The sequence below is a fragment of the Azonexus fungiphilus genome, assembly GCF_003634965.1.
GTDB classification, from domain to species: Bacteria; Pseudomonadota; Gammaproteobacteria; order Burkholderiales; family Rhodocyclaceae; genus Azonexus; species Azonexus fungiphilus.
The window spans coordinates 118,658-173,410 of sequence record NZ_RBXP01000017.1; the positions used below are offsets into that span (position 1 = coordinate 118,658).

The following is a 54,753-nucleotide window of genomic DNA, read 5'->3' on the forward strand; positions in this document are numbered from 1 at the left end:
GTCCGGGTCCCCATCGTCTAGAGGCCTAGGACACTACCCTTTCACGGTAGGTACCGGGGTTCGAATCCCCGTGGGGACGCCAAGAATTTGCAGTAAGCACAGGTTCAAGTGCGGAGTGGTAGTTCAGTTGGTTAGAATACCGGCCTGTCACGCCGGGGGTCGCGGGTTCGAGCCCCGTCCACTCCGCCAGTTTCAAGAAATCCGGTTTTACCGGTTTTTTTCGGGTTGACCGCAAACGCGGGCAATTCGGGAAAAAGGTTCGGCTGTCTCTCGGTATGGGGGTATAGCTCAGCTGGGAGAGCGCTTGCATGGCATGCAAGAGGTCAGCGGTTCGATCCCGCTTACCTCCACCAGGCACCGAATCGAATGGTTTTTGCAGTCCGGGTCCCCATCGTCTAGAGGCCTAGGACACTACCCTTTCACGGTAGGTACCGGGGTTCGAATCCCCGTGGGGACGCCAAGAATTTGCAGTAAGCACAGGTTCAAGTGCGGAGTGGTAGTTCAGTTGGTTAGAATACCGGCCTGTCACGCCGGGGGTCGCGGGTTCGAGCCCCGTCCACTCCGCCAATTCATTGTCAAGGGCAGCCCTTCGGGCTGCCCTTTGTCATTTCCGGCAGCCGGCCGGCGCGGCGCTCAGCGCGCGACTTTCTTCCAGCCTTTGCCTTCCATGCACGACTGCATCCGCCGGACGCTGGCATTGGTCGGCAGGGCGCCGTTGCTGTCGGCGTAGCTGGCGGTCTTGCAGGCGGCGACGTCGGTGTCGTAGTCGCCGCCGGGCTTTTCCCAGCGCCAGCCGGAAAACGGCGAGGCGCAGGCGGCGAGGGCGGCTGCTGCGAGGATCGCGATCAAGGTCGATTTCATCGTCGTCATCTTAGCCGAAGCGCTGTTGTCGGTCAGGCTTGCCGGGTAGCCAGGAAATCGTCGATCAGCCGGGCCAGGATGGCCGCTTCGTCGATCTCGTCGAGGCCGAGCAGTTCGGCGACCCGTTTGACCTTGCCGGTATCGATCTGCCGGCGTTCTTCCGCGATGCGGGGCGGTGCGGCTTCCCAGGGCGGCGTGATGGCGGGCGCTGCTGCTGCCGGCGGTTCTGCAACTGCGGCTGCCGGCGCGGCGACGACCGGTTCGCTTTCGGGCGCGGCTGCCGGTGCCGGCTTTTCCGGGCGGCCGACGGCGGCCGAGAAGACCTCGTCGATCGCCTTTTTCGAGAATTTCTCGCCTTCGGGCAGGCGCTCGATCTGCTCGATCAGCTGTTCGGCCCTGGCTTCGTCCTTGCGGCTGAGCTTTTCGATGCGGACCGCGGCGCCGGTGCTGGCGATCTTGCCGGCATCGAGCAGGGCGCTGACCTTGCCCGAAAGGCGGGCGGCGGCGGTGGCTTCGGCGAGCCAGGTCGGGGCCCGGCCGAAATGGGCGGCGGCTTCCTCGGGGCTGGCGAAGCGGGCGCTGAGCGTCTGGATGGCGCTGGCCATGTCGCGCGCCTCGAGCGCCGAACGGACGCCAAGGCCGATGTTCTCGAAGACGCGGACTTCCAGCGCCTCGTCGTCGGTGCACGGGCGGACGAGTGCCGGCACGGCTTGTTCGCCGGCCTGGATCGCCGCCTGCCGGCGCCGTTCGCCGGCGATCACGACGTAGCGGCCGGCGGCGCCGGGACGGACGACGATCGGGTGGATCAGCCCGAGCTTGCGCACGGCGTTGGTCAGCCCGGCCAGGGCTTCCTCGCCGATCTGGCGGCGGACGTGCGCCGGGTCGGGGTCGATCTGGTCGAGGTCAATGATCCGGAACTCCGGCGTGCTGTCTTTGAAGGCCATGGTCTGCAATCGGCGATGAAAACGGGGCGCGCATCTTCGTCGTTTTCGGCCGCGCTTTCAACCGGATTCTGCCCCGCTCAGGCCGCGTTCGCCGGCTCGTACTTGTAGCCGATGCCGTAGACCGAGCGGATCAGTTCGACGTCCGGGGCGTGGTCGGCGATCTTGCGGCGGATCTTCTTGATGTGGCTGTCCACGGTCCGGTCGGCGACGATGCGGTCGTCGCCGTGCATCGCGTCCATCAGCTGTTCGCGGGTGAAGATGCGCCCGGGCTGGTCGACCATCTGCTTGAGCAGCTTGAACTCGATCGCCGTCAGGCCGAGGTCGCGCCCCTGCCAGCTGGCCTGCCAGCGCGCCAGGTCGAGCTCGAGACCGGCTGCCGCAGCGGGGCGCGGGCGCGTCCGGCGGAGCACGGCCTTGACCCGGGCGACCACTTCGCGCGGGCTGAAGGGCTTGCAGATGTAATCGTCGGCGCCGAGTTCGAGGCCGGTCAGGCGGTCGCTCTCGTCGACCCGGGCGGTGGTCATGATGATCGCCGCGTTGGCCGCCGTGCCGGAGGCGCGCAGCGCCCGGCAGACGTCGAAGCCGGAGGTCGCCGGCAGCATCAGGTCGAGCAGGACGAGGTCGGCCGGGTTGTTGCGCAGCCAGGGCAGGACTTCGTCGCCGCGGCGCAGCCGGTGTGTCCGGTAGCCGTCGCGGACCAGGTAGTCGCGCAGGATGTCGGCGATCTTGTCCTCGTCTTCGACGATCAGGATGCACTCGCTCATGCGGCGTCCTCCGTCGCCAGCGGCAGCTCGATCCGCCAGGCCAGCCCGCCGAGCTGGCTGTGGCTGGCGCTCAGGCGGCCGCCGTGGGCGTCCACGATGGCCTTGGCGATGGCCAGGCCGAGGCCGGCGCCGCCGCTGGCGCGGGCGCGCGATTCGTCGACCCGGTAGAGGCGTTCGGTGAGGCTGGCCAGGTGCGCGTCGGCGACGCCCGGGGCGGAATCCTCCCAGCGCAGGCAGGCGTGCTCGCCGTCGCAGTCGAGTTCGATGCGCAGCCGGCCGGGGGCGTCGGTATAGCGCAGGGTGTTCTGCAGCAGGTTGTCGAGGACCTGGCGCAGGCGGATCGCGTCGCCGCGGACGGCGGTTTTTGCCGATAAATGCAGGTCGACCGTCAGAGCGTGTTCGGCCAGCGTCTGCCGGCTGGCGTCGAGGCAGTCGCCGACCAGCCGGTCGAGGTCGAGGCGCGCGAAGCGGTAGCTGAGGGCGCCGAGGTCGGCCAGCGAGAGCAGGTGCAGGTCGTCGACGAGGCGGGTGAGACGGCCGATTTCCTGGGCCAGCGAAGCGACGCCGGCCTGGGTCAGCGGCCGGATGCCGTCCTCCAGGGCCTCGACTTCGGCGCGCAGCGTCGTCAGTGGCGTGCGCAATTCGTGGGCGATGTCGGCGATCCACTGCTGGCGCGACTGGCGGGCGCTTTCGAGGGCGCGCGCCAGGTTGTTGAAATCGGTCGCCAGTTCGGCGAACTCGTCGTGGCCGACGACCGCGATGCGGGTGCCGTAGTCGCCGGCGGTCAGCCGGTTGGCGCCGTGGCGCAGGGCGCCGAGCCGGCGCGACAGCCAGTGTGCGATCAGCGCCGCGTTGATCAGCACGGCGGCCAGCATGCCGATGGCGATGGCCAGGAAACGCCGCGCCTGCTGTTCCTGGAACAGCTGTTCGAGCGATTCGAGCATCGCCAGGCGCGGCACGTAGGCGAGGTAGCCGACCACCCGGCCGCCGATCTCGACCGGCTTGCGCTGGGCGTGCTCGAGCTTTTCCGGCGGCCCGATCAGCAGTCCGCCGCCGGCGTCGAGCAGCAGCATGCGCGGATCGATGGTCAGCGCCGGCGGCGGTTCCGCCCGGCCCGCTTCCGGCGGCCGCGCCTCGCCGCCGCCCTGGCGCAGGAAGCGGCTGTTGCCGAGGACTTCGCGCAGCATCCCGTGCCAGCGCTGGCGATCCTCGCTCAGCCAGGTCCAGTCGCCATGCTCGCGATAGCCGTCGGCAAGGCGCTGGATCAGCGGCGTCAGCCGGGCTTCGTCGGCCTTGTTCAGGTACTCGACCAGGCCGCGGTCGAAGCTGGCGCTGTAGATCTGGTAAGCGGCGACGACGAGGACGATGTTGGCGCCGGCGATCGCCAGGAAGAGCTTGACGCCGAGCGTGTGCAGGTGGCGGCGCCAGCCGCCGGCGGTGGTTGGGGTTTTCATGAAGGGAAGACGGTGGACCGTAACAATTTGCAAATGATAATGCATCCCAATTGTTTCCTTAATTTATTGCTAACTTGCCGCCCGTTGATCGTATTCCAGTGAGCGGAGTGGTATGGATAAGAAGGAAGGTCGTGGCGGTCCCGGCAATTTCGCGCAGCGGGCATTGAGCCGCTTTTCGCCGCCGGTGCTCGGGCTGCTGGTGGTGCTCGCGGCGCTTGCGCTGGGGCTGGCGGCGTGGTCGCTGAGCCGGGGCGGCAAGGACGGCAAGGAGCTGATCGGGGTCGAGGTGCGCAAGGGCGACATCGAGGACCTGGTCGCCGCCACCGGCGCCCTGCAGCCGCGCGATTACGTTGATGTCGGCGCCCAGGTTTCCGGGCAGCTGAAGATGATCCACGTCGAGGTCGGCCAGTCGGTCAAGGAAGGCGACCTGCTCGCCGAGATCGATGCCGAGCAGTCGGCGGCCAAGGTCGACGCCAGCCTGGCCCAGATGCGCTCGCTCGAGGCGCAGCTCGAGCAGAAGCGCCTCAGCCTGGCCAAGGCCGAGCGCGACCTGGCCCGCTACCGCAACCTGCTCGCCGCCGAGGCGACGACGCTGGAAAGCGTCCAGAACGCCGAGACCGAGGCCGCCAACATGCGCGCCCAGATGGCCCAGCTGCGCGCCCAGATCGACCAGTTGCGGGCGAGCACGCGGGTCGAGGAGGCGAACCTGAAATACACCCGGATCTACGCGCCGATGGCCGGCACCGTGGTCAGCATCGCCGCCAAGAAGGGGCAGACGCTGAACACCAACCAGCAGGCGCCGACGCTGATGCGCGTCGCCGACCTGTCGGTGATGAACGTCCAGACCCAGGTTTCCGAAGCCGACGTGGCCAAGCTCCGGGTCGGCATGGACGCCTATTTCACGACCCTCGGCGGCCAGGGCCGGCGCTGGTACGGCAAGCTGACCAAGATCGAGCCGACGCCGACGGTGACCAACAACGTCGTCCTCTACAACGCCCTCTTTGAAGTGCCCAACGACAGCGGCAGCCTGATGACCCAGATGACCGCCCAGGTCTTCTTCGTCGTCGCCCAGGTGCACGACGTGCTGGTCATTCCGATGTCGGCGCTCAACCAGGTGCCGGGGCAGCGCCGCGCCGCCGGGGCCGGGCCGGAGAACCGGAACAACCGTCCGGCCGGCGAGGCCGAACGTCCGGCCGGCCAGCCGGAAGGCGAAGCCCGCCGCAACCGCCGCGAAGGTTCGGTGGCAGCCGGTGAGGCCGGCGAAGGCCGTCGCGGCGAGCGTCAGCCGGGCGCCGAAGGCGAAAGCCGGCGGGCGCCGCGCGAAGGTGGTGCTGCCGGTGAAGGCGGCGAAGCGCGAGGTCAGCGCCGGGCGCAGGCCGAGGGCGAACCGCCGGCCGCGCGGGCGGAAGGCGAGGGGCGGCGCAATCGCCGCGAGGCGGTGCCGGGCGAAGCCGGCGACGCCCCGCGCGGGCCGCGCCGCAACGGTGGCGGCGCCGCGGCGGCTGAAACCCGCCAGCGCGAGGCGCGGGTCAAGGTGATGTTGCCCGACGGCAGCATCGAGGAGCGCAAGATCGTCGTCGGCGTCAGCAACCGTATCCATGCCCAGGTGATTTCCGGTCTCGAGGCCGGTGACAAGGTCGTCGCCGGCGTGCGCGAGGCGGAGAAGGCGCGCAACGGCGACGCCAGCCGTCAGCCGCAATCGGCGATGCAGCAGCAGATGCCGCCGGGCATGCCGGGCGGCGCCGCGCCGCGGGGCCGCTGACATGGACGGCAAGGAAACGCCGACGCCGCTGATCGAGCTGCGCGGCGTCACCAAGACCTACCAGAGCGGCGAGCTGGCGGTCCAGGTACTGCACGGCATCGACCTGGCGATCCACGAGGGCGAGTTCGTCGCCATCGTCGGTGCGTCGGGCTCGGGCAAGTCGACGCTGATGAACATCCTCGGCTGTCTCGACCGGCCGAGCAGCGGCGCCTACCTGTTCCGTGGCACCGACGTCTCCGGGCTCGAGCGCGACGCGCTCGCCGGCCTGCGCCGCGAGGCCTTCGGTTTCGTCTTCCAGAGCTACAACCTGATCGCCACCGCGACCGCCGCCGAGAACGTCGAGGTGCCGGCGATGTATGCTGGCGTGCCGCCGGCCGAGCGCCACCGCCGCGCCAGCCAGTTGCTCGCGGTGCTCGGCCTCGCGGAGCGCGGCCACCACCGCCCGAATCAGTTGTCCGGCGGCCAGCAGCAGCGGGTGTCGATCGCTCGTGCGCTGATGAACGGCGGCCACGTTATCCTGGCCGACGAGCCGACCGGCGCGCTCGACAGCAAGAGCGGCGCCGACGTCATGCGCCTGCTCAAGGATTTGTCCGAGGCCGGCCACACGGTGATCCTGATCACCCATGCGCAGGAAGTCGCGGCGCACGCCGCGCGGGTGATCGAGCTGCGCGACGGCCACGTCACCGCCGACAGCGGCCCGCAGCCGCCGGCCGAGGTGCGCCTGCCGCCGGCGCCGGCGCATGGCGACGCAGGCGGCAGCGGCATGGCCGACCTCTACGAATCGGCGAAAAGCGCCTTGCGCGCGCTGCGTGCCAACATTTTCCGCTCGGTGCTGACGCTGCTCGGCATCGTCATCGGCGTCGCCTCGGTGATCGCCATGCTGGCGATCGGCGACGGCGCCAAGCAGCAGGTCCTCGACCGGATCAGCGCGATGGGCTCGAACCTGCTCCTGGTCCGTCCCGGCGCGCCCAACCAGCGCGGTTTCCGCAATACCTCGACGCTGGTCCTCGGCGACGTCCAGGCGATCGACAAGGAAGTGGCCAACGTGCTTGCCGCGGTGCCCGAGCAGGAAAGCAGCGCGACGCTGCGGCACGAGGAGTCCGACTACTCGACCAACATCATCGGCACCTCGGCCAAGTTCCCGCTGGCGCGCCAGTGGCCGGTCGCCGAGGGCACCTTCTTCACCGAGGAAGACGAGGCCGCCTACGCCACCGTCGCCGTGCTCGGCCAGACCGTCGCCCGCGGGCTGTTCCGCGATGGCCGCTCGCCGCTCGGCGAGTACGTGCTGGTCAACAACCTGATCTTCCAGGTGATCGGCGTCATGAGCGGACGCGGTGCCTCGCCCAACGGCCAGGACCAGGACGACGTCGTCCTGGTGCCTTACCAGACCAGCCAGCTGCGGCTTTCCGGCCAGCGCTTCCTGCGCAACGTGACGGTGGCGGTGGACGATGTCGGGCGCATCGACCAGACCCAGGCCGAGGTCGAGTCGCTGCTCACCGCCCGCCACGGCACCGTCGATTTCCAGATCCGCAACATGGCCTCGATCATCGATGCGGCAACCGAGACGCAGAACACGATGACCATCCTGCTCGGCTCGATCGCGGCGATCTCGCTGCTGGTCGGCGGCATCGGCGTGATGAACATCATGCTCGTCAGCGTCACCGAGCGCACCCGCGAGATCGGCATCCGCATGGCGACCGGCGCGCGCACCCGCAACATCCTGCAGCAGTTCCTGATCGAGGCGCTGGTCGTCTCGGCGCTCGGCGGTGTCATCGGCGTCGCCTGCGGCCTGGGCACGGCGGCGATCATCGCCGCCTTCGGCACGCCGATCCAGTATTCGCTGCTGCCGGTGCTGCTCGCCTTCGGTTGTTCGTTCGCCACCGGGCTGGTCTTCGGCTACCTGCCGGCGCGCAAGGCGGCCAGCCTCGATCCGGTCGTTGCGCTGGCTTCCGAGTAGGAAAAAACGCATGTACGCAAAAAACGCAAAATTTCACGGTCGACCGTTAGCGGCGGCAATTTTCGGCTTGCTCCTGGGCGGTTGCGCCATCGTCGAGCCGTCGTCGCTGCCGCGCCTGCTGCTGCCGGCCCAGTGGCGCGAGAGCCCGGCCCCGGCCGTCGCCCCGGCGCCGCTCGCGGCCGACTGGTGGACCGCCTTCGGCTCGGCCGAGCTCGACCGGCTGGTCGGGCTGGCGCTCAAGGACAGCCCGGATCTGCTGATCGCCGCCGAACGCATCCGCCAGGCCGAGATCGCCCTCGGCATCAGCAGCGCCGCCCGCCTGCCGAATCTCGGCAGCAGCGCCGGCACTTCGCAGAGCCGGCGGACGCCGGACGGCGAGCCGACCACGCGCAGCGAATCGAGCAGCCTCGGTCTTTCCCTCAGCTACGAGCTCGACCTCTGGGGCCGTATCGCAGCCAGCGTCGCCGCCGGCGAGCAGACGCTGAAGGCCACTCGCTACGACTACGAAACGGCCCGGCTGACGCTGCTCGGCAGCGTCGCCAGCGGCTATTTCCAGGCCCTGGCCGCGGCCCAGCGGCTGCGCATCGGCGAGGACAACCTGGCGGTGGCGCAGCGCATCCTGGCCATCGTCGAGGCGCGTTTCGCCAATGGCGTGGCGACGCCGCTCGAAGTCTCGCAGCAGCGGACCACGGTGCTTGCGCAACAGGCGGCGCTGATCCCGCTGGCGGTCCAGGTGCGCCAGCTGCATTCGGCGCTGGCGCTGCTGCTCGGCCAGCTGCCGCAGGAGGCCGCCTTTGCCGACGAGGATCTGGCGGCACTGCAGATCCCGGCGATCGCCCCAGAACTGCCGGCGACGCTGCTCTTGCGCCGCCCCGACATCGCCGCTGCCGAAGCAACGCTGGCCGCCAACGACGCCAACGTCGCCGCGGCCCGCGCCGCGCTGCTGCCGAGCGCCTCGCTGTCGGCCTCGGGCAGCCTCGGCAGTGCCGTACTTGCCGATCTCGCCAATCCGACGCGCAGCGTCACGCTGGCCCTGTCGCTGGCCCAGAACATCTTCGACGGCGGCCGCCTGCGCCTGCAGACCGAGAGCGCCCGTTCGCAGCGGGCGGTGCAGGTGATCAACTACGGCAAGGCCGTGCGCAGCGCGTTGAAGGAAGTCGATGACGGCCTCGGCAACGCCGCCAAGACGGCGCGCCAGGAAGCCGCCCAGCAGGCGGTGCTCGACCAGGCGGCGCGAACGCTGGCGCTGGCCGAACTGCGCTACCGCGAAGGCGTCGGCGACCTGCTGACGGTGCTCGAGGCACAGCGCACGGTGTTTTCCGCCCGCGACCAGCTGGTCACGCTGCGCCTGTCGCGGCTGCAGGCGGCGATCGACCTGAGCAAGGCGCTCGGCGGCGGCTGGCAGAAAGCGGACTGACGACGGGCTTTGGAGAAATGTCACGGTCAACGTCAATTTTCTTGCACATTTCAAGTCGAGAATAACTCTCATTGCCATTCATTGGAGGCTGCCATGGCTTCGTCGCTGCATTTCGTCTTCTTCGCCGATCACCGGCCCCGACTCAACACCGCGCTGCGCTGCCTGCTCGCCATCTTCGCCGGCTACGGCCTGGCGGCGCTGGCGGCGGCAACCTTGGCGCTGGTCCTGCCGCTGCCGCGGGTCGATGCGGTGATGGCGGCAATGATGCTGGCCTTCGTCGTCTATCTGCTGGCGGTGCTCTGGGTCTTTGCCGCGGCGACGCTGGCCCGCGCCTTCGCCGGTCTGGCCTTGCCGGCAGCGATCCTCGGCGCCTGGCTGGCGCTGCTGCCGCAGGGAGCGGGCGCATGAGATTCGACAAACCGCGCTATTTCCGCCAGTCGATGTCCTGGGTCCATACCTGGACCGGGCTGGTGATGGGCTGGCTGCTCTTCGCCGTGTATGTGACCGGCGCGCTGTCCTATTTCCGCAACGAGATCACGCTGTGGATGCAGCCCGAGCTGCACGCCGCGGCGGCCGCCGACGACTGGCTGCCGAAGGCGGTCGGCGTGCTTGCCGAGAAGGGTGCCCAGGCGCAGCAATGGACGATCGCGCCGCCGGGGCCGCGCAGCCCGGTGGTCGGCCTGTCCTATCGGGAGGCGACGGCCGGCGGCCGCGGCGGTGAAGGCGGCCGGGCAGGCGAGGCGGCGCGCGGCGGCGAAGGTGGCCGCGGCGGCGAGCGGGCCCGCGGCGGCGACGGCGAAGGCCTCGGCGAGGTCGCCGGCGAGCGGCCGGCGGCGGCCAGCGCCGGCGCCCGCGGCGAGGCGCGCCCGGCGCAGGCGCAGGGCGGCGGCCAGGAGCGCAACCAGGGCGTCAAGCGCCTGGTCATGGACCCGGCCAGCGGCAGCGTGCTCGAACCGCGCAGCACCGCCGGCGGCAACTTCCTCTACCGCTTCCATTTCGAGCTGCACGGCATCGACCGCGTCTGGGGGCGCTGGATCGTCGGCGCCGCGACGATGCTGATGTTCATCGCGATCATCACCGGCGTCATCGTCCACCGCAACATCTTCAAGGATTTCTTCACCTTCCGGCCGGCCAGGGGCAAGCGCTCCTGGCTCGACGGCCACAACGCCAGCGGCGTGCTCTCCTTGCCCTTCCACATCCTGATCACCTTTTCCGGCCTGCTCCTGCTCGCCATGCAGCTGATGCCCTGGGCCGCCGATGCGGCCTACAACGGCGACCGCCGCGCCTTCAACCAGGAAGTGCGCGGCGCTGCGATGGGCGGCCAGGGCCAGCCGGCCCAGGCGCGCAGCGGCGGCAGCGGCCGGAGCACGCTGACCGACCTGCGTCCGCTTTACCAGCAGGCGCTGCAGCAATGGCCGGAACTCGGCGTCGGCAGCATCACCGTCAGCAATCCCGGCAGCGCCCGCGCCACCGTCGAGATCCGCCAGGCCTTCGGCGACAAGCTGACGGCGCGCGGCGGCGCCGAGCGGATGCTGTTCAACGGTGTCACCGGCGAGGCGCTCGAGTTGCCGGCGGCGCGTCCGCCATCGACGACGCGCTCGATCTGGAACGTCTTCATCGTCGTGCACGAAGGCCGCTTCGCCACCCCGGCGGTGCGCTGGCTGCTCTTCCTGTCGGGCGTGATCGGTGCGCTGATGATCGCCAGCGGCCTCGTCCTCTGGCTGGTATCGCGGCAGAAGGAGCGCGCCGCGCTCGGCCGGCTGCCGCGCGGCCACCGCTTCGTCGAGGTGATGAACGTCGCCGCCGTGGCCGGGCTGATGATCGCCATCGCCGGCTATTTCTGGGCCAACCGTTTTATCCCCGCCGACGCGGTCGACCGTAACAATCAGGAGATTTTTGCCTTCTTCGCGATCTGGGGGCTGACCCTGGTGCATGCCGCGCTGCGGCCGCACAAGCGGGCCTGGATCGAGCAGCTGGCGGCCGGCGCCGCACTCTACCTGCTGCTGCCCGTGCTCAACGGCCTCAGCGGCGGCGCCCACCTGGCCCGCAGCCTGTTCTCCGGGCACTGGCAGGTGGCCAGCTTCGACCTGGTGGCGCTGGCCACCGCGGCGGCCCTGTTGTTCACCGCCAACCGCGTCCATCACCACGTGCCGAGGCCCGACCGCAAGGGCGCCAAGGCCAACACCGACGAGCCGGCCGAGCTGGCCGCCGAATCGACCTGAATCGTCCGGGAGTCACGATGAACATCCTGATCTTCACCACCGCCTTCGCCGGCTTCGGCGCCCTCTGCCTGAGCATGGAGCGGCACGCCAAGCAGGTCTTCGGCGTCGTGCCCGGCGCGCTGCCCCGTCTCGGCGCGGCGATCGCCGGCTGGGCGCTGCTCGCCGGGGCGCTGGCGCCGGCCCTGCAGCGCTATGGCGTCTCGGTCGGCATCACTGCCTGGCTCGGCTTCCTCAGCCTGGCGGCAGTGGCCATCGGCCTGCTGCTCAGCTACGCGCCGCGGCAGATCCGCTACCTGGCGCCGGCGGCGCTGTTCCTCGGCGTCAATCTCGCCTGGCTGTTCTGAACCGGCAGCAGCGACGCAGCGACGATGGCTTTCCCGCGGGAAAGCCATTTTTCATGGTGCCGGGGCGTCGACCGTCAACGGCAGTGTGATGCCGGCGTCGAGGCCGCCGCCGGGGCGGTTGCTCAGCGTGATCGTGCCGCCGTGCCGCTGCACGCAGGCGCGGACGATGCTCAGGCCAAGCCCGACGCCGTGGCTGCTGCTGCGTTCGCGGTCGATGCGCACGAACGGCTCGAAGACGCGCTCGCGCCACTCGTCGGGGATGCCGGGTCCGTCGTCGGTAACGCCGATGCGCAGGTGGCCGTCGGCGATCTGCAGCGAGAGCTCGGCCCGGCTGCCGTAGCGCAGGGCGTTGTCGAGCAGGTTGTCGACGGCCCGGGTCAGGGCCAGCGGATAACCGGTGAACGGGCATTTCAGCGGCCCCAAGAAGTCCACCGGCTGGCGCATCTGCCGGCGCTGGGCGGCGATGCCGGCGAGCAGCAGCGACAGGTCGAGGTGGCGGCGGGCTTCCGACGCGGCGTCGTCGCGCAGGAAGGTCAGCACCTCGTCGACCATGCCCTGCAGCTGGAGCAGGGTGCGGATGATGCCGGCCTTGTCGGGGCCGTCGGCGAGCAGTTCGGCGCGCAGGCGCAGCGAGGTGATCGGCGTGCGCAGGTCGTGGCTGATCGCGGCGAGCATGTGGGTCTTGTCGCGGATGTGGCGGGCCAGGCTGTCCTGCATGCTGTTGAAGGCCTCGATCAGCGAGTGGATTTCGCGCGGGCCGCGCGCTGCCAGCGGCGCGATCGCCTGGCCCTGGCTGATCCGGCTGGCGGCAGCCTCGAGTTCGCCGAGCGGGCGCAGCAGGCGGCGGGCGAACACGGCGACGAGCAGCAGCACCGGCAGCACGCTGGCCGGCAGCGCGAACAGCAGCGGCCGCCACCAGCGGTTGAACACGCTTGTCCGCTGCGTCGCCGTCAGCCAGCGGTCGCCCCGGCGCAGCACCGCGGTCAGCTCGCTGTCGGCCTCGGCCAGCGAGGTCAGCGGCCAGGCGTGCTGCCAGCTTTGGCGAATCCGGACGGAGTTTTCCGGGATGCCGCCGCTGCGCTCGATCTGCGCCGCCAGCGCCGCCTCGCCGGCATTCATCGTGTGCTCGGCGAGCGGGTTGGCGGCAAGCAGCGCGAAGCTGGCCTGGCCGTGGTTGAGGCCGTCGAGCAGGGCGTCGATGTCGCAGCCGGCGCATTTTTCGAGGAGCCGCCAGGCGACCGTCAGGCGTTCGATCGCCTGCTTCTTCTCGAGCGGCGGTATGTCGCCGTAGGTCTTGTCGTCGACCAGCATCGCGATCAGGTTGGTCGCTAGCAGCCCGCAGACCAGCAGGCCGATCAGCTGCGTCGTCAGCGACAGCCGGCGCCGAGTCATGCCGGGCTGCGCAGGACGTCGCCGGTGAAGATGTAGCCGTCGCCCCAGACGGTGCGCAGCAACTGCGGATTGCGCGCGTCGTCGCCGAGCTTGCGGCGCAGGCGGCTGATCTGGCTGTCGATGCTGCGGTCGAAGACGCTGCTGTCCTGGCGGCTGGTCAGGTCGAGCAGGCGCTCGCGGTTGAGCACGGTGTGCGGGTTCTCGACCAGCGCCTGGAGCAGGCGGAACTCGGCGTTGCCGAGTTCGAGCGGTCGGCCGTCGTGCTGGCTGCGCACCTCGCGCTTGTCGATGTCCATGACCCAGCTGGCGAAGCGGTAGCAGGTCCGGGCGATCAGCGATTCCGCGGCGACCGGCGGCCGGGTGCGGCGAAGCACACCCTTGATCCGGGCGACCAGTTCGCGCGGGTCGAAGGGCTTGACGACGTAGTCGTCGGCGCCGATCTCGAGGCCGGCGATGCGGTCCGACGGTTCACCCAGCGCGCTCAGCAGGATCACCGGGATGCCCAGGTGCTCGCGGACGAAACGGCACAGCGACAGGCCGTCCTCGCCGGGCAGCATGATGTCGAGCACGATCAGGTCGACCGTGCGCTCGCCGAGCAGGGCGCGCATCTGCTTGCCGTTCTCGGCGACGACGACGGCGAAGCCGTAGCGGCCGAGGTAGCTGGCGAGCGGTTCGTGGATGTCGGGATGGTCGTCTACGACCAGGATCGTTGCGTTTTCCTGCATTTCTCCGCCTTGTGTCAACCTGTGTCAGGGTGAAACAAATTTAAACAAAACTAATTGGGTATCGTTCTCATTACATTTTATCACCCATGATGTTGGAGAACGACACAAATGTTTCAATGCCCGAAATCGAGAATGCGGCCGCTCAGCATCGCCGTCGGCCTGGCCTGCGCGCTGCCGCAGCTGGCCTTCGCGCAGCAGCCGGAAAGCACGCTCGCCGATGTCGAGGTGATCGGCACCGCCGAGGAAATGCTCAGGCAGGCCCCGGGGGTTTCGATCATTTCCAGGGAAGACATCGAAAAGCGGCCGCCGGCCAACGACCTCTCCGACCTGATCCGGACGATGCCCGGCGTCAACCTGACCGGCAACTCGTCGTCGGGCCAGTACGGCAACAACCGCCAGATCGACCTGCGCGGCATGGGACCGGAAAATACGCTGATCCTCATCGACGGTGTTCCGGTCACGTCGCGCAACTCGACGCGGATGGGCCGCAGCGGCGAGCGCAACACGCGCGGCGACAGCAACTGGGTGCCGGCGGAAGCGGTCGAGAGCATCGAGGTCCTGCGCGGCCCGGCCGCCGCCCGCTACGGTTCGGGGGCCGCCGGCGGTGTCGTCAACATCATCACCAAGCGGCCGTCGAAGCAGCTCAGCGGTTCGCTGACCTATTACACCAACCGCCCGGAAAGCAGCGACGAGCAGGACACCAACCGCATCGGCTTCAGTCTCGCCGGCCCGCTCAGCGAGAAGTTCTCGTTCCGCCTCTACGGCAGCGCCAACAAGACCGATGCCGATGCGCTCGACCTCAACCAGCAGTACGCCACCGGCGTCACCCCGCCGGCCGGCCGCGAAGGGGTGCGCAACCGCGATGCCAACCTGCTGCTGCGCTGGGACCTGACCGACCAGCAGGTGCTCGAACTGAACACCGGCTTCAGCCGCCAGGGCAACATCTACGCCGGCGATCGCGCGGTCTCGGGGAGCGGTTCGCAGACCCTGACCGACCTGGCCAATGCCGGCGCCGAAACCAACACGCTGTACCGCCGTACCGCTTCGCTGGTGCATCGCGGCAACTGGGGCGAAGGGCGCCGGTCGCGCGTCACGCTGGCCTTCGAGGGTACCGACAACCGTCGCTTGAACGAAGGCCTGGCCGGCGGCAGCGAGGGATCGATCAGCACCACGACACAGACGTCGACGTCGGAACTGCAGAACTGGATGCTCAACGGCGAATTCAACAGTCCGCTGCAACTGGGCGGCGTCAAGCAGATGCTGACGGTCGGTTTCGACGTCAAGCGCGAAAGCCTCGACGATCCCTGGTCGGTGAGCAACTCGTCGGCAGCCGTCGGTGCGACGGCTGGGCGTTCGTCCGAATCCGAAGCGAAGAGCTGGGCGCTTTTCGTCGAGGACAACATCGAGGTTACCGACAAGCTGATCCTGACCCCGGGCCTGCGTTTCGACAAGCATGACCAGTTCGGCAACAACTGGAGTCCGAGCCTCAACGCTTCCTACCAGCTGCGTCCGGAGATCACGCTGAAGGGCGGCATCGCCCGTGCCTTCAAGGCGCCCAACCTCTACCAGTCGAACCCCAACTACCTCTACTCGACGATGGGCAACGGCTGTCCGGATGCTTCGCCGAGTCTCGGCGGCGGCTGCCAGATTCTCGGCAACGCCAGCCTGAAGCCGGAAATCAGCGTCAACAAGGAAATCGGCATCGCCTACGACAAGCAGGGCTGGGGGGCCGGCCTGACCTATTTCCGCAACGACTACGAGAGCAAGATCGTCGCCGACATGCCCGACCAGGTGCCGGTCATCATCGGCAACATCCAGCTATATAAGTGGGCGAACGCCGAGAAGGCCGTGGTGCGCGGCTTCGAGGGGCATTTCACGATGCCGCTGCTGGGTGAGTACGGCGATCGCCTGAAGTGGATCAACAACTTCACCTGGATGATCGAGAACAAGGACCGCACGACCCGCCAGCCGCTGGCGACGGTGCCGGAATACACGATCAATTCCAGCCTCGACTGGCAGGCCACCGACAAGCTGTCGATGATGCTGACGGCAACCTTCTACGGCGAGCAGGAACCGCGTTCCCGAACTTCCGGCGGCAGCGGTGCGACCGGTGCCGAACTCCAGGTGCGCAAGCCTTACCACCTGTTCGGCATCAGCGCCGGCTACAGCTTCAATGCCAACCTGAAGGCGCGCGTCGGGGTTTCCAACCTGCTCGACAAGCGGCTCTACCGCGAGGCCAACAGCAGCGGTGCCGGTGCCGCGACCTACAACGAGGCGGGCCGGGCGCTCTATGCGACGGTGACGGCTTCCTTCTGAGGTCTTTGCCGGCTGGCGGGCATCCGGTTGCAGCCGGATGCCCGTTGCCGTTTTGCAGTGCAGGAATGATCGGGGGCAGCATGGATTTCAGCGGCTATTACTCGGGCCTGGCGTACCCGGCGATGTTTCATCGCGAACTGACGCCCTTGTGGCTGACCACGACGGTCGAATCGCTCGGATTCCGGCCGCCCGACATCGATGCCGGCTACACCTGGTGCGAGCTCGGCTGCGGTCCGGGCAGCGGGCTGGCCATCGCGGCGGCGGCCAATCCCGGCGGCCGCTTCATCGGTGTCGACGTGGCACCGGCGCATGTGGCCACTGCGCGGCGTCTGGCGGCGCGGGCCGGGCTCGCCAACATCGAGTTCCATCAGGCCGATTTCGCCGACTGGCTGGCAGCCGGGCACTTGCCGCCGTGCGACTTCATCGTCCTGCATGGTGTCTTTTCGTGGATTGCCCCCGAGAAGCAGCGGGCCGTCCTCGAGATCGTCCGGCGTTCGCTGAAGCCCGGCGGCCTGTGCTACCTGGCCTACATGTCGCATCCCGGGGCGGCACCGCTGCTGTCGCTGCAGCAGTTGCTGGCCGGGCAACCGGCAGTCGATGCGGAAGCGGCGTTGCATGCCGGCTTCTCCTTGCTCGACCGGCTGGCCGCCGGCGGTGCCGGGCAGTTCGTCGAAATTCCCGGGCTGGCAGCCCAGGTCGAACGCCTGCGCCGGCAGTCGGCCGGCTATCTCGCGCACGAATTCTTCTCTGCCCATTGGCAGCCGCTGCATGCGTCGGCGGTGATCCGGGCGCTGGCCGCAGTGGCTTGCGATTATCTCGGCAGCGCCACCCCGCTCGAGAACATCGATGCCGTCTCGCTGCCGCTCGGCGTCCAGGGGGCGATCCGCGACATCGCCGACCCGGCGCTGCGCGAAGTCGCCAAGGATGTCGCGCGCAACCAGAGCCAGCGCCGCGACATCTACCAGCACGGTCGGCTGCGCCTGACCGAGGCCGAGCACCGCGCGGCGCTGTCGCGCCGCCGCTGGTGCCTGCTGCCGGCGGCGCCGGCACCCGGGGCGGTCCGCCTGGAAACGCGGATCGGGCCGGTTGACGGCGCCGAGGCGGTATTTGCGCCCTTGCTGGCGAGTCTTGCCGAGGCGCCGAAATCCTTCGCCGAACTGCTCGAGCTGCCGGCTTTTTCCGGCAACGGCGGCGTCCTCAACCAGGCCCTGCAAATGATGCTCTGGGCCGGCTGGGTGCATCCGCTGCAGGCAACGGCCGATCTCGCCGCCTGCCGGCGCCTCAACCGGGTGATTGCCGCCGACGCGCGGCTCGGCCACGAGATGCCGGCGCTGGCGGCGGCAACGATCGGTAGCGGGGTGCCGGCGAAGCCGCTGGACCTGGCCGTCTGCCACCTGTTGCAGGCGTCGCCGCAGCTGGCCGGCGAGGCCCTGGCCGATGCCTTGCAGCGGCAGTTGGGCACGGCGGTCGAGCCGGCGCTGCTGGCGGCAGCCGTGCAGACTTGCCGCTTTGCCGGCGAGGCGTGAAACTGGCGACCTTTTCGTACGGACATCACGCGATGGAAAACAGCCTTCCCGAAGGACATCCGGACCTGCAGCGGATCGTGCAGGCGGCGCATGCCGACATCCCGGCGCCCGACGCTGCCGGCAAAACCCTGGCCGGGGCGCTGGCGGCAGCGCTCGGCAGCCGCCCGGGCGGCCCCGAGGACCGTGAGAACATCGCCTTCCTGGTGCATGTGCTGTCGGTCAATCGCGCCGAGGGCAACATCGACGACGAGGCCTTCGCCGTGCTGCTCGAACGGATTTCGACCCGGGCCGGACGCGCCGCGCTGGTCGCCAGCTTCACCGCCGAGCTGGAAGCCGAACACGGCTACGAGGACGACACGCCGCACTGATGCTTGTTTCCGCCCGATGTGCTGTATAAAATAACAGTATGTCCGCCGCGGAGCCCAGCATGTGCCACAGTTTCGAATTGAAGGCCAGCGCCAGCCTGCTGCTCAGGCATTGTCCGGGCTTGCCGCTGGCGGCCGGCGAGCGTATCCGGCGCGAGCAGATCGTGCCGGGCGACCAGGCGCTGGTCGTTGCCGGCGGCAGCGGCTGGCTGGCACGCTGGGGGCTGGTCGGCAGCTTTCTCGAACGGGCGCCGCGTCAGCCGCCGCTTTGCCTGGATACCGAAGGTCTTGCCGAGCGGCCGTTCTACGGCCGCCTGCTGCGCCACAATCGCTGCCTGGTCCCGGCCAGTGCGCTGGCGGTTGGCGGCTGGCGGCTCAGTCACCGGCGCGGCCGGCTGTTGTGGCTGGCCGGCGTCTGCGACCGGCATGCCGATGCCGGGCCGACCTGCGCGCTGCTCACCGTGGCGACGAATGTCACGGTCGACGCCCGGATTCCGCTGATTTTGCACGACGACGAAGCCGCCGCCTGGCTGGCCGCCGGCTGGGCGCCGGCGGCCGGGGAACTGGCCGAACTGTGCCAGCCGGCGGCGCGGCCGGCGCTGCACGCGGAAGCGCGCTGCAATCCGGGGCGCCTGCCGCAGCTGGCCTTCGACTTCGCCTGATTACTGCTCGACGAAGGCGCGCTCGATCACGTAGTCGCCCATCTCGCCGATGTGCTTCGAGATGCGAAAACCGAAGCCGTCGAGCATCGCCGAGATTTCCTTGAGCATCGCCGGGCTGCCGCAGATCATGCCGCGATCGGTGGCCGGGTCGAGCGGTGCGATGCCGAGGTCGGCGAACAGCTTGCCGGACATGATCAGGTCGGTCTGCCGGCCTTCGTTGCGGAACGGTTCGCGGGTCACGGTCGGGTAGTAGATCAGCTTGTCGCGGATTTCCTCGCCCAGGTACTCGTGTTCCTTGAGATCGTTCTCGATGTAGTCGTGATAGGCCAGTTCGCTGGTCCAGCGGACGCCGTGGATGAGGATGATCTGCTCGAAGCGCTCGTACATCTCGGGATCGTGGATCAGGCTCATGAACGGCGCCAGCCCGGTGCCGGTGGCGAACAGGAAGAGGCGCTTGCCCGGGTGCAGGTCGCGCAGCACCAGCGTGCCGGTCGGCTTGCGGCTGACCAGCAGTTGGTCGCCGGGTTGCAGGTGCTGCAGGCGCGAGGTCAGCGGGCCATCCTGGACCTTGATGCTGAAGAACTCGAGGTGCTCTTCGTAGTTGGCGCTGGCGACGCTGTAGGCGCGCATCAGCGGGCGCCCGTTCACCTCCAGGCCGATCGTCACGAACTGGCCGTTGATGAAGCGCAGGCCCGGGTCGCGTGTGGTGCGGAAGGTGAACAGGCTGTCGTTCCAGTGATGGACCGAGATCACGGTTTCGCGGTTGAAGTTGCTCATGGCGGTGCGGCGCTGGTAAATGGTGACAGGTGCAGCTTAGGCTTGGTGCTATTGAAATAGAAGCGGATAATTTTTCTATTCGTTATCTGGAAAATCGATATGAAGTTCAGCCTGCGCCAGCTCGAAGTCTTCGTCGCCATCGCCCGCAGCGAGAATGTCTCGCTGGCCGCCGGGCGGCTGGCCTTGTCGCAGTCGGCGGCGAGCAGTGCGCTGGTCGAGCTGGAGCGGGCCTACGCTTGCCCCCTGTTCGATCGCATCGGCAAGCGCCTGCACCTGAACAGCAGCGGCCGCGGCCTGCTGCCCTTGGCCGAGGCGCTGCTCGGGCAGGCCCGCGCCGTCGACGACTACCTCGGCGGCGGTCGGCCGGGGCCGCTGGCGGTCGGCGCGACGCTGACCATCGGCAACTACCTGGCGACGCTGATCGTCGTCGATTACATGCGCCGCTATCCGGATGCGCCGGTCAGCCTGCAGGTGGCCAATTCGGAAACGGTGGTCGGGCGCCTGCTGCAGGGCGAATGCGACTTCGGCCTGGTCGAGGGCGAGGTCGCGCACCCCGAACTGCAGGTCGAACCCTGGCTGGCCGACGAACTGGTCGTCTTCTGCGCGCCCGGGCATCCGCTGGCCGGGCACGGCGCTGTCGACAGCGCGACACTGGCCGGAGAGCCCTGGGTGTTGCGCGAGCCGGGTTCGGGGACGCGCGGCCAGTTCGATCGCAGCATCGGCAGCCGCCTGCCGGCTTTCCGGCTGGGGCTGGAACTCGAACACACCGAGGCGATCAAGCGCGCCGTCGAGTCGGGGCTCGGCCTTGGCTGCCTGTCGCGGCTGGCGCTGCGCGAAGCCTTCCGGCGCGGCAGCCTGGTCGAGCTGCCGACGCCGCAGTTCGACCTGCGCCGGCATTTCTATTTCGTCAGCCACCGCAGCCGCAATGCCGGCCTGGCCGGCCAGCTGTTCCGCGAGCGCTGCCTGGCGATCTGCGCCGGCGCCGGGCGTACCGCCGAACTGGTCCTGCCGTTCATTCCGTGAAGCGACGGCGAGACGAAGTTTTACGGCTGCTTAACCCGGCTTAACGCAGCCGCGATCGACAATTCCGCCTCGATTTCACTATTGCGGAGCTGTCATGTCCAAAACGCCGTACTCCCTGTTGCTGCTGTCCATGCTGGCGCTCGCCGCCTGTGCCCCGATTGCCGGTCGGGGCGGGCCGGACGGCGCACCGCCGAGCGCCGGCGGAGGTTGCGGGATGGCTGTTGAGTCGCTCGACGAGCGGCTGCGCAAGACGGCCGATGCGCTCAAGCTGACGCCACCGCAGAATGCCCTCTGGGAAACCTACCAGGCTGCGGTCGGGGCGCTGCTGGCCGACCAGCGGCGCGTCCAGGGCTATCGCGCCAGGCAGGACGCCGCGCAGCAGATCGCCGGCAAGGTCGATGCGGTGCGCAACCGCCTGTCGGCGCTGGAAGACATCCAGGATGCCGCCGGCAAGCTCTACGCGGCGCTCGACGAAGGCCAGCGCAAGCAGGCCGATGCGCTGCTCGCGGCGACCGTGCCCGGGCTGGATGGCGACGGCGCGGCATGCGCGGCGCCAGCGTCAGGTGGCCAGCGACCGTCCGGGCGCACTGCGCCGGGCGGCGGCATGGGCGGTCCCGGCGGCGGCATGGGCGGCGGGTTCGGCCGGATGTAGCGTTCAGGCGGCGAGGGCGGCGGCCAGCGCGCTGCGCATCGCCGCGGTGTCGCTGGCGGTGCCGGCGAAGGCCAGGCGGCGGCGTTGTCCGCCGTCGTCGAGGTCGGCGCCACAGGCGTCGATGCCGAGCAGGCGCTGCCCGTCCGCCAGTTGCCCGGAAAATTCGTCGAGCAGCGCCGCCTCGGCGTCTGCATCGAGTCCCGGCAGCGCCTGCCAGGCGCTCGCGTCGAGCCAGCCCATGCGGCCGACGCCGCCGATGTAGCGGGCGCGTTGCGGGACGAAGCGGAAGAACTGGAAATCGAGCTGCAGGTAGTGCTCGGCCGCCGGCAGGTAGCGCAGGTAGCGTGCCGTCTCGGCGGCGCTGGCGGCGTGCGGCCGGCAGTCGCCGAGCAGGGTCAGGCGGGCGGCGTCCTGGACGTTGGCCAGGCCGGCGGCGACGACGGCCAGGCTGGCGCGCGGGTCGGCGAGCAGGTTGCGGGTGTGTTCGGCGAGCGCGCTGATCAGCAGCAGCGGTTGCTGCTGCCCGTCGACCACCAGCGGTACCGCAGTACCGTAGGGGTAGCCGGGCAGCTGCGTGGACTGGGTGCACAGCACCGCGTGCGGGGCACTGTGGAGGAGATCGACGATCGGGGCGAACTGGATTTGCATGGCGAGTTGCTCGGCGAACTGGTGTTTTTTCACGGTCGACAGGCTTTTTACCCGATATTCGGCGCGCGATGCCGCCGCCCGGTCGGCGTGCGCCTGCCAGCCGAGCAGCCGGCGCGGCGGCCGGGCGCGCGTGTAGCGGGCGCCGCGGCCGGCGGCGTGGGCGGCGAAACGGGCATCGACATCGGTGGTGATGCCGGTGTAGATGCTGCCGTCGGTACATTCGATCAGGTAAAGGAACCAGGGTTTCACGACAGGGTCGGGGTGGCGGGCGAGGCTGTCATGATACCGCCGCAACGCCTGTCACAATTCGCGGCGAGGATGGACGGGGCGGCGGAATATTCAGTAAATGCTGCGCTGCACAAATATGTCTTGACTAGTTTTCCCGGTTGCATAGAATACGTACATGTTGCACTGCATCAAATCGATTCCGTGCCGATCAACCCCCCTCTGGAGATACCACCATGTCCATCAAACCTGAAGAGTTCGCCAAGTCCGGCTTCAACTTCGCCCTGTTCTTCGCCAACACCGCGTTCGATGGCATCGAGCGCCTGGCCGTGCTGAACCTGGCCGCCACCCGCTCGGCCTTCGAGGCCTATGTCTCGAACCTGAACGCGCTGCTCGGCGTCAAGGACGTCCAGTCGCTGGTCGAACTGCACAAGGGCATCGCCGCCCCGAGCATCGAGAAGAGCGTCGAGTACTCGCGCAACGTCATCGCCATCGCCACCGACGCCAAGGAAAAGATCGCCAAGGAAGTCGAAGTGCATGTCGCCGACACCAGCGCCAAGGTTTCCGGCCTGGTCGAAAAGGCCCTGGCCTCGGCCCCGGCCGGTTCGGAAGTCGCCGTTGCCGCCGTCAAGAGCGCGATCAAGTCGGCCAACGACGCGATCGACGGTCTGAACAAGGTGGCCAAGCAGGCTGCCGAAGTTGCCGAAGCCAGCGTTTCCGCTGCCACCGAAGCGACGATCAAGGCGACCACCGCCGCCGCGCCGAAGGCTGCCGCCAAGAAGGCTGCCTGATCCAGGCTCGCAGCAAGGAAAAACCGGGGCGCCGCCCCGGTTTTTTTACGTCCGTTTTTGCCCTTTCCGGGCAGTCGACCGTGCTTACTTGCGCGGCGCCCGCAGCGGCTTGCCCTTGCCGCCACGATTGCCGCGGCAGGCCTCGAGGCGTTCGCCCTTGAGCTTGCCGGCGACGCCATCGACGACGGCTTCGATGGCTTCCAGCGCCGTCTTGCCGGGGGCGGCATCGATCAGCTTGAGGCCGCGGCCCTTGCCGAGCAGGCGGATGTCCTCGAGCGGGAAGACCAGGGCGCGACCGTCCCTGGTGAACACCGCCACCTCGCCGCCGGCCGGGGCTGGCTGGAAGATCGCCGGCGCCTCGCCGGCGTCGAGCGTCAGGAAGGCCTTGCCGGCCTTGCCGCGCGAGACGAAATCCTCGCCCTTGACGCGGAAACCGTAGCCGCCTTCGCCGGCGACCAGGTACAGCTTGTCGGCCGAGACGGCTTGCGCCAGGACCAGCTTGCCGCCGTCCTGGAAGTCGGCGAGCGAGGTCGAGGGCACGCCGTCGCCCTTGCCGCCGGGCAGGTCGGCGGCGGCGATCGAGTAGGCCCGGCCGCGCGTATCGAGCAGGATCAGGTGGTCCACGGTGCGGCAGGGAATGCAGGCGAGCAGGCTGTCGCCGGAGCGGAACGAGAGCTGCGCCGGATCGACGTTGTGGCCGGTGCGCGAGCGCAGCCAGCCGTGCCTGGAGACGATCAGCGTGGTCGGCTCGTCGGGGATCGAGACGTTCTTTGCATCCGACAGCGTGACGCGTTCGGCGGCTTCGATCAGGGTCCGGCGGTCGTCGCCGTACTTCTTTGCGTCGGCTTCGATCTCGGCGGCGACGCAGGCGCGCAGCGCGCTTTCCGAATCAAGCAGCTTGTTGAGGCCGGCAGCTTCCTCGCGCAGTTTGGCCAGTTCCTCGCCGATCTTGATGCCTTCGAGGCGGGCCAGCTGGCGCAGGCGGATTTCCAGGATGTCCTCGGCCTGGATCTCTGACAGCTTGAAGGCGGCGATCAGGTCGGCCTTGGGGTCGTCCGATTCGCGGATCACCTTGATCACCCGGTCGATGTCGAGCAGGATCGCCTGCCGGCCTTCGAGGATGTGGATGCGCCGCTCGGCGGCGGCCAGCCGGTGGCGGGTGCGCCGTTCGACGGTGGCCAGGCGGAAGCGGCACCATTCGGCGATCATGTCGTGGAGCGTGCCCTGGCGCGGCGAGCCGGTCAGGCCGAGCAGCGTCAGGTTGATCGAGGCGTTGGTTTCCAGGCTGGTGTGGGCGAGCAGCAGGCGCAGCAGGTCGTCCGGCGTCTGCCGCGAGCTGGCCGGCTCGATGACCAGGCGCACGGCGTGCTCCTTGCCCGATTCGTCGCGCACGCCGGATTCGGAAATCGCCGACAGGAAGGCTGCCTTGAGGTTGAGCTGTTCCGGCGTGAACACCTTCTTGCCGGCCTTTTCCTTGGCCACCGGGTTGGAGCAGGCCTCGATCTCGGACATCACCGTGGCGGTCGAAACGCCCGGCGGCAGTTCGGTGATCGCCAGGCGCCACTGGCCGCGCGCCAGGTTCTCGATCTTCCAGCGGGCGCGCACGCGCAGGCTGCCGCGACCGCTCTTGTAGGTGGCGGCGATTTCCTCGGCACTCGAGATGATCTGGGCGCCGCCCGGGTAATCCGGGCCGGGTACCAGCTTGAGCAGTTCGTCTTCGGGGAAGTCCGGGTCGCGGATCAGCGCGACCGCCGCCGCCGCGACTTCGCGCAGGTTGTGGGCGGGGATTTCGGTGGCCATGCCGACGGCGATGCCGGAGGCACCGTTCAGCAGGCAGAAGGGCAGGCGCGCCGGCAGCACGCAGGGTTCGTCGTTGACGCCGTCGTAGTTGGGTTTCCAGTCGACGGTGCCTTCGTCGAGTTCGCCGAGCAGCAGTTCGGCGATCGGCGTCAGCCGGGCTTCGGTGTAGCGCATCGCGGCGGCGTTGTCGCCATCGCGCGAGCCGAAGTTGCCCTGGCCGTCGACCACCGGGTAGCGCAGGCTCCAGTCCTGGGCCATGCGCACCATCGCGTCGTACACCGACGAATCGCCGTGCGGGTGGTATTTGCCGATCACGTCGCCGACGACGCGCGCCGACTTGACGTGCTTCGGGCTCTTGTACAGGCCCATCCGGTGCATCGCGTAGAGGATGCGCCGCTGCACCGGTTTCTGGCCGTCGGCGTTGGCCGGCAGGGCGCGGCCGGTGACCACGCTCATCGCGTATTCGAGATAGCGGCGGGCGGCGTAGTCGGCCGGTGACGGGATGTCCTCGGCCGGGCCTTGCGCGGCCGGCGGCAGCGCCGGCGGCGGTGTTTCGTCGGCGACGGCAGGCGGCGGATTGTTCGGGTCGAAGAGGTTGAGCTGGTCGGTCATGGCAAACGGCGGTTGGCGTCAGGCGAGCGCGATGGTAACCGATTTGCCCGATCCCGCGTGCTGGCCTGCGTCGGCCGCCCGGGGGAGCGGCGGTCTAGGTGAAATCCCTACTACGATCGCCCCGCCAGCGGCGTAGAATCGCGACCTTTTCCGAAAAGACCGGGACGATCCGGCCAACAAAATCTGGGAGAGCAGGATGTCTGAACAAGCGCAAACGGCGCGCGCCCACTGGTCTGGTCGCTGGGCCTTCTTCCTGGTCACCGTCGGTTCGGCGGTCGGCCTCGGCAATATCTGGAAATTCCCCTACATGACCGGCAGCAACGGCGGCAGCGCCTTCGTGCTGGTGTACCTGTGCTGCATCCTCGGCATCGGCGTGCCGCTGCTGATGGCCGAAAGCATGCTCGGCCGGCGCGGCCAGGGCAGCCCGGTCGGCAGCATGCGCGTGCTCGCCGACGAAGCCGGCGCCAGCCGCCTGTGGCAGGTGATCGGCTACATCGGCATCGTCGGTGCCTTCATCATCCTGTCGTTCTACAGCGTCGTCGCCGGCTGGGTCCTCGACTACACCTGGCAGGCCGCCGAGGGGTTCAAGGCACTGCCCAAGGAAGCCTTTGCCGAGGCCTTCGGCGCACTGCTCGCCAGCCCCGGTCGCCTGATCTTCTGGCACACCGTGTTCATGGCGATGTCGGCGCTGGTCGTGCTCGGTGGGGTCACCGGCGGCATCGAGCGTGCCAACAAGATCATGATGCCGGCGCTGTTCGGCATCCTCGTCTTCCTCGTCGGTTACGGCGCGGTTGCCGCCGACCTGCCGGCAGCCTGGCGCTTCCTCTTCCATTTCGACCCGTCGGCGATCAACCGCGGCGTCCTCTTCGCCGCCATGGGCCACGCCTTCTTCACGCTCAGCCTGGGCATGGGCGCGATCATCACCTACGGCTCCTACCTCGAACGCGACGTCTCGATCCCGCGCACCGGCCTGGCCATCGCCGGCGCCGACACGCTGGTCGCGCTGCTTGCCGGCCTCGCCATCTTCTCCATCGTCTTCGCCCAGGGCCTCGAGCCGGCAGCCGGTCCCGGCCTGATCCTGCAGACCCTGCCGCTGGCTTTCTCGCAGATGCCGGGCGGCCATGCCGTCGGCCTGCTGTTCTTCGTGCTGGTCGTCTTCGCCGCCTGGACTTCGGCGATCTCGCTGATCGAACCGGGTGTTTCGCTGCTCAGCGAGCGCTTCGGCATGGCGCGCCGGCCGGCCGTCCTGGCGCTGTGCGCCGGCGTCTGGCTGCTCGGCATCGCCGTCGCGCTGTCGTTCAACGACTGGAGCGGCTTCACGCTGTTCGGTCTGGGCCTGTTCGATCTGCTCGACACGCTGACGACCAAGATCATGATGCCGCTGGCCGGCCTGCTGATCGCGCTGTTCGTCGGCTGGGCGATGAAGCGCGCCCACGTCTACGACGAAATCCGCATGGGCAGCCGCGTCTTCGTGCTGTGGTTCAACGTCGTCCGCTATGTCTCGCCGGTGGCGATCGTGATCATCTTCCTCAACATCATCGGCGTGATCGGCTAAGCCGCTTCGCCCAGCCGCGCCGCCAGGAAATCCACGAAGACGCGGATTTTCGGCGGCAGGTGCGGCTGCGGCAGCCAGATCGCCCACGCCGTCTGGCCGAACGGACCGACCGGGGTCCATGCCGGCAGCAGCGCCTGCAGCCGGCCGGCGGCGATCTCACGGTCGACCGCGTAATTCCACAATAAACCGACGCCGAGGTCGGCAAGCAACAGGTCGCGCACGACTTCGCTGTTGTTCACCGTGACGTTGCTGGCGACGCGGATGCGCGCCTCCTCGCCGGCGCGCTGGAAGCGCCATTCGTTGCCGAACTCGCCGAGGCCGTAGTGCAGGCAGTTGTGGCCGGCGAGGTCGGCCGGCGTTTCGATTTTTCGTCCTTGCAGGTAGTCGACCGTCGCACACAGGCGGTAGCGCACCGGCATCAGCGGCTTGGCGACAACCTGCGGCGGCGGTGTCCGGGTCAGGCGGATGGCGACGTCGTAGCCTTCCTCGACCAGGTCGACCATGCGGTCGAGCAGCGTCAGTTGCAGCTCGATCTCCGGATAAGCGGCAAGAAACTCGGGCAGCAGCGGTGCCAGGCAGAGCTTGCCGAAAGTCACCGAAGCGCTGACCCGCAGCTTGCCGCGCGGCGCCTCGAGCAGCCCGGCGGCCTGGCGCGACGAGGCTGCGAGCTGGGCCACGCCGGGCGCCGCCTCGGCGAACAGCAGGCGGCCGGCCTCGGTCAGCGACATTGCCCGCGTCGTCCGTTGCAGCAGGCGCAGGTCGAGCTGGCGTTCGAGACGGTTGATGCGCTTGCTCACCGCCGATTTGGTCAGGCCGAGCGTGCGCGCCGCCGCCGAAAAGCTGCGCGCTTCGACGACGTGGACGAAGATCGCGAGGTCGCCGAGGCGATCGACCGGGTTGATTGTTTCCATCGGGCAACGAAGTGTTGTTGTTTTGCCGGATTGTATAGAAAAAGGCGACTTGCAATCATGCGTTCGTGGCTTTGACAGGAGACAACCATGCCCTTGATCCAGATTACCCTGAGTACCCCGACGCCGCTGCCGGCCGCTGCCGTGACCGCCTTGCAACGCGAGAGCACGCAGCTGATGCAGCGCATCCTGCGCAAGAACCCGGCGCTTACCGTGAGCAGCGTCAGCCAGCTGCCGCTGGCTGCCTTTGCCGCCGACGGCGAGGCGGTCGCCAGCGCCGCCAGCCTGCTGGCGACGATCACCGCCGGCACCAACAGCGCCGCCGAGAAGGCCGAGTTCATCGCCGCCGCCGCCGGCATGCTCGGCGCCTGCATCGGCCCGACGACGGCGCCGGTCTACGTCGCCCTGCAGGAACTGCCGGCCACCGATTGGGGCTACGACGGCCGCAGCCAGGCCGCCCGCCGCGCCGGGAGCCAATCGTGAGCGGGCCGAGCCTGCGCGCGCTGGCCGGCGTCGCCCCGTGCTTTGCCGGCGGCGGGCCGCTGGCGGTCGAGCGCACGGCGCTGCTCCTGATCGACTACCAGCAGGCCTATCGCAGCGGGCCGCTGGCCTTGCCCGGTGAAGCGGCGGCGAGTGCGGTCGCGCGCCGCCTGCGCGACTGGGCGGGGCGGATCGGGCTGGCGGTGATCCACGTCCACCATCGCCTGCCGGCCGGGGCGCCGCTGTTCGCCGAGGGGACGCCGGCGGTCGAGGCGCTCGCCGGGCTGGCCCCGGGCGCCGGCGAGACGCTGATCGTCAAGCGCCAGCCGTCGGCCTTCGCCGGTACCGGCCTGGCCGACAGGCTGCGCCGGGACGGCGTCGGGCAATTGCTGATCGCCGGCTACATGACCCACAATTGCGTCGATTCGACCGCGCGCGAGGCCTTCCATCGCGGCTGGCCGGTCGGCATCGTCGCCGATGCCTGCGCCACCCGCGACCTGGCGGCGGCGGACGGGCGCCCGCTGGCGGCGGCGACGGTCCAGGCCGCGGTTCTCGCCGGCCTGGCCGACCGGATTGCCGAAGTCGTCGATTACGCCGGGCTGGCGTCGCTGTCGGCGGCGACCGCATAACGCCCGCGGCCGGCTTCCTTGGCCCGGTACATCGCCTGGTCGGCGGCGATCAGCAGGCGCTCGGGGTCGCTGTCGCCGTCGCCGATGGCGATCCCGATCGAGGTGCCGAGGGGGAAGGCGCCCTGGGCCAGCCGGAAGGGGGCGGCGAAGGCGGCCAGGCATTTCTCGGCGACCTTCTCGGCGGTGTCTGTGGCGCGCTCGTCGAGGTCCGATAGCAGGATCACGAATTCGTCGCCGCCGACGCGGGCGAGCGTGTCCTCGCGCCGGATCACCGCGGTCAGTCGCTCGGCGACGGCGCTCAGGGCAAGGTCGCCGGCTTCGTGGCCGTGGCGGTCGTTGATCGGCTTGAAGCCGTCGAGATCGAGGAAAAGCACGGCGATCCGGCCGCGGTTGCGCTGCGCGCGAGCCAGCGCCAGCTGCATGCGGTCGGTCAGCAGCTTGCGGTTGGGCAGGCCGGTGAGCTGGTCGTGGTGGGCCATGTGGCTGAGCTCGGCACGGCTTTCCAGCAGCTTCGAGAGCACCCGGTTGAAGGCCGCGGTGAGGTGACCGACTTCGTCGTTGCGCACCACCGGCAGCGGTTCCAGCGGGAGCTCGCCGAGGGTCATGCGGTCGGCCCGGTTGGCGGTGTCCATCAGCGGCCGCATCATCCAGTGCATGATCAGGATCATCACCAGGATGAAGAGCGGCAGGATGATCGCCGTGTTGCGCAGGATGTAATGGGTCAGCCGGCCGACCGAGGCATGGGCCTCGCTGGTTGGCAGGCGGGCGACGACAAACCAGTCGACGCTCGGCACCGATGCGGTGGCAGCGATTTCCTCGACCCCTTTGGCGTTGACCGTGACCCCGCTGCCGCGAAAGCCGTTCATCGCCAGGTCGTGCAGCTGATTGACGCCTGGGGGCGGTGTCGGTGCAAGAATCAGCGACGGATCCGAGGCCCCGACAAATAGCTTGTCGCGTGGCGAGATCAGCAGCAAGCCCCCGGTTTCTCCGATCCGGGTGGTGTAAAGCGCCGCCAGGAAATTTCCCGATTGCAGCTCGGAAACACCGACGAGTACCCCGCGTACCGTGCCGTCGGCGTCCACCAGCGGTGCCGCCATGGGCAGGATGGGAAAGGCCGCGACGCGGCCGATTGTCGGCCGTCCGATGGCCGCCCGCCCCTGGCTGGCCTCGCGGAAGTAGTCGCGGTCGGCGGCAGAACTGCCGCCGCGACCGGGAATCGTCGGAAAGTCAGCGATGACCCGGCCATCGGTATCGAGCACGAAGAGACCGCGCGAGAACAGCGGATTGGCTTCCTGGCGTTCCTGCAGCCAGCTGCGCAGTTGGCCCGGTTGCCCGAGCAGCGCCTGCGGCAGCTTGCCGGCCAGATGGCTGAGCAGGCCCTGGCGGGCGACGATGTCGCGGTCGACATCCTGGGCCGCATAGTGGGCGATCGAGGACAGCTGGGCCGAAGTCAGCCGGGTCAGGTCGTCGCGCAGGTAGCTGCTGAGGAAGACGATGCGGCTGAGCGCACCGACGAGCAGCAGTAGCGAACCGAGCAGGATCAGTCGGGTGGTCAGGCTGTTGGCATGGAGGCGGAATCTCATCTTGGTGTGAGGTCTCGGTCGGGGCGGCTGCAAGCTTACGCGAGATTGCCGGCCAGCGCCCGGCCGATGAAGTCGCGCTTGACCCGTGGCTTGGGCACGCGCTCGTCGAACCAGCGGCGCACGTCGTCGTCGAGGCAGATGCCGTGCATGTAGTTGTAGAGCGCCTTGTTCAAACCCCGGCCGAGGCTGGCGTGGTCGGTGCCGGTCGGATCGATGAAGGCCACGTCATTTTTGCCGAAACCCTTGAACGGTTCCGGCCTGAGCGTGATGCCGTATTCCGCGGGATTCCTGCCGACCGGCGAATGCACGGTGCACGCGAAACGGTGGAAGAAGCCGGACTGGATGCAGCCCTCGGCGAACAACTGGCGCACGTATTCCAGCGCATCGACCGTGTCCTGCACGGTCTGCGTCGGGAAGCCGTACATCAGGTAGGCATGGACCAGGATGCCGGCGTCCGTGAAGGCCCGGGTGACGCGCGCCACCTGGTCGACCGAGACGCCTTTTTTCATCAGCGCCAGCAGGCGGTCGGAAGCGACTTCCAGGCCGCCGGAAATGGCGATGCAGCCGCTGTCGGCGAGCTGCAGGCAGAGTTCGGGCGTGAACGACTTCTCGAAGCGGACGTTGCCCCACCAGGAAATCGCCAGATTGCGCCGCTGCAGTTCCTCGGCCAGCGCGCGCAGCGCCTTCGGCGGTGCCGCCTCGTCGACAAAGTGGAAACCGCTGTGGCCGGTCTCGTCGACGATGCGCTCGATGCGGTCGACCAGCGTGCTGGCGTTGGCGCTCTCGAAGCGCGAGATGTAGTCGAGGCTGACGTCGCAGAAGCTGCATTTCTTCCAGTAGCAGCCGTGGGCGACGGTCAATTTATTCCAGTGGCCGTCCGACCACAGCCGGTGCATCGGATTGAGCATGTCGAGCAGCGACAGGTAACGGTCCAGCGGCAGGCCGTCCCAGGTCGGCGTGCCGACGTCCTCGAAGGGCACGTCCGGCTCGCCGCTGGTGAACCAGCGCACGGCACCGTCGACGCGGGTGAAGGTGCGCAGCAGGTTGAGCCGCGGCCGTTCCCCGGCGAGGTGCTCGATCAGCGCCAGCAGCGGCGCCTCGCCGTCGTCGAGGGTGACGTAGTCGACATAGTCGAAGACGCGCGGCTCGGCCAATTCGCGCAACTCGGTATTGACCCAGCCGCCGCCGAGGACGATGACGATCTGTGGAGACTTCGCCTTCACCACCTGGGCAATGCGGAAGGCGGCATAGACCGAGCCGGGGAAGGGCACCGAGAGCAGCAAAATATCCGGATTTTCACGGTCGACCGTCGAAATCGCCAGTTTTTCCAGCGTCGTGTCGACCAGCGTCGGCGGCGCCGCCAGCGCCTGCGCCAGCGGCTCGAAGCTGGGCTGGCTCTGGGCCAGCGATTCGGCGTAGCGGACGAACTCGAAACGGGGGTCGGCGGCTTCGCGGATGACGTCGGCGAGGTCGTTGAGGAAGAGCGTCGCCAGGTGGCGGGCGCGGTCCTGGATGCCGAGCGCGCCGAAGGCCCAGCCGAGCGGATCGCCGCTGCCGTCGTCGACATAGTGGTCGAGCGCCGAGAAGCGCGGCCCCTCGGGCAGGAAGGCGCGCGTGCAGATGCGGTGCGCCAGCGAGCCGTCGCGTCCCTGCAGCAGCGCCAGCGCCGGCCCGGTGGCGACGCGGTAGCGCTCGAACTGGTTGAGGAAGGTCTTGATCGTCGGCGAACGCTGCTTGCGCGGCAGCGCTTCCGCCGCCGCCCGCAACTGTTCGAGGCCGGCCGGCGAGAGCAGTTCGAGAACGGTGCCCAGCGCCAGGTCGGCCTGCGTCGCATGGAAGCCGCGCGAGCGCAGGAAGCCGGTCAGGTAGGCCGTCGCCGGGTAGGGCGTGTTCAGTTGCGTCAGCGGCGGAATCAGCGACAGCAGGCGGGGGCGGGCGGGCAGGGCGGTCATCGCCGGCAGTTTACCCGCTGCCGCCGGTAAACGACACGGGGCGGCCCGCCGGCCGCCCCGCATCGGCGTGTCCGGTCTTAGCTGCTGGCCGAGCCGAGGGCCAGCTTCTGCTTGTTGTACTGCTCGAGCGCGCGCTGCGTGCCGTAGGCGATCGCTTCCTCGGTCGAGGCAAACTGGCGGCGGCCGTTGCCGGTGCTCGCTTCGTTCTGGCTGGCGGTCTGGCTGCTGCGGCCGGATTGTTCGGCGGCACGCGCGGTGCCGTAGGCGATCGCCTCGTCCACCGAGGCGAACTGGCGGCGGGAACTGCCGCTGCTGGCCGAGGTCTTGTCGGCGCTGTCGACCGTACGGGTGGCTTGCTGCTGTTCGGCCGCGCGCGCCGTGCCGTAGGCGATCGCTTCGTCGATCGAGCCGAACTGGCGGCGTTCCGGGCGGCTGACTTCGGATTGCTGGCGGGCGACGCCTTCGCTGCTCAGCGAGACTTTCGTCGAACTGCCGGCGGTGCTCGTGGAGGTCGTCCCGGAGATCTGCTGCAGCGCATTCTTCAGGCCGCTGCTGTCGGCACCGATGGCGCTGGCCATCTTCTCGGCCGACTTCAGGCTGCTGGTCAGGGAATTGATCGAGCGTTCGCTGCGGCTGCTGGCAAGCTGGCTGCGGTAGGCATCCTGGGCGGAGCTGGAACTGATCGCGGTGGACATGATGACCTCGGGAGTACGGAATACCGGATCAGCGATCCGGCCAGAACCTCAGTGTACGCCAATGCCGCCAACTGCGCAAAAAACGGGCAGCGCAACAAAAGCGCTTATCCGTCAGTCGGCTAGAAACACCGCACAGTGCGCTTCCACAGACTTATCCACAGAAATCGTGGATAAGCTGCTGGCTGGTGCTGGGGGTATTTCGCGATTTATACTGTGGATATGAACAGTCATCGCCGCATCGCCCACCTCGACATGGACGCCTTCTTTGCCTCGGTCGAGTTGCGGCATTACCCGATGCTGCGCGGCCAGCCGGTGGTCGTCGGCGGTCGCCGCGTCGATCGGCCGGTCGAGCAGGCCGACGGCAGCCTGCGTTTCGCCCGCCTGCGCGATTACGTCGGGCGTGGCGTGATCACCACCTCGACCTACGAGGCGCGGGCGCTCGGCGTGTTTTCCGGGATGGGGCTGATGAAGGCGGCGCAACTGGCGCCCGACGCCATCCTGCTGCCGGCCAACTTCGACGCCTACCGCGATTACTCGCGGCGTTTCAAGGCGGCGGTGGCGAGCGTCGCGCCGGTGATCGAGGACCGCGGCATCGACGAGATCTACATCGACCTGAGCGGCATCGCCGAGGACAGCCTGCCGCTGGCCCGGCGGATCAAGCAGGCGGTGCTGGCGGCCACCGGGCTGACCTGCTCGATCGGCATCACCCCGAACAAGCTGCTGGCCAAGATCGCTTCCGACCTCGACAAGCCCGACGGCATCACCATCCTCGGTCATGAGGACGTGCCGACGCGGATCTGGCCGCTGGCGGCACGCAAGATCAACGGCATCGGCCCGAAAGCGGCCGAGCGGTTGCGCGCCATGGGCGTCGACACGGTCGGCCAGCTGGCGGCGGTGGCCGAGAGCGAACTGGTCCGCCGCTTCGGCGCCAGCACCGGCAGCTGGCTGTGGCGCGCCGCCCGCGGCATCGACGAGCGGCCGCTGGTGACCGAGCGCGACCCCAAATCGGTCAGCCGCGAGAGCACCTTCGAGCGCGACCTCGACGTCGGCCTCGACCGGGCGGCGCTCTCCGAGGCCTTCACCGGGCTGTGCGCCCGGGTCGCCGACGACCTCGCGCGCAAGGGCCTGGTAGCGCGGACGATCGGCATCAAGCTGCGCTTCGCCGATTTCAGCACGGTCACCCGCGACCTGACGCTGGCCGAACCGCTGGCCGACGCCCGGGCGATTCGCCAGGCGGCCGGGCAGTGCCTGAAGCGCATCGCGCTCGGCAAGCGCATCCGCCTGCTCGGCGTGCGCGCCGCCGGGCTGCAGCCGCCGCCGGCAACGCCGGTCCCGGTGGCGGTGCAGGCCGAGCTGCAACTCTTTTAGCGGCCGGCGCCGCCTGCCTTTATCATTCGCGCTTTTGCCGCCGGCCGTTCTCATGTCCTACCTGCTCATCGTCAACCTGATCTGGTCGTTTTCCTTCAGCCTGATCGGCCAGTATCTCGCCGGCCAGGTCGATAGCGACTTCGCCGTGCTTGCCCGGGTTGCCGTCGCCGCCCTGATCTTTCTGCCGTTCACCGTCTGGCGCGGCCTGCCGGCACGGCTGGCGGCCGGTTTCTGGCTGGCCGGGGCGCTCCAGTTCGGCATCACCTACCTCTGCCTGTACCGCAGCTTCAGCGTGCTGACGGTGCCGGAAGTGCTGCTGTTCACGGTGCTGACGCCGATCTACGTGACCCTGATCGAGGACGCGCTCGAACGCCGCTTCAACCGCTGGGCGCTGTTCGCAGCCGCGGTCGCCGTCGGCGGCGGCATCCTGATCCGCTGGCAGCCGCTGGCTGGCGAATTCCTGTGGGGCTTCGTGCTGCTGCAGATCGCCAATGCGACCTTCGCCGCCGGCCAGGTGCTCTGTCGCCACCTGCTGCTGCATCATCCGGTCGAGCTGCCGCTGTACCGCTTCTTCGGCCATTTCTTCCTCGGCGCGCTGGTCCTCGTGCTGCCGTCCTTCCTGATCTTCGGCAACCCGGACAAGCTGCCGGTGACGGCGATCCAGTGGGGCGTGCTGCTGTGGATGGGCCTTTTCGCGACGGCGCTTGGCCTGTTCTGGTGGGTCAAGGGCAGCGTCCGCGTCGATGCCGGCACGCTGGCGGTGATGAACGAGCTGCACGTGCCGCTTGGCCTGCTGGTCAACCTGCTGATCTGGAACCGCGACGCCGACCTCGCCAAGATCGCCCTCGGTGGCAGCGTCATCCTGCTGTCGCTGGCGATCAACCGGTTCGGCCGGCGGCCGCCGGCGCTGGCGGCGAGCTGAGCGCGGATTTAGCAGAGATCAAGACGGCGCGGCTAATTCCTGAGTAAATTACTCAACATTAATTGAGTGAGGCAGGAAGCAGCATGTTTGGAATCCGGACCCGGCGCGAGCTGGCGGCAGCGGTGGCCGAGAATCAGCGCATCAGGACGCAGTTGCTGGCCAGCGAGGCGGCCGCCGACGAGTTGCGCCGCCAGCTTGGCGACGCGCGGGCGGCGGGCGAGGCCCAGCTGGCGCGGCAGGCGCTGCTCGATGGCGTACTCGGCAACATCCCCCGTTTCGGCAGTTCGCTGGCCGGCATCCAGCAGTCGTTTTCCGGCCTTTCCGGGCAGTTGACCGTGGAAGCCGCGAGCGCCCGCGAGGCCGCCGCCGAATCCGATGCCAATCGCGCTGCCTTCGAGCAGATCGCCGCCAGCCTGCATGCCATGTTCGGGCGCATCAGCGCCGCCGGCAGCAGTGTCGAGAACCTGGCGCGCCGGGTCGGCGAGATCGGCGGCATCGTCCGGCTGATCCAGGAGATCGCCGAGCAGACCAACCTGCTGGCGCTCAACGCGGCGATCGAGGCGGCCCGCGCCGGTGAGGCCGGGCGCGGTTTCGCGGTGGTCGCCGACGAGGTGCGCAAGCTGGCCGAACGCACCGCCCGGGCGACGACCGAGATCGGCACGCTGGTCGACGGCATCCAGAGCGAAACCGCCCAGGCCAAGGCGACCATCGATCTCGGCGCCGACGAGGCGGCCCGCCACGGTGCCGAAAGCGAGGCGGCGACCCGGAGCATGCAGCGCCTGCTGGCGATGTCGCGGCAGATGCAGGCGGCGATTGCCTCGTCGTCGCAGGTGGCTAGCGCCGAACTGGCCAACGTCGAGGAATTGCTGCTCAAGCTCGAGGTATACAAGGTCCTGCTCGGCCTCTCCGACCTTGCCCCGGAGGCGCTGCCGGACGAAACCGAATGCCGGCTCGGCCGCTGGTACTACGAAGGCGAGGGCAAGGCCGGCTTCTCCCGGCTGCCCGGCTACCGCGAGATGGAAAGCCCGCACAAGGCGGTGCACGACCACGCCCGCCAGGCCGTCGCCCGCTATCGCCGCGGCGATCCGGCCGGTGCGCTGCAGGCGCTGACGCGGATGGAAGAGGCCAACCTGGCGGTGATGCGCGGCATGCAGCAGATCCTCGCCGGCGGCCAGGGCTGATGGCCAAGAAATTCCCGCTGCAGCCGAAGCACCCCGAGCGTATCTGCTGGGGCTGCGACCGCTATTGCCCGGCCGGCGAGATGGCCTGCGGCAACGGTTCCGGGCGCACCCAGCATCCGGCTGAACTGCTCGGCGACGACTGGTACACCTTCGGCGACTGGGGCATCGTCGTCGACGAGCCGCCGGCTCAGTAGAACAGCGCGCCGAGGTCGAGCGTCGGCCGCCGGCCGAGGGCCTGGCGGTGCTCGGCCAGCCAGCGGCCGGCGTGGGCGCGGCCCTGGTCGCGCAATTTTTCGAAGAAAACCCGGTTGACCGCCAGCTTGCTGTCGGCCGGCAATTCGCCGAGCACGCTGTCGGCGCTGATCGCGTGGAAGCGCAGGCGGGCGAAGCGGCGTTCCAGGCGGGCCACCGGCAGGCGGTCGAGCAGCCAGTCGGGGAGCGGCTGCTGGCTGGCGATCTGCTCGCGCAGGTGGGCGAACATCCGCATCTCGCGCAGGAAGGTGGCGTTGAATGCCAGCTCGCGCAGGCGCTCGCGGATTTCCTTGGCGCTCGCCGGGGTTTCGCTGAAACGCAGCGGCGACAGCAGGATCAGCAGGATGTCCGCCGACTGGCATTGGTAGACCAGCGGGAAAACTGCCGGATTGGCGCTGTAGCCGCCGTCCCAGTAAGGTTCGCCGTCGATCTCGATGGTCCGGTGGATGGTCGGCAGGCAGGCCGAGGCGAGCAGCGTGTCGGCCGACAGCTCGTGGTTCTGGAACAGCCGCAGCTTGCCGGAGTTGGCTTGGGTGGCGGCGATGAACAGCTTGACCGGGCTGGCGGCGCGCAGGCCGGCGAAATCGATCTGGCGCTCGATGACGTCGCGCAGCGGGTTGAGGTCGAAGGGGTTCAACTGCTCCGGGCTGAGATGGTCGGTCCATTGCAGCATCATCTTCAGCGCCGGTGCCATGCTGCTGGCCTGGGCGCTGCCGAACTGCGCCGGCATCGTGTCGGCCATCGCCAGCCAGAAGTCGGCGAGCGCCCGGCGCGCGCCGTCGCGGCCGCCGTGCAGCAGGCCGTGGGCCAGGCAGGCGGCATTCATGGCGCCGGCGCTGGTGCCGCTGACGCCGTCGAAATCGATCGATTCGTCCTCGAGCAGCGCGTCGAGCACGCCCCAGGTGAAGGCGCCGTGGGCGCCGCCGCCCTGGAGGGCGAGGTTGATCCGGGAGGGCAGGGCGGTGCTGGTCATGCGCAGGAACTCCGCTGGGGCAGACGCCCCGATCATAGCCGCTTAATCGATCGCCAGCGTGACCAGCGGCGCGCCTTCGTCGACGCGGTCGCCGGCGATCACATGGACCTCGACGACACGGCCGGCGCAGGGCGTCGGAATGTCGAGCGCGACCTTGCCGGTTTCCAGGGTCAGGATGTTGTCGTCGCGTTCGAGCCGGTCGCCCGGCGCGACCAGCATTTCCAGGATGAAGACGTCGCCGCTGGCGCAGGAGCCGCAGCTTTGCCAGCATTCCGGGTACTTGGGCATGCGCACGATCCGGGTGTTCACGGTCGACTGCCTCAAAGCGCCAGTTTCTGGCGGATGCCCGGGAGCGCGGCCAGTGCCGCCCGCTCGCCCTCGATCATCGCTTCGTGGCGGGCGGCGAAATCCCAGGACTTGACGTAGGGCAGGCGCGGCCGGATGACGACGTCGGCGCCGGCCAGTTCGCTCTTGCCGATGACGCCGCCCATGATCGTCGTGGTCTGCCAGAGGATGGCGCTCATGCTGTCGACCGGCTGGCCGTCGGGGATCGCCGAGATGTCCACGGCAATCACGAAGTCGGCGCCCATCTCGCGCGCCGCGCGTACCGGCACCGGGCTGGTCAGGCCGCCGTCGACGTAGAGCCGGCCGTTGATCGCCACCGGCTGGAAGATGCCGGGGACAGCGGCCGAGGCGCGTACCGCCATGCCGCTGTCGCCGGTCCGGAAGAACACCCGTTCGCCGCTGTTGAGGTCGGTGGCGACGGCGCCGAAGGGGAGCTTGAGCCGTTCCAGCGGCCGCTGCCTGAGGTGCTTGTTGACGAAGGACTGCAGCGCCTCGCCCTTGAGCAGGCCGGGGCCGCGCAACGTCCAGTCGGCGAACAGCGTCTCGTCGAGCTGGATCGCCAGCTTCTGCATGGCGAAGGCGTCGAAGCCGCCGGCGTAGAGCGCGCCGACGACGGCGCCGGCGCTGGTGCCGACGACGTAGTCGGGGACGATGCCTTGCGCCTCGAGCATCTTGATCACGCCGATGTGGGCGAAGCCGCGGGCGGCGCCACCGCCCAGCGCCAGGCCGATCTTCGGCTTGCGCGGCGGCGCTTGCGGGACGGCGGTCGGCGGTGGCGGGGTTTCCGGGCGGGGTGCCGGCAGCGTCGTGCAGCCGGCGAGCCAGAGCGCGCCGGCGGTGAGCAGGGCGCGCCGGGCGGCGAGGGGCGGGCGGACTTCGGTCATGGAAGCGAATGATAGGCCAGGCCGGGGCGTCGGCGGCAGGCGGATTGTCCCGGTGCTCGGTGTTTTTGTAACAAGGACGCAATTTCGCCGTGCGTTAATGCCGGCCTCGTCCGTCCCGCCGTATGCCGCCGATGTCCAGAATCTGCCTGCTGTTCGCCTGCCTGCTCTGCCTGACGCCCTGCCGCGCCCAGGAAAATCCCGAGGTCGCGCCGGTTGCCCAGGACATCGTTGCCGCCGGCAGCCTGCGCACGCAGTCGCAGCGCTTGGCCAAGCTGCATCGCCAGGCGGCGATGGGCATCGACGCCGAGCGTGCCCGGCGCGAACTGCGGGCCGGCGGCGAGCGCGTCGACGCGGCGCTGGCGCGCCTTGCCCGCTATGCGCAGAAGGCCGACACGCGGCGCACCTACGCCCGCTGCGACAGCCTCTGGCGCGAACTGCGCGGCGAACTCGAGCGTCCGGGCGCGGCGGCCGGCGAGCGTGTCGTCCAGCTCGCCGATGAACTGATGATCACCAGCGGCAAGCTGGCGCTGCAGGTCGAAGCCCAGGCCGAGATGCCGCTCGGCCGCCTGCTCGACCTGTCGACGCGGTTGAACATGCTCGGTCAGCGGCTGGCCCGTCTGACCCTGCAGATCCAGTCCGGCGACCGCAGCCAGGGGCTGCGCCTCGACGTCGAACAGGCGCGCCGCGAGTTCGCCACCGGGCTGGCCGAACTCGACGCCGCCCGCGAGAATTCGCGCGCCGCCCGCCAGGCGATTGCGCTGGCCAGGAACCAGTGGATCTTCTTCGACCTGGCGATCGCCCAGCTCGACCCCGGTGCGCGCAAGGACGCCCAGGCGGCGCGCAATGTCGCCAGCAGCAGCGAACGCATCGCCCAGATGCTCGACGAGGCGAGCGCCCAGTACCTCCGCGACTACGGTCCGGGACGTTCCTAGACGTCGGTCTCGACCAGGCCGCCGTCCTTTTCCATCCAGGCCCGGCGGCCTGCGGCCTCGCCCTTGCCCATCAGCAGCGTGAAGGTCTGCGCCATCTCGCGCAGCGTCTCGCGCGGCGCCTGGAACGGCACCAGCCGGCGGGTATCCGGGCAGAGCGTGGTTTCCCAGAGCTGGTCCGGGTTCATTTCGCCGAGGCCCTTGAAGCGCGAGACGGTGATCTTGTTCTCATTGACGCCCTCGTCGCGCAGCTTGCGCAGGGTCTGTTCCTTTTCCGCTTCGTCGAGGCAATAGACCTTGCGCGTGTGGCCCTTGGCCTCGACATCGACGCGGAACAGCGGCGGCTGGGCGACGTGGATGTGGCCCTTCTCGACCAGCGCCGGGAAGTGCTTGAGGAAGAGCGTGAACAGCAGCACCTGGATGTGCGAGCCGTCGACGTCGGCATCCGACATCACGATGATGCGGCCGTAGCGCAGGCCGGACAGGTCAACCTCGTCGATTTTCTCGATGCCGTGCGGGTCGACCCCGACCGCCACCGAAATGTCGTGCACTTCGTTGTTCTTGAACAGCTGGTCGCGCTCGACTTCCCAGGTGTTGAGCACCTTGCCGCGCAAGGGCAGGACCGCCTGGGTTTCCTTGTCGCGGCCCTGCTTGGCCGAGCCGCCGGCGGAATCGCCCTCGACCAGGAAGATCTCGTTGCGCGCGATGTCGTCGGACTCGCAGTCGGTCAGCTTGCCGGGCAGGGTGGCGATGCCGGAGGACTTCTTCTTCTCGACCTTCTGCGTCGACTTCATGCGGTTCTGCGCCGCCTTGACCGCCAGTTCGGCGATCTTCTTGCCATGGTCGGCGTGGTTGTTCAGCCACAGCTCGAAGGGGTCGCGCACCATCTGCGAGACCAGCTTGTAGGCGTCGCGGGAAGTCAGCTTTTCCTTGGTCTGGCCCTGGAATTGCGGGTCGAGGACCTTGGCCGAGAGCAGGTAGGTCATCCGTCCGCAGACGTCTTCCTGGGCCAGCTTGACCTTGGCCGGCAGAATGGCGTGGTGCTCGGCGAAAGCCTTGACCGCCTCGAACACGCCAGCCTTCAGGCCGGCTTCGTGGGTGCCGCCGTCGAGCGTCGGGATCAGGTTGACGTAGGATTCCGGCTTGCCGCCGCCTTCCTCGAACCAGGCCAGCGCCCAGGTGGCGCCTTCGCCGACGGCGAAGCCGTTTTCCACCTCGACGTACTTCTCGCCGACGAAGATCGGCGCCACCGGCGTGCCGACCATCATTTCGGTCAGGTAGTCGGCCATGCCGTTGCGGTAGCACCAGCTTTTCGCGGTTTCTCCCTCGATCTCGAGGTCGACCGTGACATTCGGCATGAGCACGGCTTTCGAGCGCAGCAGGTGCTCGAGCTGGCCGAGATTGACCTTGGGCGAGTCGAAGTACTTCGGATCGGGCGAAATGCGGACCGTGGTGCCGGTGGTGCGCGGGCCGACGTCGCCGATGCGCGCCAGCGGTTCGACGACGAAGCCGTCGGCGAAGGCGATGCGATGGACGCCGCCGCCGCGCTTGATCTCGACTTCCAGCCGGGTCGACAGCGCGTTGGTCACCGAGACGCCGACGCCGTGCAGGCCGCCCGAGAAGCGGTAGGCGTTGCCGGCTTCCTTCTTGTTGAACTTGCCGCCGGCGTGCAGCTTGCAGAAGACCAGTTCGACCGCCGGCTTGCCTTCTTCCGGATGGATTTCGACGGGAATGCCGCGGCCGTTGTCGGAAACCTCGATCACGCCGTCGCTGCCGATGCGCACCGAGATGCGCTTGGCGAAGCCAGCCAGCGCCTCGTCGGCGGCGTTGTCGATGACTTCCTGGACGATGTGCGTCGGGCAGGTCGTCCGGGTATACATCCCGGGGCGTTCCTTGACGGGTTCGAGGTCCTTGAGGACGCGGATCGAGGCGGCGGAGTAATCGGTCATCGTGGTGAAAATCGGCTCAAATACTGGGTCGACCGCAAGACTGCGGCAAAAGCCCGCGGATTTTAGCGCCTGCGCCGGCCGCCGCGGGGGATTTCGCTGCGCCCGGCTTTGCCCTTTTCCGGCGAAATGGCGTATGGTGCGCAAAAACAGGCGGCAAACCCCGGGAGCGAGGGAGACAAGTGACAGCGAACGAGGCGGGCCTCTCCGGCCTGCAACTGCATTTCGACGCGGCGACCGGCCAGTTGCTGGCCAGTGTCGTCGCCGACCACGACGCGGCGCCGCTCGACGAGCCGGGCCTGCGCGAACGGATCGCCGCCGCCGGCTGGGGCGCCTTGCGCTACCTGCCGAACATGGCGCTCGGCCTGCTCGCCAACCACAACGCCGGCATCGCCTGCACGCTGCCGATCGCCGAGGCGGTCGACGCCGTGCTGCGCATCGACCTGTCGCCGGACAGCGTCGAAGCCTGGCTCGACATCGCCGCCGCCGAGGGCGGCCAGCCGGCCAGCGTCGAGGCGGTACTGGCCCTGCTTGCCGACAACGGCATCGGCGAAGGCGTCGATCACGCCGCGATCGCCGCTGCAGTCGCCGCTGGCAGTGCCAGCCACGTCGTCGTCGCGCGTGGCGTGCCGCCGGTCGACGGCTGCGACGGCCGGCTCGAATCGCTGATTCCGGAAGTCCGCGACCGTCGGCCGCAGGTCGACGCCAGCGGCTACATCGACTATCGCGAACTCGGCGACATCTTCGTCGTCCATGCCGGCGACTGGTTGATGCTGCGCCATCCGCCGACCGACGGCACGCCCGGGCGAACCCTGCTCGGCGAAACGATCCCGGCGGTGCCGGGCAAGGCGGCGATGTTCGCCGCCTCGCTGCCCGGCACCGCCTTCGATCCGGGCAATCCCGACCTGCTGGTCGCGGCGATCACCGGCCAGCCGGTGGTGGTCGCCGGCGGCATGCTGGTCGAGCCGGTTTTTCGCGTCGACCAGGTGTCGACCGTGACCGGCAACGTCAGCTTCGATGGCAGCGTCGTGGTCAAGGGCGATGTCGGCAGCGGCATGACGGTGCGCGCCTCGGGCGACATCGAGGTCGGCGGCGTCGTCGACATGGGCACCCTCGAGGCCGGCGGCAGCATCGTCGTCAAGGGCGGCGCGATGGGCTCGCTCGGGCGCAAGACCAGCGAGGAATGCCATATCCGCTGCGAGGGCAGCTTCCATGCCGCCTATGCCCAGCAGGCGAAGATCGAGGCCGGCGACAGCATCTTCATCGACGACAGCGCGCTGCAGTGCGAGCTGACCGCGATCAACCACATCCGCATCGGCGGCAAGCGGCGCGGCCACATCGTCGGCGGCCACCTGCAGGCGACGCTGTCGATCACCGGCAAGGTCGTCGGTTCGTCGAACCGCATTGCCACCTACTGCGCGATCGGCGTCAATCCGCTGCTGCACAAGCAGCTGTTGCAGATGTGCAAGCTCCGCGACGAGCGCGAGACGCAGCTGCTCGAGGTTGCCAAGCTGCTCGACTTCGCGCACAAGAATCCCGGCCGCCTGCGTCCCGAGATGATCGCCAAGGCACGCGCCACGGCTGCCCAGTTGTCGGCGCAGATCGCCGAAATGCGCGAGGAGCAGGAGCAGCTGACCAGGAAGATCGAGCTGTCCCGGCAGTCGCGGCTGGTCGCCCGGGAGCTGCTCTGCGAAGGCGTCGAGGTGCATCTCGGCAACCATCGCTACAAGGTCGTCGGCGAGCACGGCGCCTGTGCCGTCGGGGTCGGCGCCGACGGTCTCGAACTGATGGCGCTCGACGAGCGGGAAGCCTGAGCCCGCACGCGCCGGGAACTTCCTGCTAATCTCGCGCACCTAGTCGTCGCCATCCCTTGTCGCCAATTTTTCCGGAGTCCCCATGAACATCGCCGCCATCGCCACCACCCGTCGTACCTGCAAGGCCTTCGATCCGGCCCGCAAGGTCGATCCCGCGCTGATCGAGCAGCTCAAGACGCTGCTCCGTTTCGCGCCGTCCTCGGTCAATTCGCAACCCTGGCACTTCATTGTCGCCAGCAGCGCCGAAGGCAAGGAGAAGATCGCCGCGACGCTGGCCGGTCGTTTCGAATACAACGCGCCCAAGGTGCGCAATGCCTCGCACGTGGTCGTCCTCTGCGTCCGCCGCGACCTCGACGACGCCCACCTGCAGGCGCTGGTCGAGCAGGAAGACCGCGACGGCCGCTTTGCCACGCCGGAAGCCCGCGAAACCCAGCACAACGCGCGCGTCTTCTACACCACGCTGCATCGCGACCAGCTCGCCGACCTGCCGCGCTGGACCGAGAAGCAGATCTACATCGCCCTCGGCTCGCTGCTCTTCGGCGCCGCCGCCCTCGGCATCGACGCCTGTCCGATGGAAGGCATCGACGCCGCCGCCATCGACGCCGCCCTCGGCCTCGAGGCGCAGGGCCTGCGCTGCGTGCTGCTGACCGCGCTCGGCTACAGCGGCGAGCAGGACTTCAACGCCAAGCTGCCCAAGTCGCGTCTGGCCGAGGCCAGCGTGATCAGCGAAATCTGATTTTTTGCCCCGTCCGCCGGTCGACCGTGAACGGCGGCATTCATCCCGGAGTCCGCCTTGATCGATCATCTTGACCATCTCGTCCTGACCACCACCGACGAGGCGGCTTGCGTTGCCTTCTACACTGGCGTCCTCGGCATGCAGCTGGAAACTTTCGGTGCCGGGCGCAAGGCCTTCCGCTTCGGCAACCAGAAAATCAACCTGCACGTCAAAGGCAGCGAGTTCGAGCCGAAGGCGCATCTGCCGGTGCCGGGGGCGCTCGACCTGTGCTTCATTGCCTCGCGGCCACTGGCGCAGGTGATCGATGCGCTGCAGGCGGGCGGCCAGACGATCGTCGAAGGGCCGGTCTTGCGTACCGGCGCCACTGGCCGCATCCGCTCGGTTTACCTGCGCGATCCCGATCTCAACCTGATCGAGATTTCCGAGTACGTCGACGACTGAGCGCGACTCAGTCGCTGCGCACCATGTAGCGTGCCGGACCCGGGTAGCTGGCCAGGGCTGCGGCACTTGCCGGCGACAGGCGCTGGCTGGTGCTGAAGCCGCGTCGTTGCCAGAAACCCAGCGCGTCCTGGACGCAGACCAGGGCCGCGTGGGCCAGGCCGCCGGCGCGGGCGGCGGCCAGCGCATGCTCGACCAGGCGGGCGCCGAGACCGCTGCCGGCAGCTGCCGGCGCCACCGCCAGGTCGTGGAAGTAGAGGCAGTCGGCGGCCTCGGCGACGACGAAGGCACCGCCCAGCGGCGTCACCTTGCCCAGTCGCGAGGGGTAGGTGGCGAGGTAGGCGCAGAGTCCGTCGCCGTCTTCGGCGACCCAGGCAAAATCGGGCGCTGCGGCCAGTCGACCGTGCCAGGTCGGGCCATCTTCGTTCATTTCCGCGACGTAGCACTGGCGCTGCACCGCCAGCACCGCCGGCAGGTCGGGCACGCGCATCGGGCGCAGGCGGTAGCGGGCGGCCTCAGTCACGGACCAGCAGATCGACGCGCTGCGGGGTGAGGAAGGTCGCGCCGGCGGGCGTCATGAAGCTGTCGAATTTTTCCCGGACCGCCGCATACAGCTCGGGCGACAGGCGATGGTCGCTGTGCGTGACCTGGATCATGCGCGCGTCGAAGGCGGCGAAATCGTCGAAATGGCTGCGCGTATCGAAGAACAGTTGCTGGCGCAGCCGCAGCGGCCCGCGCTCGACGGCGCGGCAGACGGCGGAGAAGGCCGCCTCGCGCACCAGCTTTTCATCGTGGAAGAGGCGGAAGACCTCGTTCAGGTTGCCGTCATAGACCGGTTCCGATATCCAGGCCAGGCCGCCCGGCCTGAGGACGCGGGCGATCTCGGCCAGCGCCTGGTCCATCAGTGCGAGCGGCACGTGGTGCAGCGACTTGAACATCAGCACGATGTCCACGCTGGCATCGGCTGCCGGAATCGCCTCGGCGCCGCCCTGGGCGAAGCGGACGCCGGGCAGGTCGGCGATCTGCAGGTTCTTCGCGTGCTGGCGGGCATCGACTTCGAGCGCGACGATTTCCTGCGGCAGCCCGGTTGCCGCCAGGCTGCGGGTCTTCTCCGCCTTGCCGCAGCCGAGTTCGACGATCCTGGCGCCGCTCAGCGGCAGGGTGTCGAGCAGCAAATTGACTTCATTGACCAGCGTTTTCTGGGCGGGATCGGCAATGCGCATGGGAATTGGCGGGGAAAAAGGCGAAGGACGAATATTAACCGATGGTTATATGTGCTGTCGCCGCTTGCGGCCGGCCGCTGCCGGCGCGACGAGATCCTCGGCCCGGCACAGCCAGCGGGCGCAGGCAAAGCCGCGGCGCAAGGCGCGTATCTCGGCCTGCCGGCGATTGACGAAACGGCGACCGGCCCGTGCCTCGATCCGGCGCAGTGTCAGCAGCCGGCACAGATCCTCGGCCAGGCGCCAGCTGGCGTAGAGCATCAGGCTGCTGAACAGCAGTCCGAGCATGCCGGCGATGCCGTTCAGGTCGAAGCCGGCGACGCGGGCGAGCAGTGCGACGGCTGCGGCGAGACTGCCGGCCAGCCAGCCATGGCGACCGATGGCAGGGTCGCCGGTGCCGGCAAGCAGCGGGTCGCCGAGTTCGAAGCGCTCGCTGTCGGCGCCGCTGCGCGCCAGCCAGGCACGGTCTTCGGCATCGGCACCGCCGGCGACGAGGCGGTCGCTGCGCTGGCGCCAGCGCCGGCGACCGAGCGCCAGCGCCAGCGCGGTCGCCAGCAGGTAGCCGAGACTCGCCGCCGGCAGCAGGTGCGCCCGGTCGAGCAGCGCCAGGCCGGCGGCGCAGGCGCCGACGCCGAGCAGCATCTGGAACAGTGCGAAAAGCAGCACGAACTGGCCGAGACGGTGCCCGACGCCAAGCGGCGAACGGTAGCGGGCGTGGCTGTTGAAGGCCAGCCAGGCGAGCGCGACGCCGAGACCGGCGAGCAGGCTGGCTGCGGTCGGCAGCAGCAGCGAGGCATAAACGACGGCAAGGCCGCCGATCACCCAGGGCAGGCCCCACAGTGTCAGCGGCTGGTTGATCGGAAAACCGGCGATTTCGTCCGGAAGCTTGGCCATGTCGTCATCTGTTGCGTAAAAGTCGAATGATTTTGACATTTTTTCGCCCGCCTGGCCAGGTTGCCGACGGCATGGGCCTTGCGCCGTTTCACGGATGGGTGCCGATCGCCCGTCGGGACAGGCTTTGCGTATAGATTTTTGGCATATTTGGCTATGAGTAATGTCATATAGGACGATCGTCAGGTGTCGTGGCATCATCATCGTGTGATCACATTGTCACTGCGTCACTGATTGGTTTCCTTCATGGCTTCGATGTCTTCCGGCCTGGTCCGGCCCCACAGTTCCAAGATCGGCTTCTTCCATCGCCTGCTCGACGCGGCCGTGATCCTCCTTTCCCTGACGGTCGCCCTGCAGATCACCCGCGACCTTGAATTCTCCGGCCAGTATGCGCAGGCAGGTGTCTGGGGCGTGATGATCTTCCTGATGATCGGCGGCGCCCGCCATCTCTATTCGTCGTGGCGCCTGGTGCCGGTGCACGAAGCGGTGACGGCGACCCTGGTCGCCTGGTTCTGGACGATGGTCGCGCTGGTTTTCCTGGCCTTCCTCAGCAAGACCTCGTCCGACTATTCGCGGGTCGCCATGCTCACCTGGTTCGGCCTGGCGCCGCTGGCCCTGGCCAGCGTCCGCGTCAGCCTGCGCGTCGTCCTCAACGCGCTGCGCAGCAATGGCCGCAACACGCGGACCCTGGCCATCGCCGGCAAGACCAAGCTCGGCAAGCAGGTGGTCGAGAAGGTCGAACAGACGCCCTGGCTCGGCATGCAGTTCATCGGTTATTACGACGATCGCCTGGCCAGCCGCGACTGCAAGCACACCGCCCACGACGCCGAGGGCATCGGCCGTTTCGACGAACTGGTGGCGCTGGCGCGCGAGGGCAAGGTCGATTACATCTACATCACGCTGCCGATGAAGGCGGAAAACCGCATCGTCGAACTGGTCAATGCGCTCAGCGACACCACGGCCTCGGTCTACCTGGTGCCCAATTTCTTCATCTTCGACCTGCTCCACGGCAAGATGAGCAGCCTCGACGGCATTCCCGTGCTCAGCCTGCACGAAAGCCCGTTCTACGGCGTCGATGGCTGGCTCAAGCGACTCGAGGACATCGTCGTCGCCAGCCTGATCCTGATGATCATTGCCTTGCCGATGGCGGTTATCGCGCTCGGCGTCAAGCTCACCTCGCCCGGGCCGGTGCTCTTCAAGCAACGCCGCTACGGCCTCAACGGTGCCGTCGTCGAAGTCTGGAAGTTCCGCAGCATGACCGTCTGCGAAGACGGCGACAAGGTCGTCCAGGCGTCCAAGGGCGACATGCGGATCACGCCTTTCGGTGCCTTCCTGCGCCGTACCTCGCTCGATGAGCTGCCGCAGTTCATCAACGTGCTGCAGGGGCAGATGTCGGTGGTCGGTCCGCGGCCGCACGCGGTCGCGCACAACGAGCAGTACCGCAAGCTGATCCGCGGCTACATGCTGCGTCACAAGGTCAAGCCGGGCATCACCGGCTGGGCCCAGATCAGCGGCTGGCGTGGTGAGACCGAGACGCTCGACAAGATGGAAATGCGCGTGAAATATGATCTGGAGTATGTTCAGAACTGGTCCTTGTGGCTGGACATCAAGATCATCTTCCTGACCGTGTTCAAGGGCTTCATCAATAAAAACGCATATTGACGATCGTCGCCGGTGCCGTCCGGCGGAAGATCTCTGACTCCAAGGGGAAATATCGATGGCAAAGGGAATGATTCTGGCCGCCGGCCAGGGAACGCGCGTGCGTCCGCTGACCAAGTTCGTGCCGAAGCCGATGGTGCCCATCCTCGGCAAGCCGGTCATGGAATACCTGATCGAGCACATGGCCCGCTACGGTGTCCATGACATCATGGTCAACGTCGCCTTCAACCACTACAAGATCGAAAACTACTTCGGCGACGGCCGGCGCTGGGGCGTCAACCTCGGCTACTCGTTCGAGGGCGCGCGCGACCACGGCGAGATCGTGCCCAAGGCCATGGGTTCGGCCGGCGGCATGCGCAAGATCCAGGATTTCGGCGGTTTCTTCGACGAGACGACGCTGGTCGTCTGCGGCGATGCGATCGTCGACCTCGACATCGGTGCCGCGCTGCGCGAACACAAGATGAAGGGCGCGCTGGCCAGCGTCGTGACCCTGGAAGTGCCGCTCGATCAAGTGCAGAACTACGGCGTCGTCGTTGCCGACGAGGACGGCAAGATCATTTCCTTCCAGGAAAAGCCGAAGCCGGAGGAAGCCAAGTCGCGGCTGGCCAGTACCGGCATCTACATCTTCGAGCCGGAAGTGCTCGAGCTGATTCCGCGCGACCAGCCCTTCGACATCGGCAGCGAACTGTTTCCGATGCTGGTCGAGAAGGGGCTGCCGTTCTATGCCCAGAAGCGCTTCTTCAACTGGATCGACATCGGCCGCCTGAACGATTACTGGGAGGTGTCCCAGCGCGTGCTGCGCGGCGAGGTGGCGCAGATGGAAATGCCCGGGACGGAAGTCCAGCCCGGCGTCTGGGCCGGCCTGAACACCTCGGTGGCCTGGGAAAGCTCGAAGCTGGAAGGGCCGATCTACATCGGTTCCAACGTCCGCATCGACCCCGGCGTCTCGATCATCGGCCCGGCCTGGATCGGCCACGGCAGCCACATCCGTTCGGGAACGCGGATCGAGCGCTGCATCGTCTTCGAATACACGCGCATCGGCGATGCCCAGACGATGAAGGAAATGATCGTCTCGCCGCAATACTGTGTCGGTCGCGACGGCGTCGCCCATTATCTCGGCGAGGACGCCAGTCCGTATCGCTGGGGCGATGCCCGCGGCTAGTCCGGCGAATTTCGCTAAACTGACCGCCCTTTCGCCGAGAAGCCTCTGCCGATGACCGACCAGCCCGCCGTCCGCCGCCGTTCGTCCGATTCCGTCCCCGACCAGTGGGTGTTCCGCGGGCTGCTCGCGCTGCTCTGCTGGATTCCGTTGCCGCTGGGCAGCAACCGGACCTTCGCCGCGGCCATCGTCATCGTCTGGGCCGTGCTGCTGCTCGCCGGTGCTGCCTATGCCTGGCGCAACCACGGGCCGGCACTGGCCGAGCGCCTGCGCCAGTTCCGCTGGCCGGTGCTGCTGCTCGGCCTGTTCACGCTGATCCCGTGGCTGCAGATCCTGCCCTGGCCGGCGGCGCTGATCGGCGCGGTGTCGCCGGAGGCACTCGCGGTCTGGGACGGGATCGGGCCGCCGCGATTCACCCTCGATCCGCACCAGACCCAGTTCTACGCGGCGCTGTCGTTTGCCTACTGGGCGATCTTCGTGGTCGCACTGCTCTGCGTGCGCAGCAACCGGCGACTCGACACGCTGGCCCTGGTCATCGTCGGCAGCGGCGTCTTCCAGGCGATCGTCGGGGCGCTGCTGTTCTCGTTCGGCGCCAAATACACGATGTTCTTCGCCGAGGTGGTGCACGATCGCGTGCGCGGCACCTTCGTCTATCACAACCACATGGCCGGCTACATGGAACTCTGCCTGTCGGTCGGCATCGGCCTGATGCTCGCCCGCCTGGGCAACGACAGTACGCCGCTCGGCCACTGGCGCAGCCGGCTGCGCGGCGGCATCGACTTCATGCTCAGCCCGAAGATGGTGCTGCGCCTGATGCTGGTGATCATGGTCATCGCGCTGGTGCTGACACGTTCGCGGATGGGCAACGGCGGTTTCTTCGCGGCGATGATCGTGGTCGGCCTGCTTTACATCGCGCTGTCGCGCAAGACGGCGCCGAAGGCGGTGCTCCTGATCGCCAGCCTGATCGTCATCGACGTCGTCGTCATCGGCACCTGGGTCGGCCTGGAGAAGGTGGTCAGCCGGGTTCAGGAAACGACGATGACGACCGAGGGCGGCGGCCGCGAGGAATCGGTCGAACTGCGCCTGAGCGCGGCCCGGCACGCGATGGACATGAGCCTCGATTTCCCGGCGCTGGGCACCGGCGCCGGCAGCTTCTACGGCACCTACCTGCGCTACCGGACGCCGCGCGAGGGCTATTTCGACCACGCCCACAACGATTACGTCGAGATCGCCGCCGACTTCGGCCTGCCCGGGCTCGCCGTCCTCGGTGCCTTCGTCGCGCTGACATTGGCCGCCGGCGTGCGCGTGCTGGTCAGGCGCCGTTCCAGCCTGCCGCGCGGCATCGCCTTCGGTTCGCTGATGGCGATGGTGGCGCTGATCATCCACAGCTGGGTCGATTTCAATCTGCAGATTCCGGCCAACGCCGCAACCCTGCTGGTGATCATGGCCATGGCCTGGTGCGCCGGGGCGCTGCCCAGCGGCGGCCAGCGCCCGCTAGCGGCTGCCTGAGAGCGCTTCCGCCGTGGCCAGCCGGCGGCCGTCGGGTTAAGCTGCCGCCTTTTGCGCCCGGATCCGCCATGCTTGTCGAAGCTTTTCCCCGTCTCGAACCTGCCATCGTCTGGCGGCATTTCGCCCGACTCTGCGCGACGCCGCGCGCCTCCAAGGCCGAAGCCGCCCTGCGCGATGCGCTGCTTGCCTGGGCTGCGGAAAAATCGCTGACGTCGACGGTCGACCGTGCCGGCAACCTGATTTTGAAGAAGCCGGCGACGCCCGGCTGCGAGCACGCCCCGACCGTCGTCCTGCAGGCGCACCTGGACATGGTCTGCGAGAAGAACGCCGAAAGCGCCCACGACTTTTCCCGCGACGCCATCGTGCCGGTGCTGCGCGACGGCTGGCTGGTCGCCGAGCAGACGACGCTGGGCGCCGACAACGGCATCGGCGTGGCGCTGATCCTTGCCGCGCTGGAAGACGAAACGCTGCGCCACGGGCCGCTCGAAGCCCTGCTGACCATCGACGAGGAAGCCGGCATGGGCGGTGCCCGTGGTCTGGCGCCGGGCTTGCTCGATGCGTCGCTGATGCTCAACCTGGATACCGAAGCCTGGGGCGAGTTCTACCTCGGCTGCGCCGGCGGGCTTGACGTCGATGTTCGCCGCGACGGCGAGCCCGAATCGCTGCCGGCCGGCTGGACGGTGCGCCGGATCGCGCTGCGTGGGCTGCGCGGCGGCCATTCCGGCGTCGATATCCACGAGCAGCGCGGCAACGCGATCAAGCTGCTGGTCGGTGTGCTGCACGACCTGGCCGGCGTCATGCCTTACCGGCTGGTCTCGCTGCACGGCGGCTCGGCGCGCAACGCGCTGCCGCGCGAGGCCTTCGCCGTGCTCGCGCTGCCCGAAGCCGACGGGCTGGAGGCCTGGCTGGCGACGCAGCAGGCGGCGCTGCGCGAACTGCTGTGCGGTGTCGACGACGGCCTTGCGCTGAGCGCGCAAGCGGCGACGGCGGATGCGGTGATGGCCGGCGCCGAGCAATTCACCTGGCTGGCGTCGCTGCATGCCGCGCCGCACGGCGTCAGGCGTTTCAGCCGGGCGGTGGCGGGCGTCGTCGAAACCTCGAACAATCTCGGCATCGTCGAACTGACGCCGGACGCCGGCTACGCCAATTTCATGGTCCGTTCGCTGGTCGACCGTGCCGCCGATGCGCTGGCCGACGAGATCGTCAGCCTGTTTGCGCTGTCCGGCACCGTCGCCGAAAAATCCGGCCAGTATCCGGGCTGGCGGCCGAACCCGGATTCGGCCTTGCTGCGTACCTGCCAGGCCGTGTTCGCCCGCGATTTCGGCGGCGATTCGAAGGTCCAGGTGATCCATGCCGGCCTCGAATGCGGGCTGATCGGCGCCCGCTACCCGGGCCTCGACATCGTTTCCTTCGGGCCGACAATCCACGGCGCCCACGCGCCCGGCGAGCGGGTCGAGGTGGCCTCGGTCGACCGTTGCTGGCGCCTGCTGCGGGCGATCCTCGGCGAGATCGCCGGCAACTGATCAGGCGTTCGTGCCGCGCCGCTCGAGGTAGCCGGCCAGGGCGTCGAGGCGGCGGGCGGCGGCGCCGTCGCCATCGACGAACATCTGCGTGAACAACTGGCGGATGTTCTCCGCGGTGATTTCGGTGCGTGTCGGATCGAAGCTGCTGCCGTCGGGCAGTGTCACCTGCTGGCCGTCCATGCCGTGACGGGCCAGCGCGATCAGGTTCATGCCTTCGACGGCCGCGTGGTTGCCGGCAGCGACCAGCTCGTCGTAGAGCGCCCGCTCGGCTGCCGAGAGGTTGGCCATGGTGTTCACGAAACCGCCGGCCTTCTGCTGGTAGTCGATTTCGTCGGCGGTCAGTGTCTGCGGATCCTTGGCATTGATCTCGGCCAGGCGCTTGTCGTTGGCCAGCAGGTATTCGGTGTCGGCGGCGCTGCGTTCGAGCGCCGGCTTCGTCTTGATTGCCGCCAGGCGCGGGTCGTTCGCCGTCGATTCGCTGGCGAGCAGGGTGCGGGCAGCGCTGGATATGCTGATTTTCTCGGCCAGCGTCGTTGGCGCCGCGGTTTCGACTTGCGGCGCGGCTGCACGGGCGGCGCTGTAAGCATTGATCGGCAGGCTGTTGCCTTGGATGATCATGGGGGTTTCTCCGCAGGGTGGGGGATCAGGCGACCAGATGGGCCTTGCCCATCCGGAGTAGCAGCGCGCTCAGCACGGGATCGGCCTTGATGCGCTCGACCATCTGCTGGTGCAGGTTCTCGCTCGCCGCCTGGTCCACGATCAGCGTCTGGTAGTGGCTGGCGGTGTCGTTGACGCCGTTGTCCCGGAGTAGCGATTGGTAATGGGCGTCGATCCGCCGGGAATAGGTGTCCCGTTCGCTCTGGGCGGCCGCCGCGGCCTCCGGGTATTTCCGGGCGAACCAGTCGCCACGGGTGCCACCGGCCAGCGTGCCATCGGCCTGGACAGTGGCGACCCCGGCATCGAGCGTGAATCCGAAATCGGCAAGCCAGTTCGGTAGCGCATACTGCTCGACGCCCGTCGTCGCGGCTGCAGTCGCTGCCGCTTGCCTGCCGGCGTCGGAAATGCCGACCTTGTCGGCAAGCCTTGCCGGCTCGGCGGCAGCGATCTGCCGCATGGGGGCGGCGATTCTGGCAGTAGACCTGGCGTTAACGGGATTATTGGTGCCGGTGACGATCATTTGGCGTGCTCCGCATGTTGTCCATGCCAGGCAGTTGCAAACAGCATGCCAATGGCGCGGCGTCGGCAAAATCGGTCGAATTCGACGGTCGACCGTCGAATTCCGGCAAAAACCGTTTACCGGCCGCGGATCGCCTCGCGCCGGGCGAAGCCGAGCTTGGCCGAGCGTTCCATCTTCTGCGCGAAGGCCGGGAAATCTAGGCCGAGGCGGGCGCGCAGTTCCTTGGCGTGGTTGTGCAGCCAGCGCCAGCGCGGTTCGAAGTATTTTTCCTTGAAGGCGTAGAGGATGTGGTTGCCGTCGTCGGGCACCGAGATGACGATCACCTGGTCGTCGAAGACGTGCATCGCCTCGCCGATCAGGCCGGCGTAGCTTTCCTTGTCGCCAGCCAGGTTGACCACCAGCACGCCGTTGCCGGAGAGTTTGGTCCAGGCGTTCTCGAAGAACTCGCGGTTGGCCAGCGCCGGGGCGAAGCCGGTGCGGTCGAAGGCGTCGACGAGCAGGGCATCGATGCCCTTTTCGGCGCGCTCGATGAATTCGGCGCCGTCGCCTGCGATGATCTGCAGGCGTTCGTCGTCCGCCGGCACGAAGAAGGCGTCGCGCAGCGCGATCACGTCGGGGTCGAGTTCGACCGCGGTGATGTGCACGCCGGGCAGGCGGCGGTGGCAGAACTTGACGATCGAGCCGCCGCCCAGGCCGATCAGCGCGATGCGCCTGGGACGCGGATGAAAGAGCAGGAAGCCCATCATCTTCTGCGTGTAGCGCAAGGCGAGGTCGTGCGGTGCCTTC

The 54,753-nt window shown here is 68.4% G+C and carries 51 protein-coding genes and 5 tRNA genes (1 of these 56 running past the window's edge); 33 read left to right on the forward strand and 23 right to left on the reverse strand.

Annotation, left to right across the window (positions count from 1 at the left end; translation table 11 throughout):
• The first annotated feature begins 6 nt into the window (after positions 1–6).
• From DFR40_RS13185 to DFR40_RS13205, 5 genes are all read left to right on the forward strand, one after another.
• Positions 7–82, forward strand: a tRNA-Glu gene (locus DFR40_RS13185).
• A 30-nt stretch (positions 83–112) separates the two neighbouring features.
• A tRNA-Asp gene (locus DFR40_RS13190) sits at positions 113–189 on the forward strand.
• 88 nt (positions 190–277) lie between these two features.
• A tRNA-Ala gene (locus DFR40_RS13195) sits at positions 278–353 on the forward strand.
• A gap of 31 nt (positions 354–384) precedes the next feature.
• Positions 385–460 (forward strand) — tRNA-Glu (locus DFR40_RS13200).
• 30 nt (positions 461–490) lie between these two features.
• Positions 491–567 (forward strand) — tRNA-Asp (locus DFR40_RS13205).
• A gap of 66 nt (positions 568–633) precedes the next feature.
• Here DFR40_RS13205 and DFR40_RS13210 read toward each other — a convergent pair.
• The 4 genes from DFR40_RS13210 to DFR40_RS13225 all read right to left on the reverse strand — a co-directional run bounded on the left by DFR40_RS13210 (position 634) and on the right by DFR40_RS13225 (position 4,023).
• Positions 634–861, reverse strand: coding sequence for a hypothetical protein (locus DFR40_RS13210; protein WP_121458967.1), 228 nt, complete (start codon positions 859–861; stop codon positions 634–636).
• 32 nt (positions 862–893) lie between these two features.
• Positions 894–1,805, reverse strand: a complete 912-nt coding sequence (locus tag DFR40_RS13215) for a ParB/RepB/Spo0J family partition protein (protein WP_121458968.1) — start codon at positions 1,803–1,805, stop codon at positions 894–896.
• A 77-nt stretch (positions 1,806–1,882) separates the two neighbouring features.
• Positions 1,883–2,569 (reverse strand): response regulator, encoded by a 687-nt coding sequence (locus tag DFR40_RS13220; RefSeq protein WP_121458969.1) that lies wholly within the window; start codon positions 2,567–2,569, stop codon positions 1,883–1,885.
• A complete protein-coding gene (locus DFR40_RS13225) occupies positions 2,566–4,023 on the reverse strand; it encodes an ATP-binding protein (protein ID WP_170160221.1) in 1,458 nt (485 codons plus the stop codon). The genes DFR40_RS13220 and DFR40_RS13225 overlap by 4 nt, the downstream gene beginning before the upstream one ends.
• A 112-nt stretch (positions 4,024–4,135) precedes the next feature.
• Here DFR40_RS13225 and DFR40_RS13230 point away from each other — a divergent pair, with 112 nt between their 5' ends.
• From DFR40_RS13230 to DFR40_RS13255, 6 genes are all read left to right on the forward strand, one after another.
• Positions 4,136–5,785: an efflux RND transporter periplasmic adaptor subunit gene (locus DFR40_RS13230; RefSeq protein ID WP_121458971.1), complete on the forward strand. Its 1,650-nt coding sequence runs from the start codon at positions 4,136–4,138 to the stop codon at positions 5,783–5,785.
• Position 5,786: 1 nt separating this feature from the next.
• Positions 5,787–7,742 carry a MacB family efflux pump subunit gene (locus DFR40_RS13235; protein WP_121458972.1) on the forward strand — a complete coding sequence of 652 codons (1,956 nt, stop codon included), beginning with the start codon at positions 5,787–5,789 and terminating at the stop codon, positions 7,740–7,742.
• 10 nt (positions 7,743–7,752) lie between these two features.
• A complete protein-coding gene (locus DFR40_RS13240) occupies positions 7,753–9,159 on the forward strand; it encodes an efflux transporter outer membrane subunit (protein WP_121458973.1) in 1,407 nt (468 codons plus the stop codon).
• A 93-nt stretch (positions 9,160–9,252) separates the two neighbouring features.
• On the forward strand, positions 9,253–9,567 hold the full coding sequence (locus DFR40_RS13245) for an iron transporter (RefSeq protein WP_170160222.1): 315 nt from the start codon (positions 9,253–9,255) through the stop codon (positions 9,565–9,567).
• The gene (locus DFR40_RS13250; protein WP_121458974.1) at positions 9,564–11,381 is read left to right on the forward strand and encodes a PepSY-associated TM helix domain-containing protein; all 1,818 of its coding nucleotides are present in this window, start codon (positions 9,564–9,566) and stop codon (positions 11,379–11,381) included. Before DFR40_RS13245 ends, DFR40_RS13250 begins: the two co-directional genes overlap by 4 nt.
• Before the next feature lie 17 nt (positions 11,382–11,398).
• Positions 11,399–11,725: a DUF3325 domain-containing protein gene (locus tag DFR40_RS13255; protein ID WP_121458975.1), complete on the forward strand. Its 327-nt coding sequence runs from the start codon at positions 11,399–11,401 to the stop codon at positions 11,723–11,725.
• A 51-nt stretch (positions 11,726–11,776) separates the two neighbouring features.
• Here DFR40_RS13255 and DFR40_RS13260 read toward each other — a convergent pair whose 3' ends face one another.
• On the reverse strand, positions 11,777–13,117 hold the full coding sequence (locus tag DFR40_RS13260; protein ID WP_121458976.1) for an ATP-binding protein: 1,341 nt from the start codon (positions 13,115–13,117) through the stop codon (positions 11,777–11,779).
• Entirely contained in the window at positions 13,114–13,842 is a 729-nt protein-coding gene (locus DFR40_RS13265) for a response regulator (RefSeq protein ID WP_121458977.1), read from the reverse strand. Before DFR40_RS13265 ends, DFR40_RS13260 begins: the two co-directional genes overlap by 4 nt.
• A gap of 132 nt (positions 13,843–13,974) precedes the next feature.
• Between DFR40_RS13265 and DFR40_RS13270 the strand changes: the two genes are divergently transcribed.
• From DFR40_RS13270 to DFR40_RS13285, 4 genes are all read left to right on the forward strand, one after another.
• On the forward strand, positions 13,975–16,158 hold the full coding sequence (locus tag DFR40_RS13270; RefSeq protein ID WP_211329804.1) for a FepA family TonB-dependent siderophore receptor: 2,184 nt from the start codon (positions 13,975–13,977) through the stop codon (positions 16,156–16,158).
• 65 nt (positions 16,159–16,223) lie between these two features.
• Positions 16,224–17,684, forward strand: coding sequence for a class I SAM-dependent methyltransferase (locus DFR40_RS13275; RefSeq protein ID WP_121458979.1), 1,461 nt, complete (start codon positions 16,224–16,226; stop codon positions 17,682–17,684).
• Between the two features lie 32 nt (positions 17,685–17,716).
• The gene (locus DFR40_RS13280; RefSeq protein ID WP_121458980.1) at positions 17,717–18,052 is read left to right on the forward strand and encodes a hypothetical protein; all 336 of its coding nucleotides are present in this window, start codon (positions 17,717–17,719) and stop codon (positions 18,050–18,052) included.
• A gap of 59 nt (positions 18,053–18,111) precedes the next feature.
• Positions 18,112–18,711 carry an SOS response-associated peptidase family protein gene (locus tag DFR40_RS13285; protein WP_170160223.1) on the forward strand — a complete coding sequence of 200 codons (600 nt, stop codon included), beginning with the start codon at positions 18,112–18,114 and terminating at the stop codon, positions 18,709–18,711.
• On the opposite strand, the gene DFR40_RS13290 is transcribed toward DFR40_RS13285, so the two are convergent.
• The gene (locus tag DFR40_RS13290; RefSeq protein WP_121458982.1) at positions 18,712–19,488 is read right to left on the reverse strand and encodes a ferredoxin--NADP reductase; all 777 of its coding nucleotides are present in this window, start codon (positions 19,486–19,488) and stop codon (positions 18,712–18,714) included.
• Positions 19,489–19,587: 99 nt separating this feature from the next.
• Here DFR40_RS13290 and DFR40_RS13295 point away from each other — a divergent pair, with 99 nt between their 5' ends.
• Together DFR40_RS13295 and DFR40_RS13300 are read left to right on the forward strand one after the other, a co-directional pair.
• A complete protein-coding gene (locus DFR40_RS13295; RefSeq protein ID WP_121458983.1) occupies positions 19,588–20,511 on the forward strand; it encodes a LysR substrate-binding domain-containing protein in 924 nt (307 codons plus the stop codon).
• A gap of 94 nt (positions 20,512–20,605) precedes the next feature.
• On the forward strand, positions 20,606–21,163 hold the full coding sequence (locus DFR40_RS13300; RefSeq protein ID WP_121458984.1) for a Spy/CpxP family protein refolding chaperone: 558 nt from the start codon (positions 20,606–20,608) through the stop codon (positions 21,161–21,163).
• Between the two features lie 3 nt (positions 21,164–21,166).
• Here the strand turns inward: DFR40_RS13300 and DFR40_RS13305 are convergent, their stop codons facing one another.
• Complete coding sequence (locus DFR40_RS13305; RefSeq protein ID WP_245985687.1) at positions 21,167–22,060, reverse strand: GIY-YIG nuclease family protein; 894 nt, start codon at positions 22,058–22,060, stop codon at positions 21,167–21,169.
• 212 nt (positions 22,061–22,272) lie between these two features.
• On the opposite strand from DFR40_RS13305, the gene DFR40_RS13310 reads away from it, so the two are divergent.
• Positions 22,273–22,827 (forward strand): phasin family protein, encoded by a 555-nt coding sequence (locus DFR40_RS13310; RefSeq protein ID WP_121458986.1) that lies wholly within the window; start codon positions 22,273–22,275, stop codon positions 22,825–22,827.
• 84 nt (positions 22,828–22,911) lie between these two features.
• On the opposite strand, the gene parC is transcribed toward DFR40_RS13310, so the two are convergent.
• Positions 22,912–25,239: a DNA topoisomerase IV subunit A gene (parC, locus tag DFR40_RS13315; protein ID WP_121458987.1), complete on the reverse strand. Its 2,328-nt coding sequence runs from the start codon at positions 25,237–25,239 to the stop codon at positions 22,912–22,914.
• Between the two features lie 196 nt (positions 25,240–25,435).
• On the opposite strand from parC, the gene DFR40_RS13320 reads away from it, so the two are divergent.
• Complete coding sequence (locus DFR40_RS13320; protein ID WP_121458988.1) at positions 25,436–26,794, forward strand: sodium-dependent transporter; 1,359 nt, start codon at positions 25,436–25,438, stop codon at positions 26,792–26,794.
• Here the strand turns inward: DFR40_RS13320 and DFR40_RS13325 are convergent.
• Entirely contained in the window at positions 26,791–27,705 is a 915-nt protein-coding gene (locus DFR40_RS13325; RefSeq protein ID WP_121458989.1) for a LysR family transcriptional regulator, read from the reverse strand. The genes DFR40_RS13320 and DFR40_RS13325 overlap by 4 nt on opposite strands.
• 87 nt (positions 27,706–27,792) lie before the next feature.
• Between DFR40_RS13325 and DFR40_RS17170 the strand changes: the two genes are divergently transcribed.
• Positions 27,793–28,185 (forward strand): 4-oxalocrotonate tautomerase, encoded by a 393-nt coding sequence (locus DFR40_RS17170; RefSeq protein WP_170160224.1) that lies wholly within the window; start codon positions 27,793–27,795, stop codon positions 28,183–28,185.
• Complete coding sequence (locus DFR40_RS17175; RefSeq protein WP_170160225.1) at positions 28,182–28,811, forward strand: cysteine hydrolase family protein; 630 nt, start codon at positions 28,182–28,184, stop codon at positions 28,809–28,811. Before DFR40_RS17170 ends, DFR40_RS17175 begins: the two co-directional genes overlap by 4 nt.
• Here DFR40_RS17175 and DFR40_RS13335 read toward each other — a convergent pair.
• The 3 genes from DFR40_RS13335 to DFR40_RS13345 all read right to left on the reverse strand — a co-directional run bounded on the left by DFR40_RS13335 (position 28,772) and on the right by DFR40_RS13345 (position 33,041).
• Positions 28,772–30,394 carry a sensor domain-containing diguanylate cyclase gene (locus DFR40_RS13335; RefSeq protein ID WP_121458991.1) on the reverse strand — a complete coding sequence of 541 codons (1,623 nt, stop codon included), beginning with the start codon at positions 30,392–30,394 and terminating at the stop codon, positions 28,772–28,774. The two genes, DFR40_RS17175 and DFR40_RS13335, sit on opposite strands and share 40 nt — an antisense overlap.
• A 35-nt stretch (positions 30,395–30,429) precedes the next feature.
• Positions 30,430–32,346 carry a B12-binding domain-containing radical SAM protein gene (locus tag DFR40_RS13340; protein ID WP_121458992.1) on the reverse strand — a complete coding sequence of 639 codons (1,917 nt, stop codon included), beginning with the start codon at positions 32,344–32,346 and terminating at the stop codon, positions 30,430–30,432.
• A gap of 77 nt (positions 32,347–32,423) precedes the next feature.
• Positions 32,424–33,041, reverse strand: a complete 618-nt coding sequence (locus DFR40_RS13345) for a hypothetical protein (RefSeq protein ID WP_121458993.1) — start codon at positions 33,039–33,041, stop codon at positions 32,424–32,426.
• Between the two features lie 219 nt (positions 33,042–33,260).
• Between DFR40_RS13345 and dinB the strand changes: the two genes are divergently transcribed.
• The 4 genes from dinB to DFR40_RS13365 all read left to right on the forward strand — a co-directional run bounded on the left by dinB (position 33,261) and on the right by DFR40_RS13365 (position 36,706).
• A complete protein-coding gene (gene dinB / locus DFR40_RS13350) occupies positions 33,261–34,409 on the forward strand; it encodes a DNA polymerase IV (RefSeq protein ID WP_121458994.1) in 1,149 nt (382 codons plus the stop codon).
• A gap of 52 nt (positions 34,410–34,461) precedes the next feature.
• Positions 34,462–35,331, forward strand: coding sequence for an EamA family transporter (locus tag DFR40_RS13355; RefSeq protein WP_121458995.1), 870 nt, complete (start codon positions 34,462–34,464; stop codon positions 35,329–35,331).
• Positions 35,332–35,414: 83 nt separating this feature from the next.
• Positions 35,415–36,512 carry a methyl-accepting chemotaxis protein gene (locus DFR40_RS17495; protein ID WP_121458996.1) on the forward strand — a complete coding sequence of 366 codons (1,098 nt, stop codon included), beginning with the start codon at positions 35,415–35,417 and terminating at the stop codon, positions 36,510–36,512.
• Positions 36,512–36,706, forward strand: a complete 195-nt coding sequence (locus tag DFR40_RS13365; RefSeq protein WP_121458997.1) for a DUF3079 domain-containing protein — start codon at positions 36,512–36,514, stop codon at positions 36,704–36,706. The genes DFR40_RS17495 and DFR40_RS13365 overlap by 1 nt, the downstream gene beginning before the upstream one ends.
• On the opposite strand, the gene DFR40_RS13370 is transcribed toward DFR40_RS13365, so the two are convergent.
• Genes DFR40_RS13370 through DFR40_RS13380 form a run of 3 tightly spaced genes read right to left on the reverse strand, consistent with a single transcriptional unit; the run spans position 36,700 to position 38,966 of the window.
• Positions 36,700–37,737, reverse strand: a complete 1,038-nt coding sequence (locus tag DFR40_RS13370) for a patatin-like phospholipase family protein (protein WP_121458998.1) — start codon at positions 37,735–37,737, stop codon at positions 36,700–36,702. The two genes, DFR40_RS13365 and DFR40_RS13370, sit on opposite strands and share 7 nt — an antisense overlap.
• Before the next feature lie 42 nt (positions 37,738–37,779).
• A complete protein-coding gene (locus tag DFR40_RS13375) occupies positions 37,780–38,046 on the reverse strand; it encodes a biotin/lipoyl-containing protein (RefSeq protein WP_121458999.1) in 267 nt (88 codons plus the stop codon).
• Between the two features lie 11 nt (positions 38,047–38,057).
• Positions 38,058–38,966 carry a patatin-like phospholipase family protein gene (locus DFR40_RS13380; RefSeq protein WP_121459000.1) on the reverse strand — a complete coding sequence of 303 codons (909 nt, stop codon included), beginning with the start codon at positions 38,964–38,966 and terminating at the stop codon, positions 38,058–38,060.
• Between the two features lie 131 nt (positions 38,967–39,097).
• Between DFR40_RS13380 and DFR40_RS13385 the strand changes: the two genes are divergently transcribed.
• Entirely contained in the window at positions 39,098–39,898 is an 801-nt protein-coding gene (locus tag DFR40_RS13385; RefSeq protein WP_170160226.1) for a type IV pili methyl-accepting chemotaxis transducer N-terminal domain-containing protein, read from the forward strand.
• Here DFR40_RS13385 and parE read toward each other — a convergent pair.
• Positions 39,895–41,844: a DNA topoisomerase IV subunit B gene (gene parE, locus DFR40_RS13390; protein WP_121459002.1), complete on the reverse strand. Its 1,950-nt coding sequence runs from the start codon at positions 41,842–41,844 to the stop codon at positions 39,895–39,897. The genes DFR40_RS13385 and parE overlap by 4 nt on opposite strands.
• Positions 41,845–42,023: 179 nt before the next feature.
• On the opposite strand from parE, the gene DFR40_RS13395 reads away from it, so the two are divergent.
• The 3 genes from DFR40_RS13395 to DFR40_RS13405 all read left to right on the forward strand — a co-directional run bounded on the left by DFR40_RS13395 (position 42,024) and on the right by DFR40_RS13405 (position 44,832).
• The gene (locus tag DFR40_RS13395; RefSeq protein ID WP_121459003.1) at positions 42,024–43,655 is read left to right on the forward strand and encodes a flagellar assembly protein A; all 1,632 of its coding nucleotides are present in this window, start codon (positions 42,024–42,026) and stop codon (positions 43,653–43,655) included.
• Between the two features lie 82 nt (positions 43,656–43,737).
• A complete protein-coding gene (gene nfsB / locus DFR40_RS13400; protein WP_121459004.1) occupies positions 43,738–44,391 on the forward strand; it encodes an oxygen-insensitive NAD(P)H nitroreductase in 654 nt (217 codons plus the stop codon).
• Positions 44,392–44,448: 57 nt separating this feature from the next.
• Positions 44,449–44,832, forward strand: a complete 384-nt coding sequence (locus DFR40_RS13405) for a VOC family protein (RefSeq protein WP_121459005.1) — start codon at positions 44,449–44,451, stop codon at positions 44,830–44,832.
• A 7-nt stretch (positions 44,833–44,839) separates the two neighbouring features.
• Here the strand turns inward: DFR40_RS13405 and DFR40_RS13410 are convergent, their stop codons facing one another.
• From DFR40_RS13410 to DFR40_RS13420, 3 genes are read right to left on the reverse strand one after another with little or no spacing between them, the layout of a single operon-like run.
• Entirely contained in the window at positions 44,840–45,352 is a 513-nt protein-coding gene (locus DFR40_RS13410) for a GNAT family N-acetyltransferase (RefSeq protein ID WP_211329805.1), read from the reverse strand.
• A complete protein-coding gene (locus DFR40_RS13415) occupies positions 45,345–46,052 on the reverse strand; it encodes a class I SAM-dependent methyltransferase (RefSeq protein WP_121459006.1) in 708 nt (235 codons plus the stop codon). The genes DFR40_RS13410 and DFR40_RS13415 overlap by 8 nt, the downstream gene beginning before the upstream one ends.
• A 45-nt stretch (positions 46,053–46,097) precedes the next feature.
• Entirely contained in the window at positions 46,098–46,943 is an 846-nt protein-coding gene (locus DFR40_RS13420) for a hypothetical protein (RefSeq protein ID WP_121459007.1), read from the reverse strand.
• 243 nt (positions 46,944–47,186) lie between these two features.
• Here DFR40_RS13420 and DFR40_RS13425 point away from each other — a divergent pair, with 243 nt between their 5' ends.
• From DFR40_RS13425 to DFR40_RS13440, 4 genes are all read left to right on the forward strand, one after another.
• Positions 47,187–48,602: an undecaprenyl-phosphate glucose phosphotransferase gene (locus tag DFR40_RS13425; protein ID WP_211329806.1), complete on the forward strand. Its 1,416-nt coding sequence runs from the start codon at positions 47,187–47,189 to the stop codon at positions 48,600–48,602.
• 55 nt (positions 48,603–48,657) lie between these two features.
• On the forward strand, positions 48,658–49,761 hold the full coding sequence (locus tag DFR40_RS13430) for a nucleotidyltransferase family protein (RefSeq protein WP_121459008.1): 1,104 nt from the start codon (positions 48,658–48,660) through the stop codon (positions 49,759–49,761).
• Between the two features lie 51 nt (positions 49,762–49,812).
• Positions 49,813–51,267, forward strand: a complete 1,455-nt coding sequence (locus tag DFR40_RS13435) for an O-antigen ligase family protein (protein WP_121459009.1) — start codon at positions 49,813–49,815, stop codon at positions 51,265–51,267.
• Between the two features lie 68 nt (positions 51,268–51,335).
• Positions 51,336–52,790, forward strand: a complete 1,455-nt coding sequence (locus DFR40_RS13440; protein ID WP_121459010.1) for an aminoacyl-histidine dipeptidase — start codon at positions 51,336–51,338, stop codon at positions 52,788–52,790.
• On the opposite strand, the gene DFR40_RS13445 is transcribed toward DFR40_RS13440, so the two are convergent.
• The 3 genes from DFR40_RS13445 to DFR40_RS13455 all read right to left on the reverse strand — a co-directional run.
• Positions 52,791–53,408, reverse strand: coding sequence for a hypothetical protein (locus DFR40_RS13445; RefSeq protein WP_121459011.1), 618 nt, complete (start codon positions 53,406–53,408; stop codon positions 52,791–52,793). It lies immediately after the preceding gene.
• A gap of 25 nt (positions 53,409–53,433) precedes the next feature.
• Positions 53,434–53,904, reverse strand: a complete 471-nt coding sequence (locus tag DFR40_RS13450) for a hypothetical protein (protein WP_121459012.1) — start codon at positions 53,902–53,904, stop codon at positions 53,434–53,436.
• A gap of 179 nt (positions 53,905–54,083) precedes the next feature.
• Positions 54,084–54,753, reverse strand: the 3' portion of a protein-coding gene (locus DFR40_RS13455; protein WP_121459013.1) for a spermine/spermidine synthase domain-containing protein. The gene runs 197 nt beyond the window's last position; 670 of the gene's 867 nt are visible here — the last part of the coding sequence; the start codon falls outside the window, past its right edge — the gene reads right to left on this strand; it ends in the stop codon at positions 54,084–54,086.

What these genes read in the sequence shown, in the direction of transcription:
- DFR40_RS13210 (WP_121458967.1), bottom strand. Translation starts at nt 861, where the DNA reads ATGAAATCGACCTTGATCGCGATCCTCGCAGCAGCCGCCCTCGCCGCC.
- DFR40_RS13215 (WP_121458968.1), bottom strand. Translation starts at nt 1,805, where the DNA reads ATGGCCTTCAAAGACAGCACGCCGGAGTTCCGGATCATTGACCTCGAC.
- DFR40_RS13220 (WP_121458969.1), bottom strand. Translation starts at nt 2,569, where the DNA reads ATGAGCGAGTGCATCCTGATCGTCGAAGACGAGGACAAGATCGCCGAC.
- DFR40_RS13225 (WP_170160221.1), bottom strand. Translation starts at nt 4,023, where the DNA reads ATGAAAACCCCAACCACCGCCGGCGGCTGGCGCCGCCACCTGCACACG.
- DFR40_RS13230 (WP_121458971.1), top strand. Translation starts at nt 4,136, where the DNA reads ATGGATAAGAAGGAAGGTCGTGGCGGTCCCGGCAATTTCGCGCAGCGG.
- DFR40_RS13235 (WP_121458972.1), top strand. Translation starts at nt 5,787, where the DNA reads ATGGACGGCAAGGAAACGCCGACGCCGCTGATCGAGCTGCGCGGCGTC.
- DFR40_RS13240 (WP_121458973.1), top strand. Translation starts at nt 7,753, where the DNA reads ATGTACGCAAAAAACGCAAAATTTCACGGTCGACCGTTAGCGGCGGCA.
- DFR40_RS13245 (WP_170160222.1), top strand. Translation starts at nt 9,253, where the DNA reads ATGGCTTCGTCGCTGCATTTCGTCTTCTTCGCCGATCACCGGCCCCGA.
- DFR40_RS13250 (WP_121458974.1), top strand. Translation starts at nt 9,564, where the DNA reads ATGAGATTCGACAAACCGCGCTATTTCCGCCAGTCGATGTCCTGGGTC.
- DFR40_RS13255 (WP_121458975.1), top strand. Translation starts at nt 11,399, where the DNA reads ATGAACATCCTGATCTTCACCACCGCCTTCGCCGGCTTCGGCGCCCTC.
- DFR40_RS13260 (WP_121458976.1), bottom strand. Translation starts at nt 13,117, where the DNA reads ATGACTCGGCGCCGGCTGTCGCTGACGACGCAGCTGATCGGCCTGCTG.
- DFR40_RS13265 (WP_121458977.1), bottom strand. Translation starts at nt 13,842, where the DNA reads ATGCAGGAAAACGCAACGATCCTGGTCGTAGACGACCATCCCGACATC.
- DFR40_RS13270 (WP_211329804.1), top strand. Translation starts at nt 13,975, where the DNA reads ATGCGGCCGCTCAGCATCGCCGTCGGCCTGGCCTGCGCGCTGCCGCAG.
- DFR40_RS13275 (WP_121458979.1), top strand. Translation starts at nt 16,224, where the DNA reads ATGATCGGGGGCAGCATGGATTTCAGCGGCTATTACTCGGGCCTGGCG.
- DFR40_RS13280 (WP_121458980.1), top strand. Translation starts at nt 17,717, where the DNA reads ATGGAAAACAGCCTTCCCGAAGGACATCCGGACCTGCAGCGGATCGTG.
- DFR40_RS13285 (WP_170160223.1), top strand. Translation starts at nt 18,112, where the DNA reads ATGTGCCACAGTTTCGAATTGAAGGCCAGCGCCAGCCTGCTGCTCAGG.
- DFR40_RS13290 (WP_121458982.1), bottom strand. Translation starts at nt 19,488, where the DNA reads ATGAGCAACTTCAACCGCGAAACCGTGATCTCGGTCCATCACTGGAAC.
- DFR40_RS13295 (WP_121458983.1), top strand. Translation starts at nt 19,588, where the DNA reads ATGAAGTTCAGCCTGCGCCAGCTCGAAGTCTTCGTCGCCATCGCCCGC.
- DFR40_RS13300 (WP_121458984.1), top strand. Translation starts at nt 20,606, where the DNA reads ATGTCCAAAACGCCGTACTCCCTGTTGCTGCTGTCCATGCTGGCGCTC.
- DFR40_RS13310 (WP_121458986.1), top strand. Translation starts at nt 22,273, where the DNA reads ATGTCCATCAAACCTGAAGAGTTCGCCAAGTCCGGCTTCAACTTCGCC.
- parC (WP_121458987.1), bottom strand. Translation starts at nt 25,239, where the DNA reads ATGACCGACCAGCTCAACCTCTTCGACCCGAACAATCCGCCGCCTGCC.
- DFR40_RS13320 (WP_121458988.1), top strand. Translation starts at nt 25,436, where the DNA reads ATGTCTGAACAAGCGCAAACGGCGCGCGCCCACTGGTCTGGTCGCTGG.
- DFR40_RS13325 (WP_121458989.1), bottom strand. Translation starts at nt 27,705, where the DNA reads ATGGAAACAATCAACCCGGTCGATCGCCTCGGCGACCTCGCGATCTTC.
- DFR40_RS17170 (WP_170160224.1), top strand. Translation starts at nt 27,793, where the DNA reads ATGCCCTTGATCCAGATTACCCTGAGTACCCCGACGCCGCTGCCGGCC.
- DFR40_RS13335 (WP_121458991.1), bottom strand. Translation starts at nt 30,394, where the DNA reads ATGAGATTCCGCCTCCATGCCAACAGCCTGACCACCCGACTGATCCTG.
- DFR40_RS13340 (WP_121458992.1), bottom strand. Translation starts at nt 32,346, where the DNA reads ATGACCGCCCTGCCCGCCCGCCCCCGCCTGCTGTCGCTGATTCCGCCG.
- DFR40_RS13345 (WP_121458993.1), bottom strand. Translation starts at nt 33,041, where the DNA reads ATGTCCACCGCGATCAGTTCCAGCTCCGCCCAGGATGCCTACCGCAGC.
- dinB (WP_121458994.1), top strand. Translation starts at nt 33,261, where the DNA reads ATGAACAGTCATCGCCGCATCGCCCACCTCGACATGGACGCCTTCTTT.
- DFR40_RS13355 (WP_121458995.1), top strand. Translation starts at nt 34,462, where the DNA reads ATGTCCTACCTGCTCATCGTCAACCTGATCTGGTCGTTTTCCTTCAGC.
- DFR40_RS17495 (WP_121458996.1), top strand. Translation starts at nt 35,415, where the DNA reads ATGTTTGGAATCCGGACCCGGCGCGAGCTGGCGGCAGCGGTGGCCGAG.
- DFR40_RS13365 (WP_121458997.1), top strand. Translation starts at nt 36,512, where the DNA reads ATGGCCAAGAAATTCCCGCTGCAGCCGAAGCACCCCGAGCGTATCTGC.
- DFR40_RS13370 (WP_121458998.1), bottom strand. Translation starts at nt 37,737, where the DNA reads ATGACCAGCACCGCCCTGCCCTCCCGGATCAACCTCGCCCTCCAGGGC.
- DFR40_RS13380 (WP_121459000.1), bottom strand. Translation starts at nt 38,966, where the DNA reads ATGACCGAAGTCCGCCCGCCCCTCGCCGCCCGGCGCGCCCTGCTCACC.
- DFR40_RS13385 (WP_170160226.1), top strand. Translation starts at nt 39,098, where the DNA reads ATGTCCAGAATCTGCCTGCTGTTCGCCTGCCTGCTCTGCCTGACGCCC.
- parE (WP_121459002.1), bottom strand. Translation starts at nt 41,844, where the DNA reads ATGACCGATTACTCCGCCGCCTCGATCCGCGTCCTCAAGGACCTCGAA.
- nfsB (WP_121459004.1), top strand. Translation starts at nt 43,738, where the DNA reads ATGAACATCGCCGCCATCGCCACCACCCGTCGTACCTGCAAGGCCTTC.
- DFR40_RS13415 (WP_121459006.1), bottom strand. Translation starts at nt 46,052, where the DNA reads ATGCGCATTGCCGATCCCGCCCAGAAAACGCTGGTCAATGAAGTCAAT.
- DFR40_RS13420 (WP_121459007.1), bottom strand. Translation starts at nt 46,943, where the DNA reads ATGGCCAAGCTTCCGGACGAAATCGCCGGTTTTCCGATCAACCAGCCG.
- DFR40_RS13425 (WP_211329806.1), top strand. Translation starts at nt 47,187, where the DNA reads ATGGCTTCGATGTCTTCCGGCCTGGTCCGGCCCCACAGTTCCAAGATC.
- DFR40_RS13430 (WP_121459008.1), top strand. Translation starts at nt 48,658, where the DNA reads ATGGCAAAGGGAATGATTCTGGCCGCCGGCCAGGGAACGCGCGTGCGT.
- DFR40_RS13435 (WP_121459009.1), top strand. Translation starts at nt 49,813, where the DNA reads ATGACCGACCAGCCCGCCGTCCGCCGCCGTTCGTCCGATTCCGTCCCC.
- DFR40_RS13440 (WP_121459010.1), top strand. Translation starts at nt 51,336, where the DNA reads ATGCTTGTCGAAGCTTTTCCCCGTCTCGAACCTGCCATCGTCTGGCGG.
- DFR40_RS13445 (WP_121459011.1), bottom strand. Translation starts at nt 53,408, where the DNA reads ATGATCATCCAAGGCAACAGCCTGCCGATCAATGCTTACAGCGCCGCC.
- DFR40_RS13450 (WP_121459012.1), bottom strand. Translation starts at nt 53,904, where the DNA reads ATGCGGCAGATCGCTGCCGCCGAGCCGGCAAGGCTTGCCGACAAGGTC.